The following is a 56,413-nucleotide window of genomic DNA, read 5'->3' on the forward strand; positions in this document are numbered from 1 at the left end:
GATCTTCCCAAGCGGCAAGGTGAAACGCTGCCATCCGGTTCTCATCGGCGCGCCCGACGAAACCAGAGTAGATTTGCTCTTCGACAAATTCCGATGCGGGCCGGTCCTGCTTGGCGGACAGGCGAATTAACCGCGCACAGAATTCTGTATCGGCCTGTATCCTATGTGCGCGCTCCAACAGGTCGCCAGCAGCATCACCACCGAAATGCTCATATTCGGACAATGCTTGCAGGGTCGGCGCGGCATTTGTGCGAATACGCCGGACGGGTTTTGGTGAGCGTGTAAGCCACGCGGCCAACTCTTCATCAGTCATGGCGCGAAGCTGGTCAATGTCGATAGCGAGGTTCAGAGCAAGCACGGTGCCAGCGTTGCCGGGTTCGTGACCTATCTTGGTCAGCGCGAATTGGTAGGGAAGATTATAGAAGCTTTCCGTGAGGATGAAGCACGGCTCCGCATTCAGAAGCGTTGCCACGGAAGCCTTGTCCGATAGATGAACGGCATCAGCCCATAGCTCAGGCGCGTTGTCACGGATCAGCCGAGCAACATGAATTGTTGCTTCTACATCGGCCAGAGCATCATGAGCGTTCAGGTGATTGAAGCCGTTTTCCGGTGCTAATCGGTCCAGCCTGAATGTGGGTTTCCCCTTGTCACCGACCGGCACGATGATGGCGTCCGGCACCAAGACCGACGCGGCTTGCGCGATCTTTAGAATATCGATCCGGCAATTGCCGCCGGTATTCGTCAGATATGGCGAATGTAGCGACTGGTATAATGCCTGACGCAGCAAGTGCTCGTCAAACCCAAGGGTGTTCCAGCCAGTGAAGATGCTCGGCGACCATGCCGCCAACTTCGCCCGGATTTCGCACATCATTTCATAATGGCTGGGTAGGGCAGGGTCGGTAATCTGCTCCATCCTGATCCGCGTGACGCATAACGCACCGGGTGATGGCACGATGTGCGGCATCAGGCGGCATCGGATTTCAAAGCGGTCAATTTCGTTTAGGTCATCATCGGTGCAGATAGCGGCAAACTGAAGAATTTGATCGAAACTGGTGTTCGTGCCGGTCGTTTCCGTATCATAGAAAACAAACCCCATTGATCGCCCCGCTTGTCTCAAATTCCTGACGAAATTAACGCCGCCAGTAAATCACCGTGCCCGACGAACCTGCCGTCCCGATCACGTGTTTCACCTCGCTCAATATCATACCAGCCAACCAGCCTGCCATTTTTGTCGCGGCCAGTGTTTCTTCCTCCGGCGCGGTCAGACCAACCCAACAAAAGACCATTTCTGTCTCGAAACACCTGTCGCATCGTTTTGCCTCCTAAGTTGAGGCCGTTCGATCAAGCGTCTTAGGCGCTAAGCGTCAACCTTCGAAAAGTTTGGTCCCCAAAAGACTTATGGATAGACCCGCTTCGAAGAGGGCAAGAGTAAAGAGCGCAGACCGAAAATACAGACTACAATTCATTCAAGAGAGCACATATGCACCCTCAAGCATCCGACCTTCCTCATCGAACAGCCACCAGCTTTCATCGTCAGGTTCGATCCTGAACAACCCTGTTGGCGTGATAGCAATACGTTTGATAAGCCGCCGAAGCGTCATGTTGGCCCGACCCCGCGCATAAATGCGAACTTCGTCGTTCTCACTTGTCAGGTCCGCACGTAGTCGTTCCACCAATTCGACATCGTCCTCGCTCGCTGGTTTGGATGTCTCGATGGCTAAGGCTTTCTGCGCCGCTCCGATCTCTTCGACCTGTTCCTCGATCTTGGCTTCGAGCGCGCCGATGCGTTGGACGATCGCCTTCGGCGGGGAGGGCGCATTTACCTCGCGACCTTCTATTATTCCAATCAGGTTATCCAAGGCTGCTTGGTCAGCGTCCTTGAGCCTGACCATTTCCGCTATGCGTTGCCGGAGTTCGTGCCCGGCTGAATTGCTACCGCGCCGATCGACAAGCTGTGGCAGGAGTTCGTCGAGAACGGTCGCCTCCACGACATCATAGTTTAGGACGGTTTTGTTGTCGCAAGCCATTTTTCTGCGCGCACGGTCGCAAAGTAAGCGACGATAGGTTTTTCGGCGATATTTCACCACCTCGCCGTTGACCTTATTATAACTCTGAGCGGTGTCGGTGGTGTGGCGGAAATGAGCACCACCGCCACACTGATCACAAAATACCATTTGCGATAGAAGATTGCGATTGCCGTGGGTCTTCGTTGTTTTCTGGTTGCCCTTACGCATAGCGAGCGCAGCTTGAGCCCGGTTCCATTTTTCAGTGGGGATCGCCTGCGGCCAAAAGTTGGGGGACAGGGTTTTGCCGTCCGTTGTGACATATTCACCAAGCACGGTGCGTTTGGTGAGCAGACGATAGATATAGCTGTAGAACCAGCCGTTGTTGCCGCGCTTTTGTGCAGGAGGCGTCCAACTTGGCTCCTCACGATCGTGCAGGATGGTCACTATGCGGTGGATGCCAACGCCGTCGATATATAAATCGTAGATGTCATTGAGAACTTTCGCGCGATGCTTGTTTAGCACCATTTCGCCATCGACACGGTCGATCCAAAGCGGAGTGTTGGGGATCGGAGCAGTCTGAGTGCCTTCAGCAATTGCGGCGAACCGCGCCTCCCATGTCGCAGTCGTTCGATCACTTTTCTTTTTGCTCTCTTGGTGTGCTTGCTGGGCAGAGATTATGAGCCTGAAAACATCGAGGAGTTCTCCGCTCTCTTCGCTCCTGTAGATCTGACCGTCGTGATAGGTCGCTACGTTAACGCCGTTCTCGTTGAGCGCCCACATCAACTGCGCGGCAGCCTTGGCCCCTTGGCGGCTCAAGCGGTCGATGTTTTCTACGACCAGTGTTTTGCCATGATGGAAACCGTTTTTTGCCTCCAACTCGAACTCGTGAAGCGAGGAACCTTCGAGCCGGTTTGCACCGTGGAAGGCGCTGCGCCCTTCGTCGATGATTGTTTTCTCTACTGCCCAGCCCTGAGTGGCCGCGAACTCCAACCCCAGCTTTTTCTGTCGGTCTAAGGAATAACCTTTGCTCTGCTCTGCACTAGAAAACCGGGCGTAAATGATAGCAATCTGAGACATGACGCTTGGTAACTCAGCAATAGTTGCTTTTTAGTTTACTTGTATTGCAACTTGCGTGCAGATGATCGCGGCGATGAACCCGTGCCGCTGCGGCCATCTGGGCGATCCTGCGCTCGGCTGCTCGCGCGCCCCGCGCTGCGCGGCGGACTATCAGGCCAAGGTCTCAGGCCCGCTGCTCGACCGCATCGACCTGCATGTCGAGGTAGAAGCCGTCACCGCCGCCGACCTCACCCTGCCCCCGCCCGCCGAGGGCTCGGCCGAGGTCGCGGCAAGGGTCGCCGCCGCCCGCGCGCTCCAGACCGCGCGCTATGCCGACATCAAGGCGCGCACCAATGCCGAGATCGACGGCGAAGCGCTGGAGCGCTTTGCCACCCCGGACGAACCGGCACGCCAGCTGCTGGCAAGGGCGGCCGAAGCGATGCGGCTATCGGCGCGGGGGTACACACGGGTGCTTAGGGTGGCGCGCACGATCGCTGACCTGAGCGGCGCGGAGACGGTGGGGAGGGTGCATGTCGCCGAGGCGCTGAGCTATCGACGGCGGGCACCGGTGGGGTGAGGGAGTATCAGGCGGCAAAATGAGGAACGTTCTCGCAAATGGATTGGCCTGTCTATCCAGATGGTTGACGACCTTCATGGTGATGGTCTCAATGACCATGGCGATTGTCGCGTGTGGTCCAGAGCAGAAGCCGTTCCCTGAAATTGACAGGGCCAAACTGCGCATCAAGTTGGAGCGCACGGGATGTTTCGGATCTTGCCCACGCTACCAAGTGAGCATCGATGGCAACGGTAATGTCATTTTTGACACTGGCCCAACGTCAACAGAGATGGGTTTCGGAAATGGTCCGGACTATTCTATTGAAACGGGTGTCAGGGTGTCTGGTAAATATCATTCGCATATAAGTCCGGCAAAGATTGATGCGTTGATTCATCAGTTTCAGAGCGTCGGTTTTTTCGATCTCGAAGACGAATATGTTTCCGAAGTTACGGACAATCCGACTTATGTTGTGTCAATCGATACCGGGAATGGCAAAAAATCGGTTGTTGATTATGCAGGCGAAGATGTCGGGATGTCGCCAGCGGTAACGCGACTGGAAGACGCGATTGATGAAGCTGCTGGGACTGATCGCTGGATCAAGGGCACGCCTGAGATCATTCCCATGCTGAAGGCTGTGGGCACCGACTTTTCCGGCGTGATCGGGCTGGAACTGATGGATGCTGCAGCCGAAAGAAACGATATCGCCACGATGATCCGGCTCAAGTCGCGGGGTGCGCCACTCTATATCAAAGGCGGCCCAAACCCCTTCAGGTCCGCAACCTACGCAGGCCATAATCAGGCAGCTTTATGGCTCCTGCAAAATGGAGCTGCGGCTGAAAACTCGGCCTATGATAGCGCTTTGGGTGATGCTGTCTCGTTGGCCCGTCACGCGCCGTTCCGCGTTCTAAGCCGTGATCCAAGGCTCAGAAATATCGGGCAGCGCAAGGCTACAGAGTTGCTGGCAATAGCAGCCGCAAACGCAGATGTCAGACTGGTGAGGTATTTCTTGGCCTTGGGAGCCAATCCCCGTGGCATAGGTGAGATGAAAGGCGCGTCTGATCCACCACTATTCAAGGCCGCTAATGGAGGGTTGGTGAATGACCATGGCTTCGGAGTTGGGGAGCGACGAAAGGTCGTTGCTATGCTCCTGAAAGCAGGGGCCGGGACAGCGCATACCCAATACGGTTATCCTCAAAGCATTTTGTGGGCAGTAGATGACCCGACCATAGCCGAGATGCTAATCAACGCAGGTGCCAATCCGAATTTTCGCGACGACGAAGGTGAGCACATTCTGTTCAGCATATCCGATGACGATGTGGCGATGGTGCTGATTGCCCACGGCGCAGACCTCGACGCGGTACGCCCAGCCGATGGTATGACTTTGGGTCGCTGGGCCCGGTATCAGGGCTGGCGCAGAGTCGTCGACCTGTTGAACCGGAAGGGGCTGTAACAGAAACGGCGGAGCATAGGCCCCGCCGTTTCGCTGTTTCGACACTTAGCACAGCGGAGCCCCCCGACCCCGCTGCCGTCATCCCATCATCACTGCGCGGTCCAGCCGCCGTCGACCGGGATCGCGGTGCCGGTGATCTGGGCTGCGGCCTCGCTCGAGAGGAACGCGGCGAGTTCGCCCATCTGTTCGGGGGTGGCGAACTGCTTGCTGGGCTGCTTTTCGATCAGCAGCTTTTCGGTTGCAGCTTCCACGCTGATGCCCTGGTCGGCAGCCATGGCTTCGATCTGCTTCTGCACCAGCGGGGTGTGGACCCAGCCGGGGCAGATGGTGTTCGAAGTGATGCCGGTGCCGGCGTTTTCCAGCGCGACCACCTTGGAGAGACCGACGACGCCGTGCTTGGCGGCGACATAGGCGGCCTTGTGCTTGCTGGCGATCAGGCCGTGCACCGATCCGATATTGATGATGCGGCCAAAGCCCTTCTTCTTCATGTGCGGCAGCGCGGCCTGGATGGCGAAGAAGATACCCGACAGGTTGATTGCGATCACCGCGTGCCACTTGGCTTCGGGGAAATCCTCGACCGCGTCGGTGTGCTGGATGCCGGCATTGTTGACCAGGATATCGACCGAGCCCAGCTTTTCGACGCACAGTTCGACCATCGCGCGGACATCATCCGGCTTGGACATGTCGGCGTTGCTGTACACGACCTCGACGCCGTATTTGGCGGCGAGCCCGGCGCGCTCCTTTTCGATCTCGTCGGCATCGCCGAAGCCGGTGATGACCAGATTGGCCCCCTTGGACGCCAGCACGTTGGCGATGCCCAGACCAATTCCGCTGGTCGAGCCGGTGACGATGGCGTTCAAACCCTTGAGCATGTGATTTCCCCTTCAGAGCAGTTGCAAGACGCGGCCCGGAGGAATGTTCGCAGTTGCAGCGAATCACTCTTGCCGACTCGTCTAACGTGAGTTACCCCTAGGTTCCAACGGAAAAAGACGGGTTTCGCGACAGTTTCTGGGGGGACAAGCGATGGCCAAGTCAGGTCCGTCGTCGGCAGCCTATGCTGCGGATGCGAAACCGAAAAATACCCAATATGTTGCAGCCGCGAACAGCAAGCCGGTCAACCTGGCGTTGCAGGGCGGTGGTGCGCATGGGGCCTTTGCCTGGGGGGTGCTCGACAAGCTGCTCGAGGACGGGCGGCTCAAGTTCGATGCGGTAAGCGCCACCAGCGCGGGCGCGATGAACGCCACCGTGCTGGGCTATGGCCTGACCATCGGCGGCGCGGATGGTGCCCGCGAAGAGCTCGAGAAATTCTGGAAGAAAATCAGCGACGAAGGTGCCAAGGGGCCGCTCCAGCCATCGTGGATCGACAAGGCGATGGGCAACCACAGCCTCGATTTCAGCCCGGCCTTCATGTTCATGGACATATTGTCGCGCGTGATGTCGCCCTATGAACTGAACCCGTTCAACTTCAATCCGCTGCGCCAGGTGCTCGAAAGCAGCGTCGATTTCGGCGTGCTGCGCGAAGGGTGCCCGATCAAGCTGTTCCTGTCGGCCACCAATGTCCGCACCGGCAAGGTGCGCATGTTCGAAAATCACGAGATCGGCCCCGATCAGGTCCTGGCATCGGGCTGCCTGCCCTTCATGTTCCAGACGATCGAGATCGATGGCGAGGCCTATTGGGACGGCGGCTATATGGGCAATCCGGCCATTTTCCCGCTGATCTACGGCAGCCAGACCAATGATGTGGTGATCGTCCACATCAATCCGCTCAACCGCAGCGAAATCCCCAAAACGGCCAAGGACATCCTCAACCGCATCAACGAGATCAGCTTCAACTCGAGCCTGATGCGCGAGATGCGCGCCATCGCCTTTGTCACGCATCTCATCGACGACGGTCAGCTCAACGACGACAAGCATCGGCGGATGCTGATCCACTCGATCCAGGACGAGGAGTTCATGGAGAGCCTGGGCGTCACCAGCAAGCTGAACCCCGACTGGTCTTTCATGAAGAAGCTGCGCGATGTCGGGCGGCAGAGCGCCACCCAGTGGCTCGACAGCCATTTCGATGATGTCGGCACCCGCTCATCGGCCGATATCAAGGCCTCCTTCCTCTGAATTCCTGCCCTTTTGTGTTTCCGTAATGTCCACCATGACAGGGGGTTTACCGAACAATGACGCCTGAAGAGATTCTCAAGCTGCCATCCATGCCGGCAGCCGCGCCCAGCTATCCGCTGGGTCCGTACCGCTTCATCAACCGCGAATTCATGATCGTCACCTATGAGACCGATCCGGTCGCGCTGCGCGCTGCGGTGCCCGAGCCGCTGGTGCCGAACGAAGACAATCTCGTGCTCTACGAGTGGATCAAGATGCCCGACAGTTCGGGCTTCGGAGACTATACCGAAAGCGGCATCGTCATCCCCTGCACCTTCAATGGCGAGCCGATCAACTATACTGCGCAAATGTATCTCGACGACCAGCCGCCGATCGACGGTGGTCGCGAGATCTGGGGTTTCCCCAAGAAATACGCGCTGCCCAAGCTGGTGGTCGCATCGGACACGCTGACCGGCACCTTGAGCTATGCCGGGCAGACGGTGGCGATGGGCACCATGGCCTATAAGTGGCAGGAAGCACCGGGCGGCTGCGAGGCGCAGGCCAAATCGATGACCAAGACCTCGTGCAACCTCAAGATCATCCCCGATGTCGATGGCAGCCCCAAGATCTGCCAGCTCGTCGCCTATAATCTTGAGGATATCACGGTGAAGGGATGCTGGGTCAGCCCGGCGCGGCTGCAGCTGATCCCGCATGTCAACGCGCCGGTCGCGGACCTGCCGATCCTGCGTATCGTCGGCGGCAAGCATTTCGTCAGCGACCTCACCCTGCCGCACGGCCGGGTACTGTTTGACTATATCAAAGACGCCGCGGGCTGAGGAGGCAAAGACCATGAACAAGCAGGATGTGCTGAAGCTCAGCTCCATGCCGTTGCAGAGCCCGACTTACCCTGTGGGCCCGTACAAGTTCTTCGAACGCCAGTACATGATCATCAATTACCGGACCGATCCGGCGAAGATCCGCGCGATGCTGCCCGAACCGCTGCAGCCCGATGGCGATATGGTCTCGGTCCAGTGGCTCGACCTGCCCGATGGCGAGGGCTTTGGCGCCTATTCGGCCGTGGCGCAGGCAATCCCCTGCAGCTTCAACGGCGAGAAGTGCACTTTTCTGACGCAAATGTATGTCGACAATTGCCCGCCGCTCGCCGGAGGCCGCGAGATCTGGGGCTATCCGATGAAATACGGCATTGCCAAGCTCAAGACCGTGGGCGACACGCTGACCGGCGAACTGACCTATTCGGGCCAGACCGTCGCCAATGGCACGATGGTCTACAAGCATAGCGGACCGACCGACCCAGCCGAGATCGAGGCGTTGCTCAAGCGCACGCAGGTGACGCTGAAGCTGATCCCCGATATCGATGGCACGCCCGCGATCGCGCAGCTGGTCGGCATCAATTTCGCCGATATCGTGGTCAAGGGCGCGTGGACCGGCCGGGCGCGGGTGGAGCTGATCGATTCGGTCAACTGCCCGCTCGCCGACCTTCCGGTGCTCGACCATGTCGGCGGCCTGCACCTGGTCACCGACATGACGCTGCCTTATGGCCGCGTGCTGCACGATTATCTGGCCTGAACCCGGCCCTTATTCAAAGTCACTCCTGACCCCGGCGGGCCTGACGGCTCTGCCGGGGTTTTGGTGTCAAAGCAGATCCGCGACCAGCTCCTTGGGGCGGCACAGCTTCACGCCCCTGGGGCTGACCACGATCGGGCGGTTGAGCAGGATCGGGTGCGCCACCATCGCATCGATGATCGCATCGTCGCTGACGTCCGCAGCATCCAGTCCCAGATCCTGCACCAGCGGCTCCTTGGCGCGGAGCAGCCCGCGCGCGCCTTCACCGGCGCGCGCGACCAGGTCTTCAAGCGTGTCGCGCGTCGGCGGGGTCTTCAGATATTCGATGATCGCGGGCTCGTGCCCGGCCTCGCGGATTGCGGCGAGCACATTGCGCGAGGTGCCGCATTTCGGGTTGTGATAGATCGTGATCTGCATCGGGGTCTCTTTTCCGACTTGAATGAAATCAGGGTTCGCCGTCCCAGTAATCCAGGCTTTCGCCGCTGCGCTGGATCACCTCGAAGGGCTGGGCGCGCGACAGGCCGGCCTCGGCCATGAACTTGCCCGAATCGGGATATTCATAGATTTCCGGGTCGTCCTGAGTGCTGATCGCCAGGTATTTCAGCGGCGCGTCGGATGTGTTGATGATCTGGCGGGGGTAATCCGGACCTGGCGGCACCGTGATGACATCGCCCGCACTGATCGGCACACGCTCGCCTGCGACCCGCAGCGTTCCGCTGCCTTCCAGGATCACGAACATCTCTTCCTGCGCATGGTGCAGATGATAGGGACAGGCGATCTTGCCCGGCGCAACGATCAGCACTGCCGCGCCGAGCTTGGTCGCTGGCGTGCCTTCGGTCAGCCGGGCATGGTGAAAGTCGACGCTCGCGGTGCGGGTGCGATGTTCAAGCGCAATGGTATCGAAATTTCGAACCAGCCGCGCCTTCAGCATCTCGGACCGGTCGCTCATCCCGCTGCCCCTTCCGTTTGCGAAACCTCAGAACGGAACGTCGTCGTTCAGATCGTCGTCAAAGCCGCCGCCGCCCCAGCCGCTCGACGAGCCGCCATCGTTGAAGCCGCGCGCGCCGCCGCCTGCGCCGCCGCCCGAAGAACCGCCGCCGCTGCGCCCGCCGCCAAAGTCGCCGCCGCCGCCGCCCATGCCGCCGCCGCCACCGGCACCGCGACCCTGGGCGCTGTCGAGCATGGTCAGCACCGCGCCGGGGCCCTGCAGCACCACTTCGGTGGTGTAGCGGTCATTGCCCTGCTGGTCCTGCCATTTGCGGGTGCGCAGCTGGCCTTCGACATAGATCTTGCTGCCCTTGCGCAGGAAGCGCTCGGCCACGCCTGCCAGGCCGTCGCCGAACACCGCGACGGTGTGCCAGTCGGTGCGCTCCTGCTTTTCGCCGCTATTGCGGTCCTTCCAGGTCTCGGTGGTGGCGAGGCGCAGATTGGCGACCTTGCCGCCATTCTGGAAGCTGCGGACTTCGGGGTCGGCCCCCAGATTGCCGATCAGGATGACCTTGTTGACGCTGCCCGACATATGCTTTCCTCAGGATTATGATGCTGTGATGGATGGTGCCCGGCACTATGCCGATGGCACGATGCGGCGTCTATAGCCCCAAAGCGGTCGCGGTCCAGAAGGTAATCCCGGCAGCGACCCAGGCCAGGCCGAACAGATAGCCCAGCATGAATATCGGCCATTTCCAGCCATTGGTTTCGCGCCGCGTGACCGCGATCGTCGATATGCACTGCGGCGCGAACACGAACCAGGCGAGGAAGGCGAGCGCGGTCGGCAGCGACCAGCGCCCGGCGAGCCGCTCGCCCAAGGCCTGAGCCTGTTCGTCCTCGTCGGTGGCGTCGATCGCATAGGTGGTCGCGAGCGCCGAGACCGCGACCTCGCGTGCGGCCATGGCCGGGATCAGCGCCAGCGCGATGTCGCGCGAAAAGCCGATCGGCGCGACCACCGGTTCCAGCACGCTCGCGATCCGCCCGGCGGCCGAATATTCGGACTGGCTCATGCTGCTGCCGGCGGGCACCTGCGGATAGCTCAGCAACAGCCACAGGCCGATGGTGACGGCAAAGATGATCGTGCCCGCGCGGCGCAGGAACAGCCAGGCGCGCTGCCACAGGCCCAGCGCCAGATCGGCGATGCGCGGCATCTGATATTTGGGCATTTCCATCAGGAAGCCGCTCGCACCGCCCTTGGCGACAGTGGAGCGCAGCACCAGGGCGACGACCATCGCGCCGATGATGCCGAAGACATAGAGGCCGAACAGCACCAGCCCCTGCAGCCCGATGGCGGGGCCGACGGTGATCTTGGGGATGAACGCGGCGATGATCACGGTATAGACCGGCAGCCGCGCCGAACAGGTCATCAGCGGCGCGATCAGGATCGTGGTCAGCCGGTCCTTCTCGTCCGAAATGCTGCGCGTCGCCATGATACCGGGGATCGCGCAGGCAAAGCTGGAGAGCAGCGGGATGAACGAACGGCCCGACAGGCCGACACTGGCCATCAGCCGGTCCATGATGAACGCGGCGCGCGCCATATAGCCGGTCGCCTCCATCATCAGGATGAAGAAGAACAGGATGACGATCTGCGGCAGGAAGACGACGACAGCTCCCACGCCTTTAACGATGCCCTCAACAACAAGCGAGCGCAGGAAGCCCGCGGGAATGCTCTGCATTGCAAGACTGGCTACAGCCTCTTGGCCCGCCTCCAGCGCGTCGGCAAAGGGCGAGGCCCAGCTGAACACCGCCTGGAAGATGACGAACAGCAGCCCGAACAGGATCACCGGCCCGGCAAAGGGGTGAAGCAGCACCGCATCCGCGCGGTCGGTCCAGCGGCGGCTCTGCGTCTGGCTGACGATCGCGGCATTGGCGATATGCTCGGCGCGCCTGCGGCGGGCGCGCATGTCGGGCTCGCCCAGCGGCGCGTGGGGGACCTGTTTCGTCAGGATGACGCTGTCGAGTGCAGCGGCCAGCTCGGTCAGGCCGCGCCTGCGCACCGCGACGGTGGGGATGACCGGCACGCCGAGATCTGCCGCCAGCCGCGCCGCGTCGAGCGTCAGCCCGTCGCGTTCGGCCAGGTCCACCATGTTGAGCGCGATGACGGTCGGCAGGCCCAGCTGCAGCAGCTCCAGCGCGAAGACCAGATGCTGGTCGAGATTCGCCGAATCGAGCACGATCACCAGCGCATCGGGCTGGCGCTCGCCGGTCTGGCGGCCCATCACCACGTCGCGGGTCACGGCTTCGTCGGGGCTGGTGGGATCGAGGCTGTAGCTGCCGGGAAGGTCGATCAGCTCGCCCGGGCGGCCATCGGCAAAGGCAAAGCGGCCCGATTTGCGCTCGACCGTCACGCCGGGATAGTTTGCGATCTTCTGCCGCGCGCCGGTCAGCGCGTTGAACAGCGCGCTCTTGCCGGCATTGGGGTTGCCGACCAGCGCGATCAGCGGCTGGTGCCGGGTCATGCTGCGGCTCCCGGTTCGCGCAGGGTGATCGCGCGGGCGTGGACGCGGCGGATTGCCACCGTCATCCGGCCGATGCTGAGCGCGATCGGATCGCGCCCGAAAAAGATGCCGCGATGCCGGATCGAGACCATCGCGCCTTCGTCCACGCCCAGCGCGCGCAGGCGCTTGCCCTCGTCTGGGGGCAGGACGCTCCAGTCGATCGCGGCAATCTCCGCGCGCTGGCCGGTGGGAAGCTGGTCAAGAAGCATGGTGGTTTTGCGAACCGCTATCAATATCCGCCCGCGCGCGCCAGCGAATTCTTGGGGTCTGGCGGCATGATCAGCCACCCTTGGCGACACCCGGCCGCTGGGCTAGGCCTGTGCCATGGGCAACAGCAGCATAGCGCCGGACGCGATCATCATCGGCGGGGGGCATAACGGGCTGGTTTGCGCGTTCTACCTGGCGCGCGCGGGGCTGAAGGTGCGGATCGTCGAGGCCCGGCATGTCGTGGGTGGCGCGGCGGTCACACAGGAGTTCCACCCCGGTTTCCGCAACTCGGTGGCCAGCTATACCGTCAGCCTGCTGCAGCCGCGGGTGATTGCGGACATGGGGCTGGAACGGCGCGGATACCGCGTCATCGAACGGCCGGTCTCGAATTTCCTGCCGCTGCCGCACAGCGACCATCTGATTCTGGGCGGCGGGCTTGAGCGGACTCAGGCCGAATTCGCGCGCTTCTCGAAGCGCGATGCCGAGGCGCTGCCGGGCTATTACGCGATGCTCGACCGGGTCGCCGATGTGCTGCGCGATCTGGCGCTGCGGTCGCCGCCCAATATCGGCGGCGGCGTGCCCGGGCTGGTCGAGGCTCTGACCACCGGTCGGCTGCTGTCGCGGCTGCCGCGCGAAGTGCAGCGCGACATGCTGGAGCTGTTCACCAGATCGGCGCGCGAGTTCCTCGGCCAATGGTTCGAAAGCGCCCCCGTCCAGGCCGCGTTCGGGTTCGATGCGGTGGTCGGCAATTATGCCAGCCCCGATACGCCGGGCTCTGCCTATGTGCTGCTGCACCATGTGTTTGGGCAAGTGAATGGCAACAAGGGCAGCTGGGGTCATGTCGTCGGCGGCATGGGCAGCATCACCCGGATGATGGCGGAGGCCTGTTCCGAACAGGGCGTGGAGATCACCCTCAATGCACCGGTCGAACAGGTGCTGGTCGAGGGAGGGCGCGCCACGGGCGTGCGCCTCGCCAGCGGCGAAGAGCTTCGTGCAGCGCGAATCATCGCCAATGTGGGGCCAGCATTGCTCTACGGGCGGCTGGTGCCCGACGCGGCGCTGCCGGAGGATTTTGCGCGCCGGATGCGCGGCTATGCGACCGGATCGGGCAGCTTCCGGATGAATGTCGCGCTCGATCGCCTGCCGAATTTCGCCAGCCTGCCCGGAGACGGCGAGCATCTGCGCGCGGGCATCGTCATCGCGCCCAGCCTCGATTACATGGACCGCGCGTTCACCGACGCGAAGCTGCATGGCTGGTCACGCGCACCGATTGTCGAGATGCTGATTCCCTCGATCGTCGATGACAGCCTGGCACCTGCAGGGGCCCATGTCGCCAGCCTGTTCTGCCAGCAGTTCGACCCGGCGCTCGAATGGACGCCGGAACAGGAAGCGGCGGCAGCGGACACGATCATCGACACGGTCGAGGCGCATGCACCGGGCTTTCGCGCCTCGATCCTCGGGCGGCAGGTGCTCAGCCCCAAGGGGCTGGAGCGCACCTTCGGGCTGGTCGGCGGCGATATCTTCCACGGACGGATGAGCCTCGACCAGCTCTGGGCGGCGCGGCCGGTGCTGGGCCATGCCGATTATCGCGGGCCGCTGAAGGGCCTGTACATGTGCGGGTCGGGCACGCATCCGGGCGGCGGGGTCACCGGCGCACCGGGGCACAATGCAGCCAGGGCCATATTGTCCGACCGGCGCTGGCGGCGCGGCTGACGAGGACGCCCGGCTGCAACGAAAAACCCCCGCGAGGCTGAGCCTGGCGGGGGTCTTGATCGTTTCAGCGAAGATCCGAAGATCAGGCCTTCTTGGCAGCCGCCTTCTTGGCCGGAGCCTTTTTGGCAGGCTTGGCTTCCTCGGCGGTTTCAGCCGGAGCCTCTTCCTTCTTGGCAGCGGCCTTTTTGGGGGCAGCCTTTTTCGCGGGCTTTTCGGCCGCTTCAGCAGCAGGCTCGGCCTCGGTTTCGGCGTCCTTCTTCACCGCAGCCTTTTTCGGCGCGGCCTTCTTGGCCTTGGGCTTTTCGTCGTGATCATGGCCATGATCGTGGCCGCAATCGGGACCATGGACATGGCCGTCCTCGTCCGCCTCGATCGCTGCTTCCAGCTCTTCGCGGGTCACGGCGCGCTCGGTGATCGTTGCCTTGTCGAACAGGAAGTCGACGACCTTGTCTTCATAAAGCGGTGCGCGCAGCTGGGCGGCGGCCATCGGCGTGTTGCGGATATACTCGGCAAAGCGCTGACGGTCTTCCTGGCGATACTGCTGCGCGGCCTGCGCGATCAGCATGTTCATTTCCTGCTGCGAGACTTCGACGCCATTGGCCTGGCCGATTTCGGAGAGCAGCAGGCCCAGGCGTACGCGGCGCACGGCGATCGAATGATATTCGTCGCGGTCCTTTTCCATCTCGGCACGGGCGGCCTCGACATCCTCTTCCTGCGCGGCTTCCTGCTCAAGCTGCGCCCAGATCTGGTTGAACTCGGCCTCGACCATCGAGGGCGGAACCTCGAAGTCGTGATTGGCGGCGAGCTGATCGAGCAGGCGACGCTTCATATGCGTGCGGGTCAGGCCGTTCAGTTCCTGCTCCAGCTGGCCCTTGATCAGGCCGGTCAGCTGTTCCAGGCTTTCCAGGCCCAGCGACTTGGCGAAATCGTCGTCCAGCTTGGTTTCGCCGGGCTTCTTCACTTCGCCGACGACGATGTCGAAGGTCGCGGCCTTGCCGGCGAGATCGGCAGCGCCGTAGTTTTCCGGGAAGGTCACGTTGATGACCGCTTCGTCATTGGCCTTCAGGCCGACGAGCTGATCTTCGAAACCGGGGATGAGCTGGCCCGAACCGATGACCACGGCCATGCCTTCGCCCTTGCCGCCTTCGAACGGCACGCCATCGACCTTGCCTTCGAAGTCGATGACGACCTGGTCGCCTTCCTTGGCCTTGTAGCTCTTGGCGGCGGCTTCATAGCTCTTCTGGCCGTCGGCGATGCGCTGCAGCGCTTCGGTCACGGCTTCTTCGGCGGGCTCGACCGTCAGGCGCTCCAGCGTGATCGAATCGATCGACGGGGCAGGCACTTCGGGCAGAACTTCCAGCGAAACCTTGACTTCGGCATCCTTGCCGGCGGCATAATCCTCGTTGAGGTCGACCGAAGGCTGGATGGCGGGACGCAGGTTGTTGTCGCGGATCGCCTTGTCGACGCTTTCCTGGATCGAGGCGTTGAGCGCGTCGGCATGGATCGAATCGCCATGCATCTTGCGAATCAGGTTGGCGGGCACCTTGCCGGGGCGGAAGCCGGGCATGCGCACCTGCGGCGCAATCTTCTTCACTTCCGCATCGACCCGGGCATCCAGATCCTTGGCGGGGATGGTGATGGTATAGGCCCGCTTCAGGCCCTCGTTCAGCGTCTCGACAATCTGCATCGGCTTAAACTCTTGTCTTTCCATAATAAGAAAGGGCAATCCTGCCCTTTCCCGGCCATCCATGCGATGGTGCGGGCGAAGGGACTTGAACCCCCACATCTTTCGATACCAGAACCTAAATCTGGCGCGTCTACCAGTTTCGCCACGCCCGCGTCGCGGTAATCAAGCGTGCGCGTCTAAAGAAGGTTGCCGCAAAGGGCAAGGGGGCGCGTCCCGCCCGCCTGTCCCGCCCGCAACCGGTTGATCGAACAGGCGTAGGTGCGGATGAAAGGAGCCCTTTTCATGGCCACACGTCCCGAAGACCCCGCGATTCCCCCGCCCGACCGGATCGACCCGCAGAGCCCTACCGAACTGCCGGTCAACGACCCGCCGATGGAGGACCCGGTGCAGCAGCCGCCCGAGATCGATCCCGTCGGTCCCGACATAATCGAGCCCGATCGCGGCCCCGACGAGCTGCCGCAGCTCTGACCCTCTGATCAGCGACCCGAGGGTGCAGCGGCCTCCTCGGGCAGCACCACGAACGACCAGGCCTTGTCCTTGAGCAGATATTTGGCGGCCAGCGCCTGCATCTTCTCCGGCGTCGTTACGGTATAATCGGGCAAAATCGTGCGCAGCGCCGAGATGCGGCGCGGATCGCGCGTCGCTCCCTGAAGCTGGTTGAGCCAGAAATTGTTGCCCGTGCTGGCGCGCGAGACCAGCTGGCGCAGCGGCTCGGTGGCGCGGGCCAGTTCATCCTCGCTCACCGGCTTGGCGGCGAGATCTGCAGCGATGCTGTTGGCAATCTCGAAGAACTTGCCGACATTTTCGGGTGCAAGCTGCCCGATCACGCCGATATAGCCGCCCTTGTCGAAGGCGATCGGCCAGTTGTTGACGACCTGCGGCGCATAGCTTGCCCCGGCCTGGGCGCGGAGCTGATCGAACAACCGGCTGTTGAAGATCGCGGTCAGGATTTCCAGCTGACGGCTTTCCTGCACGCCCGGAAGTCCGCCACCCGTCGGCCAGCCGACAAAGGCCGCCGCCTGATCGGGCGCGCCTTCGTGCCGCACGACCACCGGCTCGCTATTGGGCGCGGGGAAGCTGACCGTATCGGGCCCGGCCACCACCGGCACCGGCTGGCGCGGGGGCAGCGCGCCAAAGGTCCTTTCCAGCGCGGCGATCGCCTCTGCCCGGTCGAAATCGCCGAACAGCAGCACCTCGATCGGCCCTTGCTGAAGCACCGGTTCCCAGGTGGCGCGGAACGCCTCGGGCGTCAGCTGCGCGGCATCCTCGGGGCTCGGCACCTTCCAGCGCGGATCGCGGTTGCGGGTGAGATAGTTGAGATCACGTTCCAGCACGGTCTGCGGCGACATGCTGAAGCTGCGATAGGCCAGCTCCGTCCCCGCCTTGGCGCGGCGTACCGGGTTGGCGTCCCAGCGCGGGTTGGCCAGCTTGGTCGCGAACAGCTTGAGCTGATCTTCCAGATCGGCGCGGCGGGTATCGGCAGAGAAGGAGAAAGCGTCGTTCTCGACCTCGAAGCCGAAGCCGATGCGGCGGCCCGTGGTCAGCCGGTCGAGCCCTTCCTGGCCGATCTCGCCAATGCCGCTGGCGACCAGCGCCGACTGGCCCGACCAGACCAGCGAAGGCTTGTCCGCCGGAAACGCCTGATAGCCGTTGCCGAAGCGCACCTTGACCATGATCTTTGAGACTTCGGCATCATTGGGGTAGAGTATGGCCTTCACCCCGTTCGACAGCTCGATCATCTCGGTCTCGAGCAGCTGCAGGTTGGTCGTCGCCACAACCGAGCCGGGGGCGCCCAGCTTGGGTAGATCGTCGAACGTGACATTGGCCGCAGCAAGCCGTGCGCTGGCATCGGCGCCGACATCGCGGGTCAGCGCGGCATTGAGCAGCTGCTCGCCATCGGCAACGGCCTTGGGCGAGACCAGGATGGCGCGGGTGGTGATGCCGGTAAACTGGCGCCTGGTCGATTCGAGCAGGCGTTCGGGCGTGTACATCGCCTTCATGCCGCGAAACACGTCGAGCGCGGTCTGGGGCGAGGCAATGGTCTCGCGGATGTCTACCGCACCGATGATGTCATCGGCCTGCTTGGCCCCGGCCTCGGTCGCCGCGCTTTCCACGCGGACGGCAAGCGCGGCATCGAACTCGGCCAGCTCGCGGGTGATTTCCTCGGGCGTCGGCGGCGTGGTGGTCGCATCGGCGAGCACGCCGCGCACGTCGTTCAGCGCTGCCTGCCAGTCGTCGCCGATCGGCACGATCGAGACGAAGGTGCCGTCGACCGAGCGGTTGACATCCTCCTGGTTGACCTGCGCCTGCAGATAGCTGCCGCCGCCGCGCGCGCGGCCTTCCAGCCTGCGGTTGATCAGCTGGGTCGCGACCAGATCGATCAGCAGCTGCTGGTTATAGTCGATAGTGTCGTTGACCGGCTTCCACGGGCGCAGGATCGCCATGCTGACCAGATAGGGAAAGCCGGGCTCGACAATGGTGCGCGCCACGGGCTGCGCGGGATCGGGCTGGCCGAAACCGGGATAGGGGGCCTGTTTGCCCTTGACCTTCCAGTCGCCATAATAGGTCTGGATCAGCTTTTCGAGCGTTGCCGGATCGACATCGCCCGCGATCGAGATCACGGTGTTTTCCGGGCGATACCAGCGCTGGTGAAAGGCGCGCACGGCATCCGATGTTGCCGCGTTCAGCGTCTCGATCTTGCCGATCGGCGAGCGTTCGGCAAGCTTCTGCCCGGCAAAGAACAGCTGGCGCGTCGCATCGCCGACGCGGACCTGCGCGCCCGATCGTTCGCGCAATTCGGCCATGACCACCGGCACCTCGGCCTTGACCGCTTCGCCGGTCAGCCCCGGCTCGCGGATCATGCCCGACAAAATCTTCATGCTCTCGTCGAGCCCGGCAGGCGTCGCGGCGGGCAGATCGAGCTTGTACACGGTGTGCGTCGGCGTGGTTTCGGCATTGCTGTCGCTGCCGAAGCTTGCCCCCTGGCGCTGCCAGATACGGATCGCCTCGCCATCGGGCACATATTTGGAGCCGCGGAAGGTGAGATGCTCGAGCAGATGGGCATAGCCCTGCTCGGCATCGGTCTCCATCATCGATCCGGCATCGATGCGCACGCGGATCGCCACCTGGCCAGGCGGCACGCCGTTGCGCCGCACCGCATAGCGCACACCGTTGCTCAGCTCGCCAAAGGTCCAGCCCTTGTCCACCGGCACGTTGCTGCCCTTGTACAGCCAGGGGGTCTTTTCACCCGGCTCCAGATTGGGTGGCCGCAGCGGCTTGCCGTTTTCATCCTTGCCGCTGGCCACCGGTTCGCCCGGCAGGTTCGCAAGCAGCGGCGGAGAAACAACGAGCGAGAGGGCCGCAAGAGCAGCGGCCACGGGCGCACAGCGCATCAGGGGGAAAGTCATGGGGCAATGTATAGGCAGCGCCATGATGACTGGCCAGTGAATATGCGGCGGGCCGCCCGGGCTCTTACGGACGGCTGGCAAGGCGGCATAAACAAATTGCGCCTTGCGCCGATGCCGATGCTGCACCAGATAACCCTCATGCTGATAGAGACCGAAACCACGCCCAACCCCGCCACGCTCAAATTCCTGCCCGGACGCACGGTCATGGACATGGGCACCCGCGACTTTGCCTCGCCCGAAGAGGCGGAAGCCTCGCCGCTCGCCGAAGCGATCTTCAGCCTGGGCGATGTCACCGGCGTGTTCTTCGGCCATAATTTCATCTCGGTAACTTCGGGCCCCGGCGCCGACTGGTCCAGCCTCAAGGGCGATGTGCTCTCGGTGCTCCTCGACCATTTCTCCGCCGACATGCCGCTGTTCCGCGCGGCCAGCGCTGCGGGCATTGCGGTCCCGCCCGAGGAATCGGATTGGCCGAGCAATCCGGAGGACGCCGATATCGTCGAGCAGATCAAGGAGCTGCTCGAAACGCGCGTGCGCCCGGCAGTGGCCAATGATGGCGGCGATATCGTCTATCGCGGCTTCGACAAGGGCGTGGTCTATCTGCAGATGCAGGGCGCGTGTTCGGGCTGTCCCTCGTCCAGCGCGACGCTCAAGCACGGCATCGAATCGCTGCTCAAGCATTATGTGCCCGAAGTGATCGAAGTCCGCGCCGCCTGACGGCTTCTTCCTCCCCAGTTCCAGAAAGCTCTTCCATGACCGCACCGCTTGACGATGCCGCGCTCGACCAGCTGTTCCGCACCGCGCGCACCTATAATGGCTATACCGACCAACAGGTGACGACCGAGCAGCTGCATGCCATCTGGGACCTGATGAAAATGGGGCCGACCTCGGCCAACATGCTGCCATCGCGGATGGTCTGGTGCGTGTCGGACGAAGCCAAGCAGAAGCTGGCGGCGTGCTGCATGGAGGCGAATGCCAAGAAGATCCTGGCCGCGCCGGTCAGCGTCGTCATCGGCATGGACCTCGAATTTCACGAGCTGCTGCCCGAGCTGTTTCCGCATACCGATGCGCGCAGCTGGTTTGTCGGCCACGAAAAGGCCGAGTTCCGCCGTATCTCGGCGCTGCGCAATTCCTCGCTGCAGGGCGCGTATTTCATCCTCGCCGCACGCGCGCTGGGGCTGGATACCGGCCCGATGTCGGGCTTTGACAATGCCGCGGTCGATCAGGCCTTTTTCGCCGACCAGCCCAATGTGAAGTCGAACTTCATCTCGACTCTGGGCTATGGCGACCCCTCGACGATTTTCGGTCGCAGCCCGCGTCCGGGTTTTGACCGGTTCAACACAATCAGCTAGCGGCCTTCGGGTATGCCACCCGATGCCTCCCGCCTGCTGGTCATCGATACCGCGACCGAAGCCTGTTCGGTGGCGCTGTTCGATGGCGCGACGTTGATTGCCAGCGACCATGCGGTGATGGGCCGCGGCCATGCCGAGCGGCTGGTGCCGATGATCGCCGCGCTGCCCGATCGGGGGCGCGCCGATGCGATTGTGGTTAATTGCGGGCCCGGCAGCTTTACCGGGGTGCGCGTCGGTCTGGCGGCGGCGCGCGCGCTGGCCCTGGCCTGGGATGTGCCGGTCAGCGGCTATTCGACGCACAGCCTGGTCGCTGCGATGGCGCTGGCTGCGCATCCGGGCGCAGCCGGAATCGATATCGTGATGACGGGCGGCCATGGCGAATATTTCGTCCAGAGCTTTGACGGCCAGGGCGCGGCGACCGGTCCGCTCGCCTCGCTGCTGCCCGATGTGGCGGTTGCCGCGTGCCGGCATGATCTGGTCGCGGGCAGTATGGCCGAGCCGCTGGTGACCGCGCGCGGCTCTGGCACTGCGCTGACACTGCTGCCTGATGCGCGGTCGGCGCTGCTGCTGTCGGAACAGGCGCGCAGCCTGGCTGCCGATCCGATCTACGGGCGGGGGGCGGATGCCAAGCCGATGGCGACGATCCCGGCAGCGGCGGGCCCAGGCTGATGCCCGATGACCGCAGCCCTCGCAGCCCCGATGGCGCGCCCGGGTTCCAGCTGATCGGCGGGCTGGCCGCAGAAGATGCGCTGGGTCCTGTGATGCAGGTCATGCAGCAGGCCTTTGACCCGCTTTATGGCGAAGCTTGGAACCACAGCCAGACCCGTTCGATGCTGGCCATGCCGCTCACGCACCTGCTGCTTGCGGAAACGATTGCATCCGAACCGGATGCATCTGGCACGCCGGTGGGATTTGCCATGACGCGGCGGGTTGCTGATGAGGAAGAATTGCTGCTGATCGCGGTCGCCCCAAAATGGCGTCAATTCGGCGCGGGCTCCGCGCTTTTGAACCAAGTGGTTGAGAATGCGAGGGATGCGGGTGTGAACCGGCTTCACCTGGAGATGCGATCCAATAATCCCGCAATGCGGCTTTACTCAAAATTCGGATTTCATCCCGTGGGTTTACGTAAAGACTATTACCAGGGTTCAGATAGTCGTCGCTACGATGCGCTCACCATGGCCATGATGTTGCGCTGAATATAATTGACAAAAACACTGAAAATGTTAGTTACAACTAGCCCATTTCTCTGGAAGCATTAAGGGCGTTGACGTAGCTCAAACACTCTTGCATATCGCGTCGGCCTGCAAACCGGCGGGATTAGTGGTCGCAAATCACAAAAGAAACGGGATGAAGGATTATGGCAGAAGCAGAACTCGACATGCGTGAAACGCTGATTTCATTGACGGCAGATATTGTGGCTGCCCATGTCAGTAACAACAGTGTTGCGGTCTCAGACATTCCCGGACTGATCGAGAACGTTCACCGCGCGCTCAATGGCCTGACGCCGGGCGAAGTTGCTGCCGAAGCAGAGCTGCCCGAACCGGCAGTATCTGTTCGCGCCTCGGTCAAGCCGGACTATATCGTCTGCCTGGAAGACGGCAAGAAGCTGAAGATGCTCAAGCGGCATCTGATGACCCACTATAACATGACGCCGGAAGAATATCGGGCGCGCTGGAATCTGCCTGCCGATTATCCGATGGTGGCGCCCAATTACGCTGCAACCCGCCGCGAACTCGCCAAGAAGATCGGTCTGGGTCGCAAACCGGGCAAGCGCCCGGCCAAGTAACCGCTGTTCCGGGCGGTCGCGGCGTCGCTGGCGGTTGCATTTGCGGCGTTGCACGATAGATTGGCGGCCATGCGCGGAGATGTTTTTTCCGCGCTGGCCAGCCACCGTGCATCATCGCCCGGCAGGATGGCCTCCACCATCAACGGCATTTTGAAGGGGCAGCATGCGCCAGAAAATCGACCTGGAGGCGTTGTGCGCCGATCGTGGTCTCAGGATCACCGATCAGCGGCGCGTGATCGCGCGCGTGCTTTCCGAAGCCGAAGACCATCCCGATGTCGAGCGGCTGCACGAGCGCGCCTCTGCCATCGACCCGCGCATCTCGATCGCCACGGTCTATCGCACGGTGCGCCTGTTCGAAGAGGCGGGCATTCTGGACCGCCACGATTTCGGTGATGGCCGCGCGCGCTATGAAGCCGCGCCCGAAGCGCATCATGACCATCTGATCGATGTCGAGACCGGCAAGGTGCTCGAATTCGTCGATCCCGAGCTGGAAGCGCTGCAGAAGCTGATTGCCGAGCGGCTGGGCTACCGGCTGGTCGACCATCGCATGGAACTGTACGGCGTCGCGCTCGACCGCAAGGATTGACGGCGCGCATGAGCGAGGCCGAAGCTGCGCCCGTCGCCCCCAAGCCTGTACCGCTTTATCCCGACACGCCGGATATGGCGCATCTGCACTGGCGCGATCCGGGGCTGATCGGGCGCATCCGGCTCGCCCTGCGGGTGCTGCTGATCGTGCTGATGCTGATCGTGTGCGTGCCGCTCTATTATGTCTGGCGGACGCTCAGACTCTCCAATCCCTGGCCCAAATTGTTCCTGCGCGGCGTCGGGCGGGCGTGCGGTGCCAAGGTGCGGGTGGTCGGCACACCGCTCAAGCGCGATGTGTTCTATATCGCCAATCATCTGAGCTGGCTCGACATTCCCGTGATTGCCGGGCGCAATGGCAGCGCCTTTGTCGCGCAGGACGGCATCAAGAGCTGGCCGGTGATCGGCTGGCTGTGCAAGCTCAATGACACCGTGTTCGTATCGCGCACCAACCGTCTGGGGATCGCCGGGCAGATCAACGAGCTGCGCGATGCGCTCGCCGAAACCTGGGCGATCACCATCTTTCCCGAAGGCACAACCACCGATGGCAGCAAGCTGCTGCCGTTCAAGTCGCCGCTGCTGCAGGTGCTCGATCCGCCGCCGCCCGGCGTGCTGGTCCAGCCGATGTACCTGGACTATGGCGCGGACGCCCATGACATCGCCTGGGTGGGCGAGGAAACCGCGCCCAACAACGCGCTGCGGCTGTTCACCCGCAAGCGCAGCTTCTGGGTGACGCTGCACTTCCTCGAGCCGTTCAGCCCCGCCGATTTTCCGGGGCGCAAGGCGATCGCGGCCGAGGCCAGGGCGCGCATCGATGCGGCGCTTTGTGCTTCCTTGGGGCGCGAACCGGCTGTATAGCCATTGGCATTCATGACCCACAGCATCGATACACCGCCCGCGCCCGCCCCCGAATCTGCCGGGGACGCCCCCCGCCGCTATTTCGTCACCTCGTTCGGCTGCCAGATGAACGTCTATGATGGCGAGCGGATGGGCGAGATGCTGGCCGCGCAGGGCATGACCCAAGCCGAAGCCCGCGAGGATGCCGATCTGGTCATCCTCAACACCTGCCATATCCGCGAAAAGGCGGTCGCGCGGGTCTATTCGGACATCGGCCGCCTGCGCCGTGACGACGGGACCAAGCCGATGATCGCGGTCGCCGGCTGCGTCGCCCAGGCCGAAGGCGAGGAGATCGCCCGGCGCGCCCGCAGCGTCGATATCGTCGTCGGGCCCCAGGCCTATCACCGGCTGCCGCAGCTGATCGAGCAGGCGCGCCGGGGTGAAACCGCGATCGATACCGACATGCCCGCGGTCACCAAGTTCGGCGCGCTGCCCTCGCGCGCACGCCAGCAGCGGCCATCGGCGTTTCTGACCGTGCAGGAAGGCTGCGACAAGTTCTGCACCTATTGCGTGGTGCCCTATACCCGGGGGGCCGAGATCAGCCGCCCCTATGCTGATCTGGTCGAAGAGGCGCATGCGCTGGTCGCCGCCGGAGTGAAGGAAATCACCCTGCTCGGCCAGAACGTCAATGCCTGGACCGGCAGCGACGACAAGGGCCGGGCCAAGGGGCTGGAAGGGCTGATCGAGGCGCTGGCCGACATGACCGGGCTGGAGCGGATCCGCTATACCACCAGCCACCCCAATGACATGACCGACGCGCTGATCGCCGCGCATCGCGACATTCCCAAGCTGATGCCCTATCTGCACCTGCCGGTTCAGGCGGGCAGCGACCGCATTTTGAAGGCGATGAACCGCAGCCATGATGCTGCGAGCTATCTGAAGATCATCGACAAGATCCGCGCCGCGCGGCCCGATATCGCGATGTCGGGCGATTTCATCGTCGGCTTTCCCGGCGAGACCGAGGCGGATTTCCAGGCGACGCTCGATATCGTGCGCGCGACCGGCTACGCTCAGGCCTACAGCTTCAAATATTCGTCGCGCCCCGGCACGCCTGCCGCCGATATGGAGGATCAGATCAGCCCCGAGATCATGGACGAGCGCCTGCAGCGGCTGCAGGACCTGCTGAACAGCCAGCAGCATGGCTTCAACCAGGCGACGGTCGGCAAGCGCATGGCGGTGCTGCTAGAGCGGCCGGGGCGCAAGCCGGGCCAGCTGGTCGGCAAGTCGCCCTGGCTGCAATCGGTGCATGTCGCCGATGATCGCGCCAGCATCGGCGACCTGATCGAGGTCGAGATCGTCTCTGCCGGGCCCAACAGCCTGGCGGGCGAACCGCTCAGCCTGGTGACCGCCTGATGGCGCGCAAACAGGGCAATGGCGGCGGACGCGGCGGCGATAACGGCAAGCTGCGCGGCAAGCACGATCCGCAATCGACGCGCCTCTCACCGATTTACGGCAGCGACTTCCCGTTCAACCGGCCCGAACCTGCCAACAAGGCGCGGATCGGGGTGGAGTTCGATGAGCCGACGCTGCTGGGGCCGCTGTTCGGCCAGTTCGACAAGAATCTGGTGGCGATCGAGAACCGGCTGGGCGTCTATATCCAGGCGCGCGGCAACCGCATCCAGATCGAGGGCGAGGCCGAAGCCGCCGCGCGGGCGCGCGACGTGCTGGTCGGCCTGCACAAGCGGATCGAACAGGGGCTGGATATCGATGAAGGCGCGGTCGAGGCGCTGATCACCATGTCGGCCGAACCGACGCTGGAGGGCATCGTCCGGTCCGAGGTGGCAGAGCCGCCCGCGATCATGATCCGGACGCGCAAGAAGACCATCGTGCCGCGATCGGCGACGCAGACCGAATATATGCGCTCGCTGGTCCGCGACGACGTGATCTTCGCGCTGGGTCCGGCGGGGACCGGAAAGACCTATCTCGCGGTGGCGCAGGCCGTCAGCCAGCTGATCACCGGCACGGTCAACCGGCTGATCCTGTCGCGTCCGGCGGTCGAGGCCGGCGAACGGCTGGGTTTCCTGCCCGGCGACATGAAGGAGAAGGTCGATCCCTATCTCCGCCCGCTTTACGATGCGCTCTATGACACGCTGCCTGCCGAGCAGGTCGAGCGGCGGATTGCCAGCGGCGAGATCGAGATCGCGCCGCTGGCGTTCATGCGCGGCCGCACGCTGGCCGACAGCTTCATCATCCTCGACGAGGCGCAGAATACCACGCCTGCGCAGATGAAGATGTTTCTCACCCGTTTCGGCATGAACAGCCGGATGGTCATTTGCGGCGACCCCAAACAGGTCGACCTGCCCGGCGGCGTCGGTGCCTCGGGCCTGGCCGATGCGGTCGGTCGGCTGGAAGGCGTGCAGGGCATCGGCACGGTACGCTTCACCGCAGCCGATGTCGTGCGCCACCCGATCGTCGGGCGGATCGTCGAGGCCTATGAGGGCAAGGATGCGTGATCGTGCTCCGGCGAAAGCCGGAGCCCAGAGCGGCTACAATGCAATCCCGCCCCTGGATTCCGGCTTTCGCCGGAAAACGGCACCTAAAGCGGCACGAGCATGATCGAAACCGAAACCTCTGTCGATGAACTCTGGCCCGGCGATACCGACTGGGAGGCGTTGTCGGCGCGCGCGGTGTCTGCCGCGCTGGCGGTCAGCGCGCACGGATCGCTGGCTGAAGCGCGTTTCACGGTGTCGGTCAGCGTACATTTCGGCAGTGACGACGAGGTGCAGGCGCTCAATCGCGACTATCGCCACAAGGACAAGCCCACCAACGTCTTGTCCTTCCCGATGATCGACCCTGATGACTTTGTCGCGCTGGCGAACACGGATGACGGCGAGGTGCTGCTGGGCGACATCATGCTGGCCCATCAGACCTGCGCGCGCGAGGCCGAGGAAAAGGGCATTGCGCTCACCGCCCATGCCACCCATCTGGTCGCGCATGGCATGCTCCATCTGCTGGGCCACGACCATATCGAAGAGGCCGATGCCGAGATCATGGAGGCGCTGGAGGTGAAAGCGCTTGCCAATCTGGGGCTGGACAATCCATATTGAGGCGACGCAGACGCGGGCTGCCTTCCCAAGACAACCAACAGCGGGGTTAAGATTCAGCCAGTCATGGCAGACGGAGACAGTAATGGCGGTGGTAAATCCACCGCACAAGACGACGGTTCGGGGCGAATATGGCGGGGCTTGAAGGCCCTGCTGTTCGGAGAACAACACGACCAGTCGCTGCGCGCCCAGCTTGAAGAGGCGATCGACGAGCACGAGGAGGACGACGATGCCGATGACGCGTCGTCGCGCGGCGACCTGTCCCGCGTCGAGCGCGAGATGCTGCGCAACCTGCTGCATTTCAGCGAACATGATGTCGACGATGTCGCGGTGCCGCGCAGCGACATCATCGCCATCGATCGCGATGCCAGTTTCGATGCCTTGGTGCAGATCTTTGCCGAGCACGGCCATAGCCGCGTGCCGGTCTATGAAGGCTCGCTCGACCATATTGTCGGCATGGTCCACATCAAGGATGTGTTCCCGATCATTGCCACCGATGGCCCGCGCCCCGAGCGCTGGGACAATCTGATCCGTCAGCCGCGCTTCGTGCCGGAAACCATGGGCGTGCTCGATCTGCTTGCCGAAATGCGCCAGACGCGCACCCACCTGGCCATTGTCATCGACGAGTATTCGGGCACCGAAGGGCTGGTGACGATCGAGGATCTGGTCGAGGAAATCGTCGGCGATATCGAGGACGAGCATGACGACGAGCCCGAGATGCTGGTCATCCCCGGCGAGAACGGCACATGGGACGCCGATGCGCGTGCCGAGCTGGACGATGTCGCCAAGCTGGTCGACCCGGCTTTGGGCGAGATCGACCATGATGTCGACACGCTGGGCGGCCTGGCCTTCGTGCTGGCGGGCGAGGTGCCTGCACCGGGCCGGATGCTGGAACATGACAGCGGCTGGCGGCTGGAGATCGTCGATGGCGACGAGCGCCGGGTCACCCGCATTCGCCTGTTGCCGCCGATGGAACCCGCCGGGGCAGACGCCTGATCGGCCAGCTGCCCCCGCAAATGCTGGCTTTTGCCGCTCAGCACGCTTAAGGCGGGCCGATCATGGACATTTCCGATCTTCGCATTGCGCTGTTCAGTGGCAACTATAACTACGTCCGCGATGGCGCAAACCAGGCCCTGAACCGGCTGGTTGGCTGGTTGCTGGAAAATGGCGCGCAGGTGCGAGTCTATTCGCCGACCACCAAGACACCGGCGTTCGAGCCGGCGGGCGACCTTGTCAGCCTGCCCTCGCTGCCGATTCCCGGCCGCAGCGAATATCGCGTGACGACGATCCTGCCGCCCAGGATCAAGAAGGACCTCAATCGCTTCGCGCCCAATATCGTCCATGTCTCCAGCCCCGACAGCGCCGGGCACAGCGCGGTGCGCTGGGCGCAGCGGCACAATATTCCGGTGCTGGGATCGGTGCACACCCGGTTCGAAACCTATCCGCGCTATTACAACATGGCGTTTCTGGAGCCGGTGCTCGAGGCGATCCTGCGCCGTCTGTACCGCAAGTGCGATGCCATTGTCGCGCCGTCCGATTCGATGGCGCAGGTGCTGCGCGAACAGCGGATGAGCTATGACGTCGGCATCTGGTCGCGCGGCGTCGACAAGCATATCTTCAATCCGCAGATGCGCGACATGGACTGGCGGCGGTCGCTGGGCCTGGCCGACGACGTTCCGGTGATCGGCTTTCTGGGCCGGCTGGTGATGGAAAAGGGGCTCGACGTCTTTTCCGATTCGATCGACCGGCTGGTGCGCCGCAAGGTGCCGCATCAGGTGCTGGTGGTGGGCGAAGGGCCCGCCCGTGGCTGGTTCGAATCGCGGCTGCCGGGCGCTGTGTTCGCAGGCTTTCAGGGCGGGGCTGATCTCGGCCGTGCGGTCGCCAGCATGGACCTGTTCTTCAACCCGTCGATCACCGAAACCTTCGGCAATGTGACGCTGGAAGCGATGGCCTGCGGCGTGCCCGTGGTCGCCGCGCGCGCGACGGGCAGCGAAAGCCTGGTCGAGCACAATGTCACCGGCCAGCTGGTGCGTCCCGGCGCGACGGTCGAATTTGCAGACGCGCTGCAGGCCTATTGCGGCAACCCCGACCTGCGCAGCGCGCACGGCCAGGCGGGCCTCAAGCGCAGCGAGAAATACAGCTGGGACCGGATCAACCGGGGCCTGGCCGAAACCTATATCCGGCTTATCCGCCAGCGCCAGTCTGGCAGCGGCGGCATTCCCTATCGCGCCATTCGCTGACCTGCATACGGCCCCCCGGCATCGCGCGGGGGGCCGCCGCAGCCGTCTTCAGACCACGTTGAGCGCCTGTTCGAAATCGGCGATCAGATCGTCGGGATCCTCGACGCCGATCGAGATGCGCACCAGATTGTCGGTAATGCCCAGCGCCGCCTTGCGCGCATCGGGAACCGAAAGGTGTGTCATCGCGGCAGGGTGGCTCGCCAGCGTTTCGGTGCCGCCCAGGCTCACCGCCAGCTTGGCGAGGCGTAAGGAATCGAGAAAGCGGAAGCTATCCGCCTCACCGCCCTTGATGAACAGCGAGAAGGTCGATCCCGCGCCGGTGCAGTGCCGGTCGAAAATATCCTGCTGGCGCGCATCCTGGATCATGCCGAGATAGCCCAGCCCTTCGACCTTGGGGTGCTGCGCCAGGAATGCGCAGACCTTGGCGGCATTCTCGCCCGCGCGGGTCATGCGCAGTTCGACCGTTTCCAGCGAACGCATCAGCATCCAGGCGGTATTGGGGTCGCAGATCGTGCCGATGGTGTTGCGCAGTGCGCGCACCGGATCCATCCAGCGCTTCGGGCCGGAGAGGCCGCCCGCGACCAGATCGCTATGGCCGCCGACATATTTGGTGAGGCTGTAGACCACGATGTCCGCGCCATGGTGCAGCGGCTGCTGCCACAGGGGGCCCAGGAAGGTGTTGTCGATCGCGATCGGCGTCGGAACGGCTTCTGCCCCCAGCACCGCATCGCGCGCCTCGGCCACCGCCTCGATATCGACCAGTGCGTTGGTGGGGTTGGCCGGGCTTTCCAGATAAATCATCGCGACGCGGCCGCCCTGCCTGGCTGCCATGTCCTTGGCCTGTTCCAGCACCGCGTCGATTTCCGCGCGGGTCGCGCCCGCCGGGAAGTCCATATAGGTGATGCCGAAGCGCGAGAGGATGCGCGCGATCATCGCCTCGGTCGCGGCATAAAGCGGGCCGGAATGCACGATCACGTCATTGTTGCTGCAATAGGCGAGCAGCAGCGTGGCGATGGCCGACATGCCGCTGGAAAACACCAGCGCGTCCTCGGCATCGTCCCAGATGCTCAGGCGATCTTCTAGGATCTCCTGATTGGGGCCGTTGAAGCGCGAATAGACCAGGCCTTCGGCGCCGCCGGGGCGCTTGCCCGTCAGCCCTTCGAAATGGCGCTTGCCCGCCGCCGCATTTTCGAACGCGAAGGTGGAGGTGAGGAAGATCGGGGCCTTGAGCGAGCCTTCGGACAGGGCTGGGTCAAAGCCATGGCCCATCATCAGCGTGGCAGGCTTCAGCTTGCGTCCGCCCAGCATCTCGACCTCGGGCTTGGGCTTGCGGCGCGGCGTGGGGGTGGTGATCGGTTTGATCGGGGTGTCGGTCATATGCGGGGTTCCTGCGGTCTGGGCGGAGCTTTTCCCCGTCCCTTGTCATGCCCGCATCTATGCCCGAGCGCTCAATTGATTACAAAGGAAACCATCCAGATCGTGCCGACCATGAGAGGAACGCCCGCAATGTCGAGCCACAGCCCGGCCTTGAGCTGACGCGGCAGCGCGATATTGCCGGTTGCCCAGGCAATCGCATTGGGTCCGGTGCCCGAAGGCAGCATGAAGCCCCAGCTCGCCGCCATCGCCACCGGCATGGCGAGCAGCACCGGATCGACCCCTAGGGTGACGATCAGGCTGGCGACGACGGGCATCACCCCGCTGGCCGTGGCGACATTGCTGGCAAATTCGGTGACCAGGATGACCAGGGCGGTCAGCGCCAGCGCGATGACGATCAGCGGCACGCCCGCCAGCGGCTCCAGCGCGGTGCCGATCCAGCGATCCAGCCCGGATTCGCCGATGCCCGCCGCCAGCGCCAGGCCGCCGCCGAACAGCATGATGACGTCCCAGGGCGCGCGATTGGCCTCTTTCCACACCAGCATCGGCCGCCCGGTGCCATCGGGCAGGATGAACAGCGCGATCCCCGCCATCACCGCGATCGACCCGTCGGTCAGCGCGCCCTTGGGCAGCAGGCCGCTCAGCCAGGGCTGGATGATCCAGGCCAGGATCACCAGCACGATCACCGGCACCAGCCGCCTTTCGGGCACCGACCATTCGGCCTGGCGCGCAATCGCGCTGCGCGCGGCATCGACATCGAACGGGTGCGCGGCGAGCTTTTGCACCCTGGCCAGGATGAAGGCCGCGATCGGCACCGACAGGATGACGATCGGCATGCCGTACGCCGCCCATTCGGCAAAGCCGATCTCAAGCCCGGTGGTCTTGGCGAGCAGCCCTGCCGAAATGGCGTTGGTGGGGGAGCCGACCAATGTGCCCAGCCCCCCGATCGAGGCGGCAAAGGCAATGCCCATCATCAGCGCGCCGGGCAGCCCTTCGCTCTCGCCCTCCGCGATGCCTCCCGCGACCAGCACCGCGCTGGCGATTGGCACCATGATGAGCGTGGTCGAGGTGTTCGAGATCAGCAGCGACAGGGTCGCGGTCGCGATCATGAAGGCGAACAGCAATTGCGCCGATGTGTGCCCCGATCGGTTGACGATGGCGAGCGCGAGCCGCTTGTGCAGCCCGACCCGCTCGATCGCCAGCGCGAGGAACGCGCCGCCCAGGATCAGGAACAGGATGGGCGAATAGTATTCCGCCGCGATGGCATCGGCGCTCATCACCCCGGTCAGCGGCAGTACGATGAACGGCAGCAGCGCGGTGACGGTGAGCGGCACGGCCTGCGTCATCCACCAGGCCGCCATCCAGAAGACCAGCCCAGCGGTGCTCCACGCCTGTGCATCCATGCCGACCGGCGCGGGCAGGACAAGCGTGAGCGCGAAACCCAGCACGCCGGTGATCAGGCCCCAGATGTTGGTCAATGCGAAATATGTCCCCTCATTTTCCTCCCCTGCTCCCCTCCCTGCAAGGGAGGGGCTGGGGGTGGGTGGGCCGTTACCGAGCTACCCTCTGCTTTGTTGCGCTTCGACCCACCCCTAACCCCTCCCTTTCAGGGAGGGGAACGTCCACTGACGGGAGGGGAGATATTACCCCCTCAGCCCGATCGCGCCCATCTGCCGTCCGTAATCGGGCTCGCCGCGATGTGTCGCGCGGCGGAAGCTGTAATAGCCCTGCTCGTCCGCATAGGTATCCACCCCGCTCACATGCACCGTGCCGATGCCGCAGGCGGCGAGGCGCGCGGCGATATAGCCTTCCAGGTCGAATTGATAATGGTCCGCGCGGCCTTCGCGGAAAAAGCGCTCGTTCTCCGGCTCGGCCTCGCAGAAGCGCTGGAAGAAGCCGCTGTCGACCTCATAGCTTTTCTGCTGGATGCACGGACCGATCGCGGCGATGATCCGCGAACGCTGCGCCCCCATGCGCTCCATCGCCGCGACGGTCGCCTCGCCGACGCCGGCAAACGCGCCCTTCCAGCCCGAATGCGCCGCGCCGACCACGCCTGCGGCTTCATCTGCAAACAGGATCGGCGGGCAGTCTGCGCCGAGCACGCCGAGCAGCAGGCCGGGCCGGTCGGTGACCATGGCGTCCGCCTTCGGCCGTTCGTCGACCGGAATGGCGGCGTTGACGCGCACGACATCGGCGCTGTGCACCTGATGCAACGTCACCAGAGTGGAGCCGGGCAGGATCGCCTCGCCTGCGCGCCTGCGGTTTTCGTGCACCGCTGCCGGGTCGTCGTCCGAGCCCAGCCCGACATTGAGACCCGCGACCAGGCCCGTGGACACCCCGCCGCGCCGCCCGGTGAAACCGTGCGCGATGCTGCCAAGGGCCGGGGAGGTGAGAAGGGGTACGGTTTGCATGTCACTCAAGGCTCTTCACCACCTGCTCGGTTACATCTTTCGAAAGCCCCGGCTGCGCCAGGATCCGTTCCAGACAGCCGCGCATCCTGGCTGCGCGGGCCTCGTCGAACCGGCGCCAGCGGCCCAAGGGCGCGATGAAGCGCGCGGTGGTCTGCGGGTTGAGCGGATCGAGCTTCACGATCAGATCGGTGAGCAGTTCATAGCCGCGCCCGCTGTCATGATGGAACACCGCCTGGTTGGACACGAACGGCCAATAGAGCGCACGCACCCGGTTGGGGTTGGTCAGCGTGAAGTCCTTGTGGCGGATGAGCTCGAGCATCTGTTCGTGCACCTGCGGGTGCGCGGAGCCGGTTTGCAGCGAGAACCATTTGTCGATGACCAGCGCATTGCCCTGATAGCGGTTGTAGAAGCTGTCGAGCGCGGTTTCGCGTTCGTCCGCGCGCATGCTGGCGAGCACCGCCAGCGCGCCCTGGCGGTCGGTCATGTTGTCGGCGCGGGCGAACTGGTCGAACGCGATTGCCGCGGCATCGCTGGCCTCTGCCGAGGCGATATAGCCGAGCGCCAGCGACTTGATCTTGCGCGCGCCGCGGGCCTCGCGGCTGAGCGAATAGGGCACGGCCGAGGCGCGTTCGTGCGCAATCCTCCAGGGATCGAGCAGCCGCGATCCGATGGCCTTGCGCAAGGCCCGCCGCGCCGCGTGGATCGCCTCGGGCCGCACCACCAGCATCTGCTCGCCCAGAAACGCTTCGGTCGGCAGGCTCAGGATTTCCGCGCGCATCGAATCGTCGAGCCGCTGGTCGCTGACCAGATCGCCGAACACCGCGATGATCTCGTCGAGCGACACCGCATGCGCCGGGGCTGCGCCGGGGCCGTCCATATCGGCAATATCGGCCATCAGCCGGTCGATGACGAGCTGTTGCAGCGCTTCGTAGCGCGCAAACGGATCGTCATCATGCCGGACAAGGAACGGCAGGTCGCCGGTCGCGCGTGCGACATCGAGGTTCACCGGCGCAGAGAAGCCGCGATTGATCGACAGCACCGGCGCGCGCGCATAGCCGGTAAAGCTCAGCGCCTGCTCGGCCTCGGTCAGCATCACCAGCATCTCGCCGCGATGCGCCTTCATGTCGCGATCGATCAGCGCGGTGCGCAGCGGAATGGGCATGACCGGCTTGTCGCTCTGGCCGGGGGTGGCGGCGAAATTCTGGCGCAAGTGCAGCGTCGCGGTGCCAGTGGCGGCATCATGCTCCAGCCGCGCCTGGACCTGCGGCGTGCCCGCCTGTTCGTACCAGCGGCGGAATTGCGTGAGGTCCAGCCCCGCGCCCTGCTCCATCGCGCGGACGAAATCCTCGCAGGTTGCAGCTTCGCCGTCGTGCCGCTGGAAATACAGGTCGCAGCCGGCGCGGAAGCGCTCGGGCCCCGCCATGGTCGCCATCATCCGGATCACCTCTGCGCCCTTGTTATAGACGGTGGAGGTGTAGAAGTTGCTGATCTCCATATAGCTGTCGGGGCGGATCGGGTGCGCGAGCGGGCCCGCATCCTCCGGGAACTGCGCGGCACGCAGCATCCGCACATCCTCGATCCGCTTGACCGCTTCCGATCCCATATCGGCGGAGAAGCACTGGTCGCGATAGACGGTGAAGCCCTCTTTCAGGCTCAGCTGGAACCAGTCGCGACAGGTGACGCGGTTGCCCGACCAGTTGTGGAAATATTCGTGCGCGACGACGCCCTCGATCGCGTCATAGTCATAATCGGTCGCGGTGTCGGGATCGGCCAGAATATAGCGCGAGTTGAAGATGTTGAGGCCCTTGTTCTCCATCGCCCCCATGTTGAAGTCGCTGACCGCGACGATATTGAACACCGGCAGGTCATATTCCAGGCCATAGACCTGCTCGTCCCAGGCCATCGAGGCTTTCAGCGCCTGCATCGCATGCGCGGTGCGGCCCTCGTCGCCCGCGCGGACATAGATGGCGAGGTCGACGGGAGCGCCCGATCTGGTGGTGAACTGATCGCGCGTCGCCACCAGATCGCCCGCGACCAGCGCGAACAGATAGCTCGGTTTGGGGTGCGGATCGCGCCAGCGCGCGTAATGCCGACCCTCGGGCAATTCGCCGGAATCGACCAGCGCGCCGTTCGAAAGCAGCACCGGAAACCGGCGCTTGTCCGCGCGCAGCAGCACCTCATAGACCGCCATGTTGTCGGGCCGGTCGATGAACGGGATGATACGGCGAAAGCCTTCGGCCTCGCACTGGGTGCACAGCATGCCGCCCGAGGCGAACAGGCCCATCAGCTGGGTGTTGGTATCGGGCGCGATGCGGGTGGTCAGCGTCACCATGGCGCGCTCGCCCTGAACGTCGAAGGCGATGGCGTTGCCCTCATCGCGCCAGTTGACGGGTTGGCCATCGACCATCAGCGTCTGCGGCAGCGCGCCATCGCAGTCGAACCGCACCGGGCGATCATGATCGCCGTTGCGCACGATGCCAAGCGTCGCGCTCACTTCGGTTGCGGAAAGATCGAGGTCGAATTCCAGGGCGACCGTCTCCACCCGCCAGTCGGGCGGCTGATAGTCCGCGCGGTAGATCACCGGGGGTTCCTGGATTGCCGGGCTGGCGGTTGCGGTCTGGATATCGGCCATGGCGGCAAGTCTAGTGCGCACCGCCAGCCGCGTCACGCCGTTTTCAGAGCGGGCCGTTTTCCGTCATTCCCGCGAATGCGGGAATCCCGCTTTTCTGCCAATCCCGATAGGCAGCGGGACCCCCGCCTGCGCGGGGGTGACGAGCGATTGGCGTACAGACGATCGATCTTGCATCCCCTCTGCCCGCCGCTAGGTTCGCGGTCATGAGCACCCTCTTCATCTTCGGCATGGGCTATACCGCCGCGCATCTGGCAAACAGGCTTCGCGCCCAAGGCTGGCAGGTGCGCGGAACGGGGCGTTCCGGCGATGTGGATTTCGCCGACTCTGCCTCGGTCCACGCCGCACTCGCTGAAGCGACACACATTCTTTCCAGCGTCCCGCCCGACCGCACCTCAGGGCTCGATCCGGTGCTGACCCGCTATGGCGACATCCTGCGCGCTGCACCTGCGCGCTGGATCGGCTATCTGTCCTCGACCGGAGTCTATGGCGATGCGGGCGGGGCATGGGTGGATGAAACGTCCGTCGTCGGCACCGGACGGCGCAATGCAAGGACCGAGGCGGATCTGGTCTGGCAGGCGCTCGACACCCGGGTGCGGGTGCTGCGGCTGCCGGGAATCTACGGGCCTGGTCGCAGCGCGCTCGACCGGGTGCGCGACGGGACCGCCAAGCGGATCGACATGCCGGACCAGGTGTTCAGCCGGGTGCATGTCGAGGATATCGCAGGCGGCATCATTGCGTCGTTCGATGGGCCTGCGGGCGCGTACAATCTCGCCGACGATCTGCCCTGCTCGCAGAACCGCGTGATCGAGGCAGCGTGCCGTCTGCTCGCCGCGCCGCTGCCGCCGCTCCAGCCGCTGGAGGAAGCGAACCTCTCACCCATGGCGCTGGGATTCTATGCCGAGAACCGGCGCGTGGCCAATGGCAAGGCCAAGCGGCTGCTGGGTTGGCAGCTTGCCTATCCCGATTACGAGGCCGGGCTGGCGGCTATCCTCGCGCGCGGCGGCTGAGCTATCAGCGCTCGAAGCGCTCGATCACCCATGTTTCGTCATGCGCGGCCTGGGTCCAGTCGGCCATCCATTCATGGCCCAGCATCGCCTCGCTATAGGCCTGGGCAAAGCCGGGCAGGGTGATGCCATAGGTCTGGAAGCGGGTGATGACCGGCGCGAACATGATGTCCGCTGCGCTGAAGCTGCCGAACAGGAACGGCCCGCCGCGCCCGAACCGTGCGCGCGCCTCGGCCCAGAGCGAAAGGATGCGCATGACATCCTGATGCACTTCGGGGCTGACGCTGAAATCGTCATAACGCTGGCGCAGGTTCATGCCGCACTCGCGGCGCAGGGGGACAAAACCGGCGTGCATCTCGGCCGCCATCGAGCGGGCGAGCGCGGCGGCGACCGGGTCCTTGGGCCAGAAGCGGTCGCGGTGCGTGCGGTCCGCCAGCCAGTCGATGATCGCGAGCGAATCCCACACCACCGCCCCGCCATCCCACAGCACGGGGACCTTGCCGGCGGACGGCTGGAACTCGGGCGCCTGCCGCCGCTCGGGCCAGGCCTCGTCGTACAGCGGAACAACGATCTCCTCGAACGGCAGGCCGGACTGCTTGCACGCCAGCCAGCCACGCAGCGACCAGCTCGAATAGTTCTTGTTGCCAATGTACAGCTTCATATCTGCCCCAATCAATCGGCTGTCCCACACCCTTCGTGTCTTTGCGTCTTCGCGTGAACCCGAATAATTTCACGCGAAGACGCGAAGGCGCGAAGCAAAGAAAGAAAATGTGTTCCGGCTGCGCCGTGCTGCTTATTCGCTGATGCTGTCCATCACAAAGCCGCGCAGATCGTCAATGCCCATGCGCTTTTCGGACGAGGTGATGATGACATCGGGAAAGGCCGCAGCATGCTTGCGCGCTTCGGCGCGGGTCAGATCGGCGACGCGCTCCAGCTCGCTCGCCTTGATCTTGTCCGCCTTGGTCAGCACCAGCCGATAGCTGACCGCCGCCTCGTCGAGCATCTTCATCACATCGAGGTCGACCGGCTTGACCCCGTGGCGGCTGTCGATCAGCACCAGGGTGCGCTTGAGCGCCGCGCGGCCGCGCAGATAGTCGTTGATCAGGAAACGCCATTTCTTGACGACATCCTTGGGCGCCTTGGCAAAGCCATAGCCCGGCATGTCGACCACGCGAAAGCGCGGCGGATCGCCGACATCGAAGAAATTGAGCTCCTGCGTGCGCCCCGGCGTCACCGAGGTGCGGGCGATCGCGCGCCTGCCCACCAGCGCGTTGAGCAGCGAGGACTTGCCGACATTCGACCGGCCCGCAAAGGCGATCTCGGGCACCGCAGGCGGCGGCAGGAATTCGAGCGAGGGCGCGGACTTAAGGAAGTTGACCGGGCCGGAAAACAGCCGGTTGGCTTCCTGCAGCAGCGGGTGAACGGGTGTGTCTTCGCTGCTCACGCCTTGCCCTTGCCATCGGCTTTCGCCGCTTTCTCTGCTGCTTCCTTGGCCGCCAGCTCCTTCAATTGCGGATGGCGGCTGTAGAGCCATTTCTGCTGCGCGATGGTGAGCACGTTCGACATCGCCCAATAGAGCTGCAAGCCTGCCGCAAACGGCGCCATCACGAACATCAGCACCCAGGGCATGATCGAGAAGACCTGCTGCTGGACCGGATCCATCGGCGCGGGATTGAGCTTGAACTGAAGCCACATGGTGACGCCCAGGATGATCGGCAGCACGCCGATGGCGATCATGCTCGGCGGGTCGAAGGGCAGCAGCCCGAACAGGTTGACCGGGGTCAGCGGGTCGGGCGCGGACAGGTCCTTGATCCACAGCACGAACGGCTGGTGGCGCATCTCGATGGCCAGCAGCAGCACCTTGTACAGCGCGAAGAAGACCGGGATCTGCAGGAACATCGGCAGGCATCCGGCGAGCGGATTGACCTTTTCCTTCTTGTACAGCTCCATCATCTCGCTCTGGAGCTTCTGCTTGTCGTCCTTGTAGCGTTCCTGCAGCGCCTTCATCTTGGGCTGCACCGCGCGCATCGCCGCCATCGAGGCGAACTGCTTCTGCGCGATCGGGAACATCAGGCCGCGGATGATGATGGTCAGCAGGATGATGGCGACGCCGAAATTGCCGACCTGTTCGAACAGCCAGTTGAGCAGCTTGAAGATCGGCTTTTCGAACCAGATGAACCAGCCCCAGTCGACCGCGCGATCGAGCAGCTTGATGTTCTTGGCGTCGACATAATCGTCGAGCAGTTCGGTTTCCTTGGCCCCTGCGAACAGCATCGACTTGGTCTCGATCTGGCGGCCAGGTGCCACGACCGTCGTGTCGAACAGCAGTTCCGACTGGTAGAGCTTGCCGCCCAGCGCGCGGAAATTGCCCGCTGCCTTGGCGCTCGCGCCCGGTGCGGGGATCAGCGCAGACAGCCAGTAATGGTCGGTAAAGCCCAGCCAGTCGATATTGCCGTTATACTCGACCAGCTTCTTGGGGTTCTCGTCGAGATCGTCATAATGCACGTCGAAATCGGCGACATCGTCGAACACGCCCAGCGGGCCATTGCGCACCGTCCAGGTGCTGGGGTCGGCATTGGCGCTGGTCCGGTTGATCAGGCCCAGCGGGCGTACGATGGCGGGCGTGGTGCCGCTGTTCACGAAGCGCTGGGTGACGCTGATCAGATAATTGGCGTCGATCGAAAAGCTGATCTCGAAGCGCTGCCCCGCCGGGTTGGTCCAGGTGAGCGTCACCGGGGTCTGCTGCGTCAGCTTGGTGCCGGTGGCGGTCCAGACGGTCTGGCTGGTGGGGACGACAACGCCGTCGCCGATCCAGCCGAACTGCGCGAAATACTGATCCTCGGTGCCGGCAGGCGAGAACAGGTGGACTCGGTCGCTGTTCTTGTCGAGCTTCTCGCGATAATCCTTGAGCACGATATCATCGAGCCGTGCGCCGGTCAGGTTGATCGATCCGGCGACGCGGGGCGCATCGATGGGGATGCGCGCGGAGCCGGCGATGACCGCCTTGCGGTCGCGGATCACCTTGGGCGCGGTGCCGGTATCGGGCACGGTGCCCGACACGGAAGGGGCTGCGGCGCTGCTGCTCTTGCCGCCCGCCTGGGCAGATCCTTCGACAGCAGGCGGCGTGGGATACAGGATCTCCAGCGCATAGGGCCATCCGAACAGGACCAGAGCCATCAAACCGATGGCCAGGATGACGTTACGCTGATTCTCCACGCTTCAAACCTCGTTCCGGCAATTCAAAAAGGGGGCGCATATGTGCATCAGGGCACCGGATCATGGCCGTGCCCGCCCCATGGGTGACAGCGCAATAGCCGCTTCATCGCCAGCCAGCCACCCTTAATCGCACCGTAGCGCGTCAGCGCCTCGATCGCATATTGCGAGCAACTGGGGCTGTAGCGACAGCTGGGCGGCAGCACGCGCGAGGGGCCAAGCTGCCAGCCACGGGCGATCAGGATCAGCAGGTGACGCATCGGTGTTCCATCTGCATTGCCGTCAGCAGCTTGCGACCCGGCGGGCCACCGCGATTAGACGGATGCGCGGGCGGCAGCGACCGGCGACGTCGCATCAGCGCTTGCGCGGCTTGCCGCGCGGCGGGCGGCGATCGGACGAAGCCTTGCCTTCGCGTACCCGTACCAGCGCACGGGCGAGGTCGCTTTTCATGTCGGCAAAGTCGCGGGTCAGCGCCTCGGTCCGGCCGATCAGCACATGGTCAGCCCCTGCTATGCCATGATCGGGCAGCACCGCGCGTGCAAGCTCGCGGAAACGGCGCTTGATGTGGTTGCGCACCACCGCGTTGCCGGTCTTCTTGGTCACGGTATAGCCGATGCGGCGCATGGCATCGGCATCGGCGCGCGGCTTGACCAGCAGCACGAAGCCCGGCGTCCCGACACGCAGGCCCCCATTGGCGGCGAGAAAATCGGACCGTTGACGCATGACAACGGGCGCCCCGGAAGGCTCCGGAGCGCCCGTGTTGTCCTTGTCCATGCTGTCGTCCGCGCCCGCAATCACGGGCGGCGGCCCGATCAGGCGCTCAGGCGCTTGCGGCCACGGGCACGACGTGCACGCAGCACGGCGCGGCCACCCGGGGTCGCGCTGCGCGAACGGAAACCATGGCGACGCGCGCGCACGAGATTGCTGGGCTGAAATGTGCGCTTCATGCGGCACTCCTGAAAAACGGTTATGAATGATTCGCTGCGGAAACCGGCCGGGCCGTCCCCGCGAAAGCTGGGCGCATAAGGGCGGCAGGGTGCAAAGTCAAGCGCGCGGGCGCGTTCAGTCCTGCGGAATCGCAGGCTCCTGCCGGTCTGCTGCCAGCCATTGCCGCATCGCGGCCGGCGGCGGCGAGGGAATCATCGTCCGTTCGCCCAGCGCCGCGAGCGCGCGCGTCCTGTCAGCCTCGGAAAACGTGCCGGTGGTCAGGCAGAATTCGACCATATTGCCATTGGGGTCGCGGGTGTAGATCGACCGGCACCAATTGTGGTCGATCTCCAGCACGTCAAGCCCAGCTGCATTCCACTGGTCGCGGCGCGCGTCGAGTTGCTCGGCGCTGTGCACCGCAAAGGCAAAGTGGTTGGTGCCCGGCGGCATGTGCGCGGCCTTGTTGAGGTTGAACTCATGGGCGTCTGCCCCCGGCACCTCGTTCAGCTCCCAGAACGCAATGAAGCTGCTGTCATCGCCATCCATCCGATAGAAGAAATGCTTGCCCCAGCCGCCGCCCATCATCGGCGCGATCTCCACCTTGACCAGCTCGAACCCGGTGATGCGTTCATAGAAATCGTGGATCGCGGCGATGTCGCGCGCCGCCATGGCGAGGTGGTGATAGCTCATGTCAGTCCCGTTTCCGCCGGTCGACCATGCCCATGACATCGGCGGTCGCGCCTTCGGGCGCGGCAACCTCGGTCACCGGATCGTCGATATCGTCATATTCCAGTCGCAGCGCGCGGCTCATGACGCCGTGCATCATATAGGTCGCAGTGACATAGGTGAGCTCGAGGATCTCCTCGTCGGAGAGCTCCGCCTTCAGCGCGGTGAACACGCCATCGGGGACCCGCCCGTGCTGCAGCACCAGCGCATCGGTAAAGCTGAGCACTGCGCGCTGGATCGGCGTGAAGCAATCGGCGACCTGCCAGTGCGCGATCGCCTGGACCTGCTCTTCGGAAAGGCCTGCAAAGCGCGCGGCCTTCATGTGCTGCGAATAAACGAAGCGCGACCCCACCGCATAGCCCGCCCGGGTCTGGCCGAGTTCGCGCAACACAGGGTCGAGCTTGCGCTTGTCCGAGCGGTAGAAGCCGAAGCCTTCGGTGGTGTGGCGAAACGCGTCGGGGACCAGCGCGAACACCGTCCACCAGTTTCCTGGCGTACCGGTCGCGGTGCCCGGCTGTTCGACCGGATCGCGATCCCCGAACAGCGCGGTATAGAGCTTGCGGACATATTCGTCCGCCTCGTCGCGCGGAACCTGGCGCAGGCGCGGCATCTAATGGCTCCTCTGCACAGGCGCAGGGGGAGCCGCGCCGGTCACTGGGCCGCCTCGCAGGCTTCCAGCACCTTCATCGGATTGCCCAGCGGGCTGATATCGCGCAGCGAGCGCGCGAAGACCTGTTGCATGGCATTGGCATCGGCAATGCCCGCTGCCTTGGCGCGCTCTTCGGTCAGGCGCGCGGCCAGCGTGTCGGCAAGGGCTGCCACGCGCTTGCCAAAGGCGCTTTCGCCCGAATCTTCCAGCTCGCTCTCGGCCATGCCGGCCAGATAGCTGGTCAGCGCAAAGCACTGCATTTCACGGGTGAAGGGATCGGACGGCAGCGTGACCACCCGCTTCGAGCTGATCAGCGGATAGCGGCTGGCGCATTGCGGCACCAGGGCCGGGGCATCGGCGGCCAGCGTGTCGATGTTCGGCGGGGGAAGGCCGGCCGCCTCTTCGAGCCGATCGACAAAGGTTTCGGGCGAGCCTTCCGTCTGCTTGCGAACAAGGTCGAACAGGAACCAGCTTGCCTCGGCTGCCGCCTCGATCTTGCCGCCACCGGTAACGACGGCAGCATAGAAGCAGGTCAGGCCCGCCTCCTGCGGATCATTGGACAGGGAGACGGCGCGGGCCGGGGCTTGCGCCGCCACCATGGGGGCCGCGCCAAGGGCCAGGGCCGCGCTGGTCAGCGCGACAATGGCCCGTGACACGATCGGCTTCATGCAGCCAGCTTCCTCAGCACGTAATGCAGGATGCCGCCGTTCATGAAATACTCGATCTCGTTGGCGGTATCGATGCGGCACAAAGCCTCGAAGCTGAAGGTCGAACCATCGGCGCGCGTCACTTCCACCGTCACCTGCTGGCGCGGCTTCAGATCGGCAATGCCCCGAATCGTGAACGTGTCGTCACCGGTCAGGCCCAGGCTGTCGCGCGTGTCGCCATTCTGGAACTGCAGCGGCAGCACGCCCATGCCGACCAGGTTGGAACGGTGGATACGCTCGAAGCTTTCGACGATCACCGCCTTGACGCCGAGCAGGTTGGTACCCTTGGCCGCCCAGTCGCGCGACGATCCGGTGCCATATTCCTTGCCCGCAATCACGACCAGCGGCGTGCCATCGGCCTTGTGACGCATCGCGGCGTCATAGATCGGCATCACTTCCTGGCCATAGCGGCTCATGCCGCCTTCGATGCCGGGGACCATCTCGTTCTTGATGCGGATATTGGCGAAGGTGCCGCGCATCATCACGTCATGATGGCCACGGCGCGCGCCATAGCTGTTGAAGTCGGCCTTGGCGACCTGATGCTCCATCAGCCACTTGCCCGCCGGGCTGTCCGCCTTGATCGAACCTGCGGGCGAGATGTGGTCGGTGGTGATCGAATCGCCCAGGATCGCGAGCGGCTTGGCCTCGATGATGTCGCCCACGGGGGCGGGCGTCATGCTCATGCCTTCGAAATAGGGCGGGTTGGCGACATAGGTCGATCCGGCGCGCCAGCTATAGGTTTCCGATCCTTCCACATTGATCGCCTGCCAATGCTCGTCCCCGAGATAGACATTGGCGTAACGCGCCTGGAACATTGCGCGGTCCATGCACGACGCCATGGTGTCGGCGACTTCCAGGTTGGTCGGCCAGATGTCCTTGAGGAACACGTCCTGGCCGCTCTTGCCGGTGCCGATCGGGGTGGTGGTGAAGTCTTCGATCACCGTGCCCTTGAGCGCATAGGCGACGACCAGCGGCGGCGAAGCCAGGAAGTTGGCGCGCACGTCGGGCGACACGCGGCCTTCGAAATTGCGGTTGCCCGAGATGACGGCAGCGGCGACCAGGCCGTTCTCGTTGATCGCCTTGCTGATCGGCTCGGCCAGCGGGCCCGAGTTGCCGATACAGGTGGTGCAGCCATAGCCGACCAGGTTGAAGCCGACCGCATCAAGATGCGTCTGCAGCCCTGCCTTTTCGAAATAATCGGTGACCACCTGCGATCCGGGGGCCAGCGAGGTCTTGACCCAGGGCTTGGGGCGAAGGCCCAGCTCGTGCGCCTTCTTGGCGACAAGGCCGGCTGCGACCATCACGCCAGGGTTCGAGGTGTTGGTGCAGCTGGTGATCGCGGCGATCATCACGTCGCCATCGCCGATATCGAAGTCCTTGCCTTCGACGGCAACGCGCTGGTTGGCCTTCTTGTAGGTTTCGGCCATGTCCTTGGCGAAGACATCGTCGACTTCGGTCAGGTCGACACGGTCCTGCGGGCGCTTGGGGCCGGCGAGCGAGGGGACGACGGTCGACATGTCGAGTTCGAGCGTGCTGGTGAACACCGGGTCCACGGCATCGGGTTCGATCCAGAAGCCCTGCGCCTTGGCATAGGCTTCGACCAGAGCAAGCGCGTCTTCATCGCGGCCGGTCAGGCGCATGTAATCGATGGTCTTGTCATCGATGCCGAAGAAGCCGCAGGTCGCGCCATATTCGGGCGCCATGTTGGCGAGCGTCGCGCGGTCGGCGAGGCTCAGCGAGGCGAGACCCGGGCCGTAATATTCGACGAAACGGCCGACCACGCCATGCTTGCGCAGCATGTTCGTGCAGGTGAGCACCAGGTCGGTGGCGGTCACGCCTTCGCGCAGCTGACCGGTGAGCTTGAAGCCGACGACTTCGGGGATCAGCATCGAGACCGGCTGGCCGAGCATCGCGGCTTCCGCCTCGATGCCGCCGACGCCCCAGCCGAGCACGCCCAGGCCGTTGATCATCGTGGTGTGGCTGTCGGTGCCGACGCAGGTATCGGGATAGGCCACGGTTGCACCCGAAGCATCGGTGCTGGTCCACACCGCCTGCGCGATGTTCTCAAGATTCACCTGGTGGCAGATGCCGGTGCCCGGAGGGACAGCCTTGAAGTTGTCGAGGCTCTTGGAACCCCATTTCAGGAAGTCGTAACGCTCGCCATTGCGGTAATATTCGATTTCCACGTTCTGCTCGAACGCCTTGGGATGACCGAATTCGTCCACCATCACCGAGTGGTCGATGACGAGGTGCACGGGGACGAGCGGGTTGATCTTGCTGGTGTCACCGCCGAGCTTGGCGATCGCATCGCGCATCGCGGCAAGGTCGACCACGCAAGGCACGCCGGTGAAATCCTGCAGCAGAACGCGCGCGGGGCGATACTGGATTTCCGCATCGGACGAGGGGTTCTTCTGCCAGTCGACAATCGCCTGCGCATCGGCCACCGAGACGGTGAAGCCGCCGTCCTCGAAGCGCAGCATGTTCTCGAGCAGCACCTTCATGCTGAACGGCAGCCGCGAGATATCGCCGAGCTTCTCCGCCGCCTTGGCCAGCGAATAATAAGCGATGGACTTGCCGCCCACCTCCATCGTCGCCCGGGTGCCGAGCGTGTCCTGTCCAACAGCGGTCATGTGGAGTCCCTTCCAGTTCTGTGTGTCCCAGGGCACCGAAGCGATGCCCAGCCTTTTTCGGTTCGTCACCGACGGGCCGGATGGGGACGCGCGCGACCATTTTTTTGCGCGGAACCGGCGGGCCGATGCATCAACCGATAAGTCGGCCAAGCCCTTAGCGCAAGGTTATGCGGGGGGGAAGGGGGGACAAGCCTTCGGTGCGGCCGATCCAGCCGGGCCATCTCATGTGTTGCCCGCCGCCGCGTCCCGGGCTGCGTAGTTGCGCATGATCGCCGCCAGATTGCCTTCGATGCACTGCGCCAGCGCCAGCACCTTTTGCGCCACCTCTCGGCCCATCGGGGTCAGATCATAATCGACATGCGGGGGGACCACCTGGTGCGCGGTGCGCTGGACGAAGCCGTCCTCCTCCAGCAGCCGCAGCGACTGGGTGAGCATCCGTTCGGACACCCCGCCGATGCGGCGGCGCAGGGCGCTGAACCGCATGGTGCCATCGAGCAGTGCGATCAGCACCAGCGATCCCCAGCGGCTGGTGCAATGGCCCAGTACCTGCCGCGATCCGCATTTCTCGTTCAGCACATCGGGTATGAATTCCACAAGGCTCACCTTTTTCCATACTTACAAAAATGTTGGTACTTACGTTTTGTGCGTATGCTTCTATCTGCTGGCGGTCAATATCTCAAAAGGAAGCATTGCCCATGACCATCGCGATTACCGGAGCCAGCGGACAGCTTGGCCGCGCCGCCATCGATTTCCTCAAGGCCCGTGTCGATCCCGCGCAGATCGTTGCGCTCGCCCGCGATCCCGCCAAGGTCGCCAATCTCGGTGTCGAGGCCCGCGCCTTCGATTACACGCGCCAGCCCGATGCCCTGGCCCCTGCGCTGGCCGGGGTTGAGACATTGGTGCTGATCTCGTCGAGCGATTTCAACGACCGCGTCGGCCAGCACCGCAACGTGATTGAGGCTGCCAAGGCCGCAGGCGTGGGCCGCATCATCTACACCTCGATCCTCAAGGCGGACGTATCGCCCATGCTGATCGCCGAGGATCACCGCGCGACTGAAGATATCATCGCCGAATCGGGCCTGTCGGCGACGATCCTGCGCAACGGCTGGTATACGGAAAACTGGACCGGTACCTTGGACGCCGCGCTGCAGGCTGGCGCGCTGATCGGGTCGGCAGGCGCTGCCCGGTTTACGCCCGCTACCCGCAGCGATTATGCCGAAGCCATCGCGGCCGTTGCTGCCAGCGCCGACCATGCAGGCCAGACCTATGAGCTTGGCGGCGATGAAGCCTTCACGCTGACGGACCTGGCCGCAGAAGTCGCGCGTCAGTCGGGCAAGCCGCTGCCCTATAATGACCTGCCGCCCGAAGTCTATCAGGGCATCCTTGAAAGCTTCGGTCTGCCGACCGGGTTTGCTGCGATGCTCGTCGATGTGGACGTCAAGGCGCCTGAAGGCTGGCTGGAGGATGGCAGTGGCACTCTGTCACGCCTGCTGGGGCGTCCGACAACGCGCATGGCGCAAGCGGTCAGTGCTGCCTTGGGCTGAGCAGGTTACGCATCGTTTGCAGGCAGCCGCTAGGGAGTTGCCTGTAAACGGTGCGGGATCAGCCCGTTCCCCCCACCGTCAGCCCGCCGACGAGCAGCGTCGGTTGTCCCACGCCTGCGGGCACGCCCTGGCCTGCCTTGCCGCACATGCCGACGCCTTCGTCGAGCGCGAAATCGTTGCCGATGCCGGTGACCTTGGTCAGCACGGTGGGGCCGTCGCCGATCAGCGTCGCGCCCTTGATCGGGGCGCCCAGCCTGCCGTTCTCGACCCGGTACGCTTCGGTGCAGGTGAAGACGAACTTGCCCGAGACGATATCGACCTGGCCGCCGCCGAAGCTCTTGGCATAGATGCCGTTCTTGACGCGGGAGAGCAGTTCCGCCGGATCGTCGTTGCCGGCGCGCATGAAGGTGTTGGTCATGCGCGGCATCGGCGCGTGGGCATAGGATTGGCGGCGGCCGTTGCCGGTGGGGGCGACGCCCATCAGCCGGGCGTTCAGCCGGTCCTGCATATAGCCGCGCAATATACCGTTTTCGATCAGCACGTTTTCTTGGGTCGGGGTGCCTTCATCGTCGATGCTGAGCGAGCCGCGCCGGTCCTGGATCGAACCATCGTCGACCACGGTCACGCCATCGGCGGCGACGCGCTGGCCGATGCGGCCCGAAAAGGCGCTGGTGCCCTTGCGGTTGAAATCGCCCTCCAGCCCGTGCCCGATCGCCTCGTGCAGGATGATGCCGGGCCAGCCGGGGCCGAGCAGCACGGTCATCTCGCCCGCAGGCGCAGCGATGCTCTCCAGATTGGTCAAGGCCTGGGCCAGCGCCTCGTCGATCGCGCGGTTCCAGGTCGCCTCATCGAACAGGCTGTCATAGAGATAGCGCCCGCCCATGCCGAAGCTGCCGACCTCGCGTCGATCGCCGTTCTGCGCGACAATCGACACGTTGAGCCGGACCAGCGGACGCACATCGGTGGCGACGAAGCCATCGGCGCGCACCACCTCGATTACCGACCAGCTGCCGACCAGGCTCGCGGTCACCTGCGCGACGCGCGGATCGCGCGCGCGCGCGGCGGCGTCGATCTTTTCCAGCAAAGCGATCTTCGCCTCGAACGGAATGCTCTCGAGCGGATTTCCGTCGGTATAGAGGTGGCGGTTGTTCTGGCGCGGCGGCGGTGCGGTCGCGCCCTTGGCCGGGTCGAGCAGCTTCAGCGTCTCGGCGGCGCGGCGGATACCGCTGGCGCTGACATCATTGGCATGGGCAAAGCCGGTCATCTCGCCCGAAACGCCGCGCAGGCCGAAGCCCGAATCGGTCGAGTAATCCGCCGTTTTCAGGCGGCCATCATCGAACACGAAGCTCTCGCTGGCGGCATATTGCAGGTACAGTTCGCCGTCATCGCAAGCCTTGAGCGCATCGCGGGTGATGGCCTGCGCGGCATCGGGATCGAGCGCATCGGGGCGGTACAGGAACGAGCGAGGGTCTGGCTGGGTCATGCCTGTCATATGCGCGCTCAAATACGCTATGGGAAGGGCCTGTCCCACCTCCGCTCGGCTCGCGTTGTTGAACGCTACGCGCTCCCATTTCCCGTGACTCAACCGTTCTCCGGCGAAAGCCGGAGCCCAGGGCGATGTTGTGCGACCTGACTCCTGGGCTCCGGCTTTCGCCGGAGAACAGGTTAGCGACTAACGGTCCAGCCGCGTCAGGGCACGGTCGCGGCCGATCAGGGGCAGCAGCTCGCCCATGTCGGGCCCATGGTCCATGCCGGTGAGCGCGCGGCGGAGCGGCAGGAACAGCGCCTTGCCCTTGCGACCGGTGCTGGCCTTGAGCGCTTCGGTCCAGTCCTTCCAGACGCTGGGGCCGAAATCGATGCCCTCCAGCGCGGTGCGTGCCTCTGCGAGATACGCTGCATCCTCCGGCTCGGGCGCAGGCGCTGCAATCGGCCCAGCGATGATCCGCCAGTAATCGCCGACCTCGCCGAGATGCGCGATATTGGGGCGGATGGCGTGCCACGCGGCCTCGTTGACCTCCGGCGGCAGCTGATCGGCGACCAGCGCGTGGTCGGCGGTGTGGACCAGCTGGCGGTTGATCCGCTCCAGATCCTCCTCGGCAAAGCGGGCGGGCGCGCGGCCGAACCGGGCGAAATCGAAGGTTTCGAGCAAGGCGGCACGGTCGTGCAGCGGCTCGACCGGATCGGACGTGCCCAGCCGCGCCAGCAACGCGACGATCGCCTGGGGCAGGATATGCTTCTCGCGCAGTTCGTTCACCCCCAGCGAGCCCAGTCGCTTCGACAGCTTGCCTTCCGCGCCGGTCAGCAGCGCCTCATGCGCGAAGGCGGGCGGGGTGCTGCCCAGCGCGGTGAACATCTGCAGCTGCACGGCGGTGTTCGAGACATGATCCTCGCCGCGCACGACATGGGTGATGGCCATGTCGATATCGTCGATGGCGGACGGGAGCATGTACAGCCAGCTGCCATCGGCGCGGCGGATGACCGGATCGGACAGGCTGGCGGCGTCGAATTTCTGCTGGCCCCGGATCAGGTCGTTCCAGGCGATGGGCTCGGCGTGATCGAGCTTGAAGCGCCAGTGCGGGCGAAGGCCCTGCGCTTCCAGATCGGCGCGCTCGGCATCGGTCAGGTTCAGCGCGGCGCGGTCATAGACCGGCGGCAGCCCGCGCCCCAGCGCGATCTTGCGCTTGAGATCGAGCTCCTGGGCGGTCTCGTAACAGGCATAGACCCGGCCCGCCGCGCGAAGCTTGTCGAACGCCGCCTCGTAAAGCGCGCCACGCTCGGACTGGCGATATTCGGCATCGGGGGTGAGCCCCAGCCAGGCGAGGTCGGCGCGGATGCCCTCGACATAGTCCTCGCGGCTGCGCTCGGCATCGGTATCATCGATGCGCAGGATGAAGCGGCCGCCCGTTTTCTTCGCCCACATCCAGTTGTGCAGCGCGGTGCGGATATTGCCGATATGCAGATGCCCGGTGGGGGACGGGGCGAAACGGGTGGTGGTCATGCGGTGCGGAACCGGTTGGTGATCGGGTACCGCCGGTCGCGGCCGAAATTGCGGATGCCCAGCTTTACCCCCGGCGGGGCCTGGCGGCGCTTGTATTCGGCCAGGTACAGCAGCCGCTCGATCCGCGTGACGGTCGCCGCATCGAAGCCGCGCGCGACGATCTCGGCAACGCTCAGCTCCTCCTCGACCAGGCCATGCAATATGGGGTCGAGAATTTCGTAGGGCGGCAGGCTGTCGTCATCGCGCTGGTCGGGGCGCAGTTCCGCGCTGGGTGGCTTGGTGATGACGCTTTCGGGCATCACCGGGCCATCGGGGCCAAGGCCCAGTGGCGGCTTGTGGGCGTTGCGCCAGCGTGAAAGCTCGAACACCGTCAGCTTGTACGCATCCTTCAGCACATTATAGCCGCCCGCCATATCGCCATAGATCGTGGCATAGCCGACGCTCATCTCGCTCTTGTTGCCGGTGGTGAGCAGCATCGGGCCGAACTTGTTGCTCAGCCCCATCAGCGTCACCGCGCGGATGCGCGACTGGATATTCTCCTCGGCAAGATCGGGCGCACGTCCTTCAAAGCTGGGGGCCAGCATCGCATCGAACGCCTCGACGGCAGGCGCGATCGGAATGCTGTCGAGCCGGCAGCCCAGCATCCGGGCACATTCTGCAGCATCGTCGAGGCTGGACTGGCTGGTATAGCGGCTGGGCAGCATCACGCACCACACCCGCTCCGGCCCCAGTGCATCGACCGCGGCCGCAGCCGACAGCGCGCTGTCGATCCCGCCCGACAGGCCCAGCACCACGCCGGGAAAGCCGTTGCTGTTCACATAGTCGCGCAGCCCCACGATCATGGCGTGATAGACGTCCTGCGGGAACGGATCGAGCGCATGGATCTCGCCCGGCGCGCAATGCCATCCGGCCTCGCTCTTCGTCCATTCGGTGCGCACCGTCGCGGCTTCCCAGTCGGGCAGCTGATGGCTCAGCGATCCATCGGCGTTGACCACGAACGACGCGCCATCGAACACCAGCTCGTCCTGCCCGCCGATGCGGTTGAGGAACACCAGCGGCAGGCCGGTCTCTGCGACACGCGCGCGCGCCACATTGTGCAGGCGGCGGTCGTCCTTCTCGATCTCGTACGGGCTGCCATGCGGTGCGATCAGCAGCTCGGCGCCCATCGCTTTCAGATGCCCGCACACGGTCGGGTACCAGATGTCCTCGCACAGCGGCAGGCCCAGCATCACGCCCCGGAACGGCACCGGCGATTGCAGCGGCGCAGAGGCGAACAGCCGCTTTTCGTCGAACGTGCCGTAATTGGGCAGCTCGTGCTTGAGCCGCACCGCGGCGATCCTGCCGCCGTCGAGCAGGGCGACGCCATTATAGAGCCCGCCCTCACGCTGGAACACGCTGCCCACCAGCATCGCCGGGCCACCATCGGCGGTGGCGGCGGCGAGCCGTTCGAGCTGCTCTGTGGCGCGGGCGATCAGCGCGGGCTTCAGCACCAGGTCTTCGGGCGGATAGCCGATCAGCTGCAGCTCGGGAAAGACGATGAGGTCGCAATCTGCAGCCTCTGCGCGTGCCTCGAGCATCGCGTCGGCATTGCGGCCAAGATCGCCAATGGTCTGCCCGCACTGGACAAGCGTGATGATAAGCCGGTCGGTCATCGCTGCGGGATAGGGGCTGGCCGGTTGGGCAGCAACAGCTTTTGACGCCGCAAATGACGCCCGCCCGAATTTCATCAAAGTTTCATCTTCCGGTTTGCAGGTCATCTGGCTAAGGCAGGCGCGATCGATCAGGGCAACGGGGAAGCCACATGAAAATCCTGTCTGGCAACAGCAACCTGCCGCTGGCGCGCTCCATTGCCGCCTATCTGGAAATGCCGCTGACCGATGCCAGCGTCCGCCGCTTTGCCGACGAGGAAATCTTCGTCGAGATCCACGAGAATGTGCGCGGCGAAGATGTGTTCGTGATCCAGTCGACCGGCTATCCGGCGAACGACAATCTGATGGAGCTGCTGATCTGCATCGATGCGCTGAAGCGCGCATCGGCACGGCGCATCACCGCGGTCATCCCCTATTTCGGCTATGCCCGGCAGGACCGCAAACCCGGGCCGCGCACGCCGATTTCGGCCAAGCTGGTCGCCAATCTGATCACCGTTGCCGGCGCTGACCGCGTGTTGTCGGTCGATTTGCACGCCGGGCAGATCCAGGGCTTTTTCGATATCCCGACCGATAACCTCTATGCCGCGCCGGTCATGGCGGCGGACATCCAGGCGCGTTTTGGCGAACACAAGCTGATGGTCGTATCGCCCGACGTCGGCGGCGTGGTGCGCGCGCGCGCGCTCGCCAAACGGCTCGACAACGCGCCGCTGGCCATTGTCGACAAGCGCCGCGAACGCCCCGGCGAATCGGAAGTGATGAACATCATCGGCAATGTCGAAGGGCGCTTCTGCATCCTGATCGACGATATCGTCGATTCAGGCGGCACGCTGTGCAACGCCGCGCAGGCACTCAAGGATGCAGGCGCGGTCGATGTGGTCAGCTATGTCACGCACGGCGTGCTGTCGGGCGGTGCAGTGGCGCGGGTGAACAACAGTTCGCTGAAGGAACTGGTCATCACCGATTCAATCCAGGCCACCGAAGCCGTGGCGCAGTCGAGCCATATCCGCAGCCTGCCGATGGCAGCGCTGATCGGCGAGGCAATCCGCCGCATCGCCGATGAAAGCTCGGTCTCCAGCCTGTTCGACTGAGCCCATGATGGCTCGCCTGCCCGTGCTGCCGCTGCATATGGTGCTGGCGGCGGCGCTTGGCGGTTGCGTATCCTCCGCCCCGGCCGGACCTGCCGTCTATCAGCCGAGGCCCGGTATTACCGAGCTTCTGTCCGGGCCGATCGAGGCTGCGCCGGGCCATCATCTTGTGACCGGCGATCTGAACATTCCCGGCAATGCGCCGATCCCCCGCCATTACCATCATGGCGAGGAATTCCTCACCATCCTGGGCGGCAGCACCGTGATCGCGCGCGAAGGCATGGGCGAAGAGGTTCTGCGCCCCGGCCAGGCGATCCGCATCGCACCGGGCACGGTGCATTGGGGCAAGGCTGGGCCCGAAGGTCTGCGCGCGGTCTCCAGCTGGGTGGTGCCCGATGGCAAGCCGCTGCGCGTCGCCGTGCCGGAAACAGAAGGCGGCGCGCGTTGACCGTTTTTCTGGATCGCTATCTCGCGCGATTGGGCCTGTCGCAGCGGCCCTCGGTCGATCTGGCCGGGCTGGATGCGCTGCTCTGGGCGCAGCGGCTGGCAATTCCCTATGATGCGCTAGACGCCCGGCTGGGCCGCGGGGTCGATATCGATCCCGATGCGGTGGCCGACAAGCTGCTCTCCGGAACGCGCGGTGGCTATTGCTTCGAACTCAACCCGCTGTTTGCGCGCGGGCTGGCAGAGCTTGGCTTTCGCGTCGATCCGCTGCTGGCGCGCGTCTGGTTTCGCCAGCAGCCGGACGACCCGGTGCCGCCGCGCACGCATATCGTGCTGGCGGTGTGGCTGGATGGTGAGCGCTGGCTCGCCGATGCGGGCTTTGGCGGCGGGCATGTCCCCGCCATGCGGATCGCCGATGGCGCCGAGGCAGCGGGCAATGACGGCGCGGTCCACCGGCTGCGCCGGGACGACGCGTTCGGCTGGATGCTCGAACGGCATTTCGGCGGCGACATCCGGCCGCAGTACAGCTTCACCGATGAACTCGCCCAGCCGTCGGATATCGCCATGTCCAACCACTGGACCGCGACCTCGCCCGAATCGCGCTTCATCCGCAATGTTCTGGTCAGCCAGGTCACCCGCGACGGGCTCAAGTCCCTCACCAACGATCAGTTCAGCGTCCAGCAGGGGGGAGATACGCAGCGGATGCATGTTACCGGCAGTGGTCCTCTGCGCACGCTGCTGGCCGAACAGTTCGGTGTTCTGCTGTCCGACGACGAGGTGGTGGCGCTCGGCCTGTTCTGACGCCATCGCCTCTGGCCAAGCGTGCCGACAGTCCCTAGCTACTCAGCCATGATACACAGCAAGGATATCGAGCTCGCCCAGCGGCTCGCCGAAGCCGCGGGCGAAGCGATCCGCCCCTTTTACCGCGCCGATTTCACCACCGACCGCAAGGCCGATGCCTCGCCGGTGACCGAGGCCGACCGCGCCGCCGAAGCCGCGATGCGCGCGATCCTGGATGCCGAAGCCCCGCGCGATGGCGTGATCGGCGAGGAATATGGCGAGAAGCCCGGGACGACGGGACGGGTCTGGGTGCTCGATCCGATCGACGGTACCACCAGCTTCATCGCCGGGCGGCCGATCTTCGGCACGCTGATTGCGCTGATCGCCGAGGAATGGCCGGTGCTGGGCGTGATCGACCAGCCGATCGGGCGCGAGCGCTGGGTCGGCGCGACCGGGCGCGGCACCACCTTCAACGGCAAGCCGGTCAAGGCGCGGCTCTGTCCCGATATCGGCGATGCGGTGCTCGCGACCACCAGCCCGCATCTGTTCAGCGACCATGACGCGATGCATTTCATGGCGCTCGCCAAGCAATGCGATACCCGGCGCCTGATCTGGGGCGGGGATTGCTACAATTACGCGCTGGTCGCGCAGGGGGCGGTCGATCTGGTGTGCGAAAGCGGGCTGAAACTGCACGATTTTGCAGCGCTTGTCCCCGTGGTCGAAGGTGCCGGGGGGCATATGTGCGACTGGAATGGCGATCCGCTGCACAAGAACAGCGATGGCCGCGTCGTCGCGATGGGCGATCCGGCGCGGCTGGAGGATGTGCTGGAAGCGCTGGCGCAGCACGATCACTGAGAAACATCCCCCGCCCCGCCGTGTCCAGTCGGCAGGGCAGGGGAATATCGGCGCTCCAACAGGGGGTGGAGCGCCGACCCTTACTGACCGGTGCTTGCGACCCGCTTCGCACCTGTCATCCGGGTATTGTCGTCGATCAGCTTGATCGCCTCGGCCGTGGCCTTGGCCTCGGTCAGCTTGCCCTCGGCAATCTCGTCGGCAATCGTCAGCAACCGGCCGCTGATGATCGTTCCGGCCTGGGCCTCTTCCTGTATGGCAATGCCGCCCTTGGTCGCGGCGACCTTGTCCCATTCGGCGCGAACGGCCGCCCAATAGCCCTTGGTCGCCGCCCAGTAATCGTCCGCCGCCTTGACGTTATAGCCGTCGAACCGGCTATAGGTGTTCAGCACATATTCCTGCACGATCGGCTGCAGCGTGCCATCCTTCAGGCCCATCTTGATATTGTCCTGCCAGTGGACCCAGCCATCGGGCGAGGTCTGGTGGCGGTTGATCGCGTAATAGCGGTCATAGACGGGATTGCGCACCGCATCGCGCCGGGCGAGCGGACGCCAGGTCCAGTTTGACCGCCAGCGGCGCAGGCCGCCCTGCTGCTCGAACTGGCCCCAGCCGGCATAGCGCGGGCTGTCATCGACCTGCCAGACGGTCTGCGACCAGCGGCCGCGGCGCATCTTTTCGGGCACGTCCTCCCAGGTCCAGGCGTTGCGGTCCGAATAGACCAGCACCTTGGCGGGTTCATATTCCCAGTCCTGGCGCCAGTGCTTGGTGATGTGCGGCTTGCCGTCGATTTCGCTGACCAGGATATGCTGCAGCACGATGCGGCGGCCGCTATCCTCGATCACGCGGACGACCTCGTGCCCGCCCGAGATCTTGCGATCGAGCGGGGCATAGCCACTCGCCCACGGCGTGGCCTCCTGCATGTCGAAGCGCACCTTGAAATTGCCGGCCATCGCCAGGATGTCGGCGCGGTCGGCCTCGAAGGCGGCGGCCTCTTCCTGTGCCGGGCGTTCGGCAATCGGCGGATGGGCCAAAGTGGCGGTAGAGACCAGCGCGAACAGGCTGGCGGCGGCAAGCGAGACGATTTTCACGTTCATGATCAAGACCCCTGCAATGTAATGCTAACGTTGTTGCGAATCAAAAGCGATAAGTCAATGAGACACTGCCGTTGCGGCCCGGCTGGGTAAAGGCATCGGCGATGGTGGTGTTGCTGGCCAGGCCGCGCACATCGGACCACCAGGCGTATTTGGCGTTGGTGAGGTTGAACAGGCCTGCGCGCAGCGTCACCGGGCCCAGCGTCACGAACGCGGTGGCATCGAGGATGGTGAACGCCTCGGGCCGGAAACACGATGGCGTGCACACGCCGGCGCTGCGGTCTTCGGACTTGCGCGCGCTGTGCGTGGCGATCAGCTGTCCGCCAAACCGGCCCTTCGGATCGCGCCAGCCGATCCCGGCGACCAGCTTCAACGGATCGACGGTGGCCAGCGGCGCGCGCGTGCCTGCCTGCGGATCGATGACATCGCCCTTGGCATAGGACAGCGCGACCTGGCCGTTCAGGCCGTTGCTGTCGCGCAGCTCCAGCCGCGCCTCGGCGCCTTCCACTTTCACCCGGTCAAGATTGATGAACTGGAAGACCGCCGGGTTGTTCGGGGTG

The 56,413-nt window shown here is 64.3% G+C and carries 54 protein-coding genes, 1 tRNA gene and 1 pseudogene (2 of these 56 only partly in view); 25 read left to right on the plus strand and 31 right to left on the minus strand.

The window, feature by feature from the left end:
• Together OU999_14515 and OU999_14520 are read right to left on the minus strand one after the other, a co-directional pair.
• Positions 1-1,096, minus strand: partial view of an exonuclease domain-containing protein gene (locus OU999_14515; protein WAC22942.1) — the 5' portion only. It extends 305 nt beyond the left edge of the window; only the first 1,096 of its 1,401 coding nucleotides appear in the window; it begins with the start codon at positions 1,094-1,096; its stop codon lies off the left edge, out of view.
• A gap of 370 nt (positions 1,097-1,466) precedes the next feature.
• Positions 1,467-3,083 (minus strand): recombinase family protein, encoded by a 1,617-nt coding sequence (locus OU999_14520; protein WAC22943.1) that lies wholly within the window; start codon positions 3,081-3,083, stop codon positions 1,467-1,469.
• A 55-nt stretch (positions 3,084-3,138) separates the two neighbouring features.
• On the opposite strand from OU999_14520, the pseudogene OU999_14525 reads away from it, so the two are divergent.
• A pseudogene (locus OU999_14525) lies at positions 3,139-3,639 on the plus strand (ATP-binding protein).
• Positions 3,640-3,730: 91 nt separating this feature from the next.
• Entirely contained in the window at positions 3,731-5,068 is a 1,338-nt protein-coding gene (locus OU999_14530; GenBank protein WAC22944.1) for a DUF6438 domain-containing protein, read from the plus strand.
• An 89-nt stretch (positions 5,069-5,157) separates the two neighbouring features.
• On the opposite strand, the gene OU999_14535 is transcribed toward OU999_14530, so the two are convergent.
• On the minus strand, positions 5,158-5,940 hold the full coding sequence (locus tag OU999_14535) for a 3-hydroxybutyrate dehydrogenase (protein ID WAC22945.1): 783 nt from the start codon (positions 5,938-5,940) through the stop codon (positions 5,158-5,160).
• Between the two features lie 151 nt (positions 5,941-6,091).
• Here OU999_14535 and OU999_14540 point away from each other — a divergent pair, with 151 nt between their 5' ends.
• Genes OU999_14540 through OU999_14550 form a run of 3 tightly spaced genes read left to right on the plus strand, consistent with a single transcriptional unit; the run spans position 6,092 to position 8,743 of the window.
• Positions 6,092-7,180 (plus strand): patatin-like phospholipase family protein, encoded by a 1,089-nt coding sequence (locus OU999_14540; protein WAC22946.1) that lies wholly within the window; start codon positions 6,092-6,094, stop codon positions 7,178-7,180.
• Between the two features lie 56 nt (positions 7,181-7,236).
• Complete coding sequence (locus tag OU999_14545) at positions 7,237-7,992, plus strand: acetoacetate decarboxylase (GenBank protein ID WAC22947.1); 756 nt, start codon at positions 7,237-7,239, stop codon at positions 7,990-7,992.
• A gap of 13 nt (positions 7,993-8,005) precedes the next feature.
• Positions 8,006-8,743: an acetoacetate decarboxylase gene (locus OU999_14550; protein WAC22948.1), complete on the plus strand. Its 738-nt coding sequence runs from the start codon at positions 8,006-8,008 to the stop codon at positions 8,741-8,743.
• Positions 8,744-8,809: 66 nt separating this feature from the next.
• Here OU999_14550 and arsC read toward each other — a convergent pair whose 3' ends face one another.
• The 5 genes from arsC to OU999_14575 all read right to left on the minus strand — a co-directional run bounded on the left by arsC (position 8,810) and on the right by OU999_14575 (position 12,434).
• Entirely contained in the window at positions 8,810-9,157 is a 348-nt protein-coding gene (gene arsC / locus OU999_14555; GenBank protein WAC22949.1) for an arsenate reductase (glutaredoxin), read from the minus strand.
• Positions 9,158-9,185: 28 nt separating this feature from the next.
• Positions 9,186-9,689 carry a cupin domain-containing protein gene (locus OU999_14560; GenBank protein WAC22950.1) on the minus strand — a complete coding sequence of 168 codons (504 nt, stop codon included), beginning with the start codon at positions 9,687-9,689 and terminating at the stop codon, positions 9,186-9,188.
• Between the two features lie 27 nt (positions 9,690-9,716).
• On the minus strand, positions 9,717-10,259 hold the full coding sequence (gene ssb, locus OU999_14565) for a single-stranded DNA-binding protein (protein WAC22951.1): 543 nt from the start codon (positions 10,257-10,259) through the stop codon (positions 9,717-9,719).
• A 70-nt stretch (positions 10,260-10,329) separates the two neighbouring features.
• Entirely contained in the window at positions 10,330-12,186 is a 1,857-nt protein-coding gene (locus OU999_14570; GenBank protein ID WAC22952.1) for a ferrous iron transporter B, read from the minus strand.
• A complete protein-coding gene (locus OU999_14575; protein ID WAC22953.1) occupies positions 12,183-12,434 on the minus strand; it encodes a FeoA family protein in 252 nt (83 codons plus the stop codon). The genes OU999_14570 and OU999_14575 overlap by 4 nt, the downstream gene beginning before the upstream one ends.
• 115 nt (positions 12,435-12,549) lie before the next feature.
• On the opposite strand from OU999_14575, the gene OU999_14580 reads away from it, so the two are divergent.
• Positions 12,550-14,145 carry an NAD(P)/FAD-dependent oxidoreductase gene (locus OU999_14580; GenBank protein ID WAC22954.1) on the plus strand — a complete coding sequence of 532 codons (1,596 nt, stop codon included), beginning with the start codon at positions 12,550-12,552 and terminating at the stop codon, positions 14,143-14,145.
• Between the two features lie 82 nt (positions 14,146-14,227).
• Here the strand turns inward: OU999_14580 and tig are convergent, their stop codons facing one another.
• Positions 14,228-15,832 (minus strand): trigger factor, encoded by a 1,605-nt coding sequence (tig, locus tag OU999_14585; protein ID WAC22955.1) that lies wholly within the window; start codon positions 15,830-15,832, stop codon positions 14,228-14,230.
• Positions 15,833-15,899: 67 nt separating this feature from the next.
• Positions 15,900-15,984, minus strand: a tRNA-Leu gene (locus OU999_14590).
• Positions 15,985-16,114: 130 nt separating this feature from the next.
• On the opposite strand from OU999_14590, the gene OU999_14595 reads away from it, so the two are divergent.
• Entirely contained in the window at positions 16,115-16,300 is a 186-nt protein-coding gene (locus tag OU999_14595) for a hypothetical protein (GenBank protein WAC22956.1), read from the plus strand.
• 8 nt (positions 16,301-16,308) lie between these two features.
• Here the strand turns inward: OU999_14595 and OU999_14600 are convergent, their stop codons facing one another.
• Positions 16,309-19,239, minus strand: a complete 2,931-nt coding sequence (locus OU999_14600) for an insulinase family protein (GenBank protein ID WAC22957.1) — start codon at positions 19,237-19,239, stop codon at positions 16,309-16,311.
• A 138-nt stretch (positions 19,240-19,377) separates the two neighbouring features.
• Between OU999_14600 and OU999_14605 the strand changes: the two genes are divergently transcribed.
• The 12 genes from OU999_14605 (at position 19,378) to OU999_14660 (ending at position 29,137) form a co-directional block, all read left to right on the plus strand.
• Positions 19,378-19,953, plus strand: coding sequence for a NifU family protein (locus OU999_14605; GenBank protein WAC22958.1), 576 nt, complete (start codon positions 19,378-19,380; stop codon positions 19,951-19,953).
• Between the two features lie 35 nt (positions 19,954-19,988).
• Positions 19,989-20,588, plus strand: coding sequence for a malonic semialdehyde reductase (locus tag OU999_14610; protein ID WAC22959.1), 600 nt, complete (start codon positions 19,989-19,991; stop codon positions 20,586-20,588).
• Positions 20,589-20,600: 12 nt separating this feature from the next.
• Entirely contained in the window at positions 20,601-21,257 is a 657-nt protein-coding gene (gene tsaB / locus OU999_14615; GenBank protein ID WAC22960.1) for a tRNA (adenosine(37)-N6)-threonylcarbamoyltransferase complex dimerization subunit type 1 TsaB, read from the plus strand.
• Positions 21,257-21,784, plus strand: coding sequence for a GNAT family N-acetyltransferase (locus OU999_14620; protein WAC22961.1), 528 nt, complete (start codon positions 21,257-21,259; stop codon positions 21,782-21,784). Before tsaB ends, OU999_14620 begins: the two co-directional genes overlap by 1 nt.
• Positions 21,785-21,945: 161 nt before the next feature.
• The gene (locus OU999_14625) at positions 21,946-22,374 is read left to right on the plus strand and encodes a MucR family transcriptional regulator (protein WAC22962.1); all 429 of its coding nucleotides are present in this window, start codon (positions 21,946-21,948) and stop codon (positions 22,372-22,374) included.
• 163 nt (positions 22,375-22,537) lie between these two features.
• Complete coding sequence (locus tag OU999_14630; protein ID WAC22963.1) at positions 22,538-22,960, plus strand: Fur family transcriptional regulator; 423 nt, start codon at positions 22,538-22,540, stop codon at positions 22,958-22,960.
• An 8-nt stretch (positions 22,961-22,968) separates the two neighbouring features.
• Positions 22,969-23,814 carry a lysophospholipid acyltransferase family protein gene (locus tag OU999_14635; GenBank protein ID WAC22964.1) on the plus strand — a complete coding sequence of 282 codons (846 nt, stop codon included), beginning with the start codon at positions 22,969-22,971 and terminating at the stop codon, positions 23,812-23,814.
• 12 nt (positions 23,815-23,826) lie between these two features.
• The gene (miaB, locus tag OU999_14640; GenBank protein ID WAC22965.1) at positions 23,827-25,206 is read left to right on the plus strand and encodes a tRNA (N6-isopentenyl adenosine(37)-C2)-methylthiotransferase MiaB; all 1,380 of its coding nucleotides are present in this window, start codon (positions 23,827-23,829) and stop codon (positions 25,204-25,206) included.
• Positions 25,206-26,306, plus strand: coding sequence for a PhoH family protein (locus OU999_14645; protein ID WAC22966.1), 1,101 nt, complete (start codon positions 25,206-25,208; stop codon positions 26,304-26,306). Before miaB ends, OU999_14645 begins: the two co-directional genes overlap by 1 nt.
• 99 nt (positions 26,307-26,405) lie before the next feature.
• Positions 26,406-26,900: an rRNA maturation RNase YbeY gene (ybeY, locus tag OU999_14650; protein ID WAC22967.1), complete on the plus strand. Its 495-nt coding sequence runs from the start codon at positions 26,406-26,408 to the stop codon at positions 26,898-26,900.
• Between the two features lie 63 nt (positions 26,901-26,963).
• Positions 26,964-27,893, plus strand: a complete 930-nt coding sequence (locus OU999_14655; GenBank protein WAC22968.1) for a hemolysin family protein — start codon at positions 26,964-26,966, stop codon at positions 27,891-27,893.
• A gap of 62 nt (positions 27,894-27,955) precedes the next feature.
• Positions 27,956-29,137, plus strand: coding sequence for a glycosyltransferase family 1 protein (locus OU999_14660; GenBank protein ID WAC22969.1), 1,182 nt, complete (start codon positions 27,956-27,958; stop codon positions 29,135-29,137).
• A gap of 48 nt (positions 29,138-29,185) precedes the next feature.
• Here OU999_14660 and OU999_14665 read toward each other — a convergent pair whose 3' ends face one another.
• From OU999_14665 to pepN, 4 genes are all read right to left on the minus strand, one after another.
• Positions 29,186-30,514: a cystathionine gamma-synthase family protein gene (locus tag OU999_14665; protein ID WAC22970.1), complete on the minus strand. Its 1,329-nt coding sequence runs from the start codon at positions 30,512-30,514 to the stop codon at positions 29,186-29,188.
• 71 nt (positions 30,515-30,585) lie between these two features.
• Positions 30,586-31,989, minus strand: a complete 1,404-nt coding sequence (locus OU999_14670) for a DASS family sodium-coupled anion symporter (protein ID WAC22971.1) — start codon at positions 31,987-31,989, stop codon at positions 30,586-30,588.
• Between the two features lie 165 nt (positions 31,990-32,154).
• Positions 32,155-32,922: a peptidoglycan editing factor PgeF gene (gene pgeF, locus OU999_14675; GenBank protein ID WAC22972.1), complete on the minus strand. Its 768-nt coding sequence runs from the start codon at positions 32,920-32,922 to the stop codon at positions 32,155-32,157.
• A gap of 1 nt (position 32,923) precedes the next feature.
• Complete coding sequence (gene pepN, locus OU999_14680; GenBank protein WAC25438.1) at positions 32,924-35,554, minus strand: aminopeptidase N; 2,631 nt, start codon at positions 35,552-35,554, stop codon at positions 32,924-32,926.
• Between the two features lie 203 nt (positions 35,555-35,757).
• Between pepN and OU999_14685 the strand changes: the two genes are divergently transcribed.
• Positions 35,758-36,561: an SDR family NAD(P)-dependent oxidoreductase gene (locus OU999_14685; protein WAC22973.1), complete on the plus strand. Its 804-nt coding sequence runs from the start codon at positions 35,758-35,760 to the stop codon at positions 36,559-36,561.
• Between the two features lie 4 nt (positions 36,562-36,565).
• On the opposite strand, the gene OU999_14690 is transcribed toward OU999_14685, so the two are convergent.
• The 11 genes from OU999_14690 to OU999_14740 all read right to left on the minus strand — a co-directional run bounded on the left by OU999_14690 (position 36,566) and on the right by OU999_14740 (position 46,004).
• Positions 36,566-37,219 carry a glutathione S-transferase family protein gene (locus tag OU999_14690; GenBank protein WAC22974.1) on the minus strand — a complete coding sequence of 218 codons (654 nt, stop codon included), beginning with the start codon at positions 37,217-37,219 and terminating at the stop codon, positions 36,566-36,568.
• A gap of 132 nt (positions 37,220-37,351) precedes the next feature.
• Positions 37,352-38,002: a ribosome biogenesis GTP-binding protein YihA/YsxC gene (gene yihA / locus OU999_14695; protein WAC22975.1), complete on the minus strand. Its 651-nt coding sequence runs from the start codon at positions 38,000-38,002 to the stop codon at positions 37,352-37,354.
• Positions 37,999-39,774, minus strand: a complete 1,776-nt coding sequence (gene yidC, locus OU999_14700; protein WAC22976.1) for a membrane protein insertase YidC — start codon at positions 39,772-39,774, stop codon at positions 37,999-38,001. The genes yihA and yidC overlap by 4 nt, the downstream gene beginning before the upstream one ends.
• 47 nt (positions 39,775-39,821) lie before the next feature.
• A complete protein-coding gene (yidD, locus tag OU999_14705) occupies positions 39,822-40,031 on the minus strand; it encodes a membrane protein insertion efficiency factor YidD (GenBank protein WAC22977.1) in 210 nt (69 codons plus the stop codon).
• Positions 40,032-40,125: 94 nt separating this feature from the next.
• Positions 40,126-40,494 (minus strand): ribonuclease P protein component, encoded by a 369-nt coding sequence (gene rnpA, locus OU999_14710; protein ID WAC22978.1) that lies wholly within the window; start codon positions 40,492-40,494, stop codon positions 40,126-40,128.
• 89 nt (positions 40,495-40,583) lie between these two features.
• A complete protein-coding gene (gene rpmH, locus OU999_14715; GenBank protein WAC22979.1) occupies positions 40,584-40,718 on the minus strand; it encodes a 50S ribosomal protein L34 in 135 nt (44 codons plus the stop codon).
• Between the two features lie 115 nt (positions 40,719-40,833).
• On the minus strand, positions 40,834-41,388 hold the full coding sequence (locus OU999_14720; protein WAC22980.1) for a VOC family protein: 555 nt from the start codon (positions 41,386-41,388) through the stop codon (positions 40,834-40,836).
• Position 41,389: 1 nt separating this feature from the next.
• Entirely contained in the window at positions 41,390-42,034 is a 645-nt protein-coding gene (locus tag OU999_14725; GenBank protein WAC22981.1) for a carboxymuconolactone decarboxylase family protein, read from the minus strand.
• 41 nt (positions 42,035-42,075) lie between these two features.
• The gene (locus tag OU999_14730; GenBank protein ID WAC22982.1) at positions 42,076-42,741 is read right to left on the minus strand and encodes a hypothetical protein; all 666 of its coding nucleotides are present in this window, start codon (positions 42,739-42,741) and stop codon (positions 42,076-42,078) included.
• Entirely contained in the window at positions 42,738-45,410 is a 2,673-nt protein-coding gene (gene acnA / locus OU999_14735; GenBank protein WAC22983.1) for an aconitate hydratase AcnA, read from the minus strand. The genes OU999_14730 and acnA overlap by 4 nt, the downstream gene beginning before the upstream one ends.
• Before the next feature lie 222 nt (positions 45,411-45,632).
• Positions 45,633-46,004: a helix-turn-helix domain-containing protein gene (locus tag OU999_14740; GenBank protein ID WAC22984.1), complete on the minus strand. Its 372-nt coding sequence runs from the start codon at positions 46,002-46,004 to the stop codon at positions 45,633-45,635.
• Positions 46,005-46,105: 101 nt separating this feature from the next.
• Between OU999_14740 and OU999_14745 the strand changes: the two genes are divergently transcribed.
• Positions 46,106-46,954 (plus strand): SDR family oxidoreductase, encoded by an 849-nt coding sequence (locus tag OU999_14745; protein WAC22985.1) that lies wholly within the window; start codon positions 46,106-46,108, stop codon positions 46,952-46,954.
• Positions 46,955-47,012: 58 nt separating this feature from the next.
• On the opposite strand, the gene tldD is transcribed toward OU999_14745, so the two are convergent.
• The 3 genes from tldD to OU999_14760 form a co-directional block, all read right to left on the minus strand.
• Positions 47,013-48,437, minus strand: a complete 1,425-nt coding sequence (gene tldD, locus OU999_14750) for a metalloprotease TldD (protein WAC22986.1) — start codon at positions 48,435-48,437, stop codon at positions 47,013-47,015.
• Between the two features lie 189 nt (positions 48,438-48,626).
• Positions 48,627-49,952, minus strand: coding sequence for a glutamate--tRNA ligase (gene gltX / locus OU999_14755; protein WAC22987.1), 1,326 nt, complete (start codon positions 49,950-49,952; stop codon positions 48,627-48,629).
• On the minus strand, positions 49,949-51,604 hold the full coding sequence (locus tag OU999_14760; protein ID WAC22988.1) for an NAD+ synthase: 1,656 nt from the start codon (positions 51,602-51,604) through the stop codon (positions 49,949-49,951). Before OU999_14760 ends, gltX begins: the two co-directional genes overlap by 4 nt.
• A gap of 149 nt (positions 51,605-51,753) precedes the next feature.
• On the opposite strand from OU999_14760, the gene OU999_14765 reads away from it, so the two are divergent.
• The 4 genes from OU999_14765 to hisN are packed head-to-tail and all read left to right on the plus strand — an operon-like array spanning position 51,754 to position 54,765.
• Positions 51,754-52,689, plus strand: a complete 936-nt coding sequence (locus tag OU999_14765; protein WAC22989.1) for a ribose-phosphate pyrophosphokinase — start codon at positions 51,754-51,756, stop codon at positions 52,687-52,689.
• Positions 52,690-52,693: 4 nt separating this feature from the next.
• Positions 52,694-53,134, plus strand: coding sequence for a cupin domain-containing protein (locus tag OU999_14770; protein WAC22990.1), 441 nt, complete (start codon positions 52,694-52,696; stop codon positions 53,132-53,134).
• On the plus strand, positions 53,131-53,931 hold the full coding sequence (locus tag OU999_14775; GenBank protein WAC22991.1) for an arylamine N-acetyltransferase: 801 nt from the start codon (positions 53,131-53,133) through the stop codon (positions 53,929-53,931). The genes OU999_14770 and OU999_14775 overlap by 4 nt, the downstream gene beginning before the upstream one ends.
• Positions 53,932-53,979: 48 nt before the next feature.
• Positions 53,980-54,765 (plus strand): histidinol-phosphatase, encoded by a 786-nt coding sequence (gene hisN / locus OU999_14780; protein WAC22992.1) that lies wholly within the window; start codon positions 53,980-53,982, stop codon positions 54,763-54,765.
• A gap of 80 nt (positions 54,766-54,845) precedes the next feature.
• On the opposite strand, the gene OU999_14785 is transcribed toward hisN, so the two are convergent.
• Together OU999_14785 and OU999_14790 are read right to left on the minus strand one after the other, a co-directional pair.
• Complete coding sequence (locus OU999_14785) at positions 54,846-55,856, minus strand: hypothetical protein (protein ID WAC22993.1); 1,011 nt, start codon at positions 55,854-55,856, stop codon at positions 54,846-54,848.
• Positions 55,857-55,896: 40 nt separating this feature from the next.
• On the minus strand, positions 55,897-56,413 hold the final stretch of the coding sequence (locus OU999_14790) for a TonB-dependent hemoglobin/transferrin/lactoferrin family receptor (GenBank protein WAC22994.1). Its footprint extends 1,685 nt past the window's final position; 517 of the gene's 2,202 nt are visible here — the last part of the coding sequence; the start codon falls outside the window, past its right edge; the stop codon is at positions 55,897-55,899.

The organism is Blastomonas sp. SL216, assembly GCA_026625625.1.
Classification (GTDB): Bacteria; Pseudomonadota; Alphaproteobacteria; order Sphingomonadales; family Sphingomonadaceae; genus Blastomonas.

What these genes read in the sequence shown, in the direction of transcription:
- OU999_14520 (WAC22943.1), bottom strand. Translation starts at nt 3,083, where the DNA reads ATGTCTCAGATTGCTATCATTTACGCCCGGTTTTCTAGTGCAGAGCAG.
- OU999_14530 (WAC22944.1), top strand. Translation starts at nt 3,731, where the DNA reads ATGACCATGGCGATTGTCGCGTGTGGTCCAGAGCAGAAGCCGTTCCCT.
- OU999_14535 (WAC22945.1), bottom strand. Translation starts at nt 5,940, where the DNA reads ATGCTCAAGGGTTTGAACGCCATCGTCACCGGCTCGACCAGCGGAATT.
- OU999_14540 (WAC22946.1), top strand. Translation starts at nt 6,092, where the DNA reads ATGGCCAAGTCAGGTCCGTCGTCGGCAGCCTATGCTGCGGATGCGAAA.
- OU999_14545 (WAC22947.1), top strand. Translation starts at nt 7,237, where the DNA reads ATGACGCCTGAAGAGATTCTCAAGCTGCCATCCATGCCGGCAGCCGCG.
- OU999_14550 (WAC22948.1), top strand. Translation starts at nt 8,006, where the DNA reads ATGAACAAGCAGGATGTGCTGAAGCTCAGCTCCATGCCGTTGCAGAGC.
- arsC (WAC22949.1), bottom strand. Translation starts at nt 9,157, where the DNA reads ATGCAGATCACGATCTATCACAACCCGAAATGCGGCACCTCGCGCAAT.
- OU999_14560 (WAC22950.1), bottom strand. Translation starts at nt 9,689, where the DNA reads ATGAGCGACCGGTCCGAGATGCTGAAGGCGCGGCTGGTTCGAAATTTC.
- ssb (WAC22951.1), bottom strand. Translation starts at nt 10,259, where the DNA reads ATGTCGGGCAGCGTCAACAAGGTCATCCTGATCGGCAATCTGGGGGCC.
- OU999_14570 (WAC22952.1), bottom strand. Translation starts at nt 12,186, where the DNA reads ATGACCCGGCACCAGCCGCTGATCGCGCTGGTCGGCAACCCCAATGCC.
- OU999_14575 (WAC22953.1), bottom strand. Translation starts at nt 12,434, where the DNA reads ATGCTTCTTGACCAGCTTCCCACCGGCCAGCGCGCGGAGATTGCCGCG.
- OU999_14580 (WAC22954.1), top strand. Translation starts at nt 12,550, where the DNA reads ATGGGCAACAGCAGCATAGCGCCGGACGCGATCATCATCGGCGGGGGG.
- tig (WAC22955.1), bottom strand. Translation starts at nt 15,832, where the DNA reads ATGCAGATTGTCGAGACGCTGAACGAGGGCCTGAAGCGGGCCTATACC.
- OU999_14595 (WAC22956.1), top strand. Translation starts at nt 16,115, where the DNA reads ATGGCCACACGTCCCGAAGACCCCGCGATTCCCCCGCCCGACCGGATC.
- OU999_14600 (WAC22957.1), bottom strand. Translation starts at nt 19,239, where the DNA reads ATGACTTTCCCCCTGATGCGCTGTGCGCCCGTGGCCGCTGCTCTTGCG.
- OU999_14605 (WAC22958.1), top strand. Translation starts at nt 19,378, where the DNA reads ATGCTGATAGAGACCGAAACCACGCCCAACCCCGCCACGCTCAAATTC.
- OU999_14610 (WAC22959.1), top strand. Translation starts at nt 19,989, where the DNA reads ATGACCGCACCGCTTGACGATGCCGCGCTCGACCAGCTGTTCCGCACC.
- tsaB (WAC22960.1), top strand. Translation starts at nt 20,601, where the DNA reads ATGCCACCCGATGCCTCCCGCCTGCTGGTCATCGATACCGCGACCGAA.
- OU999_14620 (WAC22961.1), top strand. Translation starts at nt 21,257, where the DNA reads ATGCCCGATGACCGCAGCCCTCGCAGCCCCGATGGCGCGCCCGGGTTC.
- OU999_14625 (WAC22962.1), top strand. Translation starts at nt 21,946, where the DNA reads ATGGCAGAAGCAGAACTCGACATGCGTGAAACGCTGATTTCATTGACG.
- OU999_14630 (WAC22963.1), top strand. Translation starts at nt 22,538, where the DNA reads ATGCGCCAGAAAATCGACCTGGAGGCGTTGTGCGCCGATCGTGGTCTC.
- OU999_14635 (WAC22964.1), top strand. Translation starts at nt 22,969, where the DNA reads ATGAGCGAGGCCGAAGCTGCGCCCGTCGCCCCCAAGCCTGTACCGCTT.
- miaB (WAC22965.1), top strand. Translation starts at nt 23,827, where the DNA reads ATGACCCACAGCATCGATACACCGCCCGCGCCCGCCCCCGAATCTGCC.
- OU999_14645 (WAC22966.1), top strand. Translation starts at nt 25,206, where the DNA reads ATGGCGCGCAAACAGGGCAATGGCGGCGGACGCGGCGGCGATAACGGC.
- ybeY (WAC22967.1), top strand. Translation starts at nt 26,406, where the DNA reads ATGATCGAAACCGAAACCTCTGTCGATGAACTCTGGCCCGGCGATACC.
- OU999_14655 (WAC22968.1), top strand. Translation starts at nt 26,964, where the DNA reads ATGGCAGACGGAGACAGTAATGGCGGTGGTAAATCCACCGCACAAGAC.
- OU999_14660 (WAC22969.1), top strand. Translation starts at nt 27,956, where the DNA reads ATGGACATTTCCGATCTTCGCATTGCGCTGTTCAGTGGCAACTATAAC.
- OU999_14665 (WAC22970.1), bottom strand. Translation starts at nt 30,514, where the DNA reads ATGACCGACACCCCGATCAAACCGATCACCACCCCCACGCCGCGCCGC.
- pgeF (WAC22972.1), bottom strand. Translation starts at nt 32,922, where the DNA reads ATGCAAACCGTACCCCTTCTCACCTCCCCGGCCCTTGGCAGCATCGCG.
- pepN (WAC25438.1), bottom strand. Translation starts at nt 35,554, where the DNA reads ATGGCCGATATCCAGACCGCAACCGCCAGCCCGGCAATCCAGGAACCC.
- OU999_14685 (WAC22973.1), top strand. Translation starts at nt 35,758, where the DNA reads ATGAGCACCCTCTTCATCTTCGGCATGGGCTATACCGCCGCGCATCTG.
- OU999_14690 (WAC22974.1), bottom strand. Translation starts at nt 37,219, where the DNA reads ATGAAGCTGTACATTGGCAACAAGAACTATTCGAGCTGGTCGCTGCGT.
- yidD (WAC22977.1), bottom strand. Translation starts at nt 40,031, where the DNA reads ATGCGTCACCTGCTGATCCTGATCGCCCGTGGCTGGCAGCTTGGCCCC.
- rnpA (WAC22978.1), bottom strand. Translation starts at nt 40,494, where the DNA reads ATGCGTCAACGGTCCGATTTTCTCGCCGCCAATGGGGGCCTGCGTGTC.
- rpmH (WAC22979.1), bottom strand. Translation starts at nt 40,718, where the DNA reads ATGAAGCGCACATTTCAGCCCAGCAATCTCGTGCGCGCGCGTCGCCAT.
- OU999_14720 (WAC22980.1), bottom strand. Translation starts at nt 41,388, where the DNA reads ATGAGCTATCACCACCTCGCCATGGCGGCGCGCGACATCGCCGCGATC.
- OU999_14725 (WAC22981.1), bottom strand. Translation starts at nt 42,034, where the DNA reads ATGCCGCGCCTGCGCCAGGTTCCGCGCGACGAGGCGGACGAATATGTC.
- OU999_14730 (WAC22982.1), bottom strand. Translation starts at nt 42,741, where the DNA reads ATGAAGCCGATCGTGTCACGGGCCATTGTCGCGCTGACCAGCGCGGCC.
- acnA (WAC22983.1), bottom strand. Translation starts at nt 45,410, where the DNA reads ATGACCGCTGTTGGACAGGACACGCTCGGCACCCGGGCGACGATGGAG.
- OU999_14745 (WAC22985.1), top strand. Translation starts at nt 46,106, where the DNA reads ATGACCATCGCGATTACCGGAGCCAGCGGACAGCTTGGCCGCGCCGCC.
- tldD (WAC22986.1), bottom strand. Translation starts at nt 48,437, where the DNA reads ATGACCCAGCCAGACCCTCGCTCGTTCCTGTACCGCCCCGATGCGCTC.
- gltX (WAC22987.1), bottom strand. Translation starts at nt 49,952, where the DNA reads ATGACCACCACCCGTTTCGCCCCGTCCCCCACCGGGCATCTGCATATC.
- OU999_14760 (WAC22988.1), bottom strand. Translation starts at nt 51,604, where the DNA reads ATGACCGACCGGCTTATCATCACGCTTGTCCAGTGCGGGCAGACCATT.
- OU999_14765 (WAC22989.1), top strand. Translation starts at nt 51,754, where the DNA reads ATGAAAATCCTGTCTGGCAACAGCAACCTGCCGCTGGCGCGCTCCATT.
- OU999_14770 (WAC22990.1), top strand. Translation starts at nt 52,694, where the DNA reads ATGATGGCTCGCCTGCCCGTGCTGCCGCTGCATATGGTGCTGGCGGCG.
- hisN (WAC22992.1), top strand. Translation starts at nt 53,980, where the DNA reads ATGATACACAGCAAGGATATCGAGCTCGCCCAGCGGCTCGCCGAAGCC.
- OU999_14785 (WAC22993.1), bottom strand. Translation starts at nt 55,856, where the DNA reads ATGAACGTGAAAATCGTCTCGCTTGCCGCCGCCAGCCTGTTCGCGCTG.